A 57,164-nucleotide genomic window follows, 5' to 3' on the forward strand; every position below is an offset into this window, starting at 1 on the left:
AGAAACCACGGTCACGTCGTCGGTGACCCGTACCTCGGCTTGAGTCGTCATGAACAGAGCCTCGCGGTGAGCGGCGCCTAGGCCGCTTGTTCTCAGGGGGATACCGCCCTCGATCAGGGGCGGATCTTAGCACGAGGCAGGGGTTGCGAAGGAGCCGTTGGGGGGCGGCTGGAACAGCAGGGCGACCCCCACGCAGGGATGGGGGCCGCCCGTCGGTTCCTGGTCAGCGGACAAGTCCTGCGATCAGGGGGTCAGACGCAGATGATCTCGTCGCAGGGCTCGCCGTCCTCTTCCGGAGGCCCATTGTCTCCGCCCGGGTTGGGTGGCGGGCAGGAGTCCCAGGCCTCTTGCAGGATTTGACCGGTGTCGTAGCCGCAGGCGGAGGCGCTGGAGCCGTCGTCGCAGTTGACGTCGACGCAGTGCCAGCCACCGCCGCCGTTGCCGGGATCCGGCCCGTTTCCGGGATCGCCCGGATCGGGAGTGGGACCGTTGTTGCCGCTGCCGTTGCCACCGCCGCTGTTACCGCCTCCGTTGCCCGGATTGTCGCCCTCTTCGCAGCCGTTGCAGATCATCGGGATCTCCACCTCCTTGGTCCAGAAGGTCGAGCCGGTGATGCGAGCGTTGGCCCCCGAGTAGCTCACCGAGACGCCACCGCAGACGCCGTAGAAGCAGCGCTCCACGGCACAGGTCGCCTTGGCCCTGCAGCTCGATTGGTTGCCGCCCGACGAGATGCCCAGAATGTCTGCCGAGGCCGAGGCGGTCCGGTGGATGTAGGGTGCCGACGTGAACCCCGTATCACTGCAGGAGACCGTGCCGTTGGGCTCACAGCGTGACCTGCAGCTGCTGTCGCAACTGCAGGTGAAGGCGGCGTCGAGAAGCAGCCGGTGGCGTCCGGTGACATGTCCTTTGGCGTCCGTACGCACCTTGGACTCGTACTCCGTGTCGGAGGTCTCGGCGCAGCTTCCAGAGGCTCCGAACAGGGAGGTGACGACATCTTCCGGCGACCCCACGTCGAGGCTGCCGGCGAGCTTCGCGAGGTCGCGGTGGACGGTCGCTTCGGCCTTGACGAGGCGGGCCTCGGCGACCCGCGGAACGATGTTGTCGAGCACCGTCAATTCGAGGGCGCCGTCGACGTCCTGGCGCCAGAGCACGGCAGCTTGGTAAGTGCGCTGCTGGCCGAGAGCTCGCACCTGGGCGCGAAAGCGAGTGAGGGCGACGGCGCGACCGGCCCCCGGCTGATGGCTGACGAAACCGGCGATGGCGGTGCCGGCCGCGATCGCTGGCGGCGGCGCATCGGCCTCGAGCCACTGCCACGAGGGCTCGTAGCGGACGAAGGTGCGCTTTGCCGAAGGCACCTCGAGCTGCCGCGAGGCGATCTCGAGAACGCTGCCGGAGAGCGGCGTCACGACCTCGGAGATGGCTGGCAGGCGTCCGAAATCACGCCGGTAGGTGGTGATGAAGCGGTCGAGCTCGATCTCGAACTCGTAGCCGGAGCCGCGCACCCGCTCGCCGAGGCTGCGGTAGAGGTCGCGGACGACCGCCTCTTCGCTGCGTGTCTGATCGCCGTCGGCGACCTGCGGGCGAGTGATCAGGTCCGGTAGGAAGGCGTCCGTCGCGGTGGCGCCGTGGGCGCCGGCGGCGGGCATCATCAACAAGACGAGGGTCAGTAAGAGGGTGTTCCTAGGGCGAGGTCCGGCAAGCGAGCAGAGTGCAGGCATCGTTTCCCCTTTCTCGAGGAGACCGCGGGGCCGGAGAGACCCCGCGCGCGATGAGTTGATTGCCGAGCCGGCTCGATTTCTTCGGGCTTCACTGGTCTACGCGTGAGACCTCGGGCGATCCAGTCAGTCGCGCTGGAGATCGCGGCCGGCAGGCCGCATCGCCAGCCTTATCCCGTGCTAGCGTTGGCGCTCTTTTTCGAGTCGAGAACCTGCGGAGGCTTCCATGCTCATCATGCGCCCGTTGCTCCTGTCCCTCGCCGTGGTGCTCAGCGCCTCGAGCCTGTTGGCTCAGTCCGTCGACGAATCCCTTCTCGAGTCCCTCGAGTGGCGCGAGGTCGGCCCCTACCGCGGCGGCCGTTCGGCGGCGGTGGCCGGTATCCCCAGCCAGCGCGACACCTACTACTTCGGAGCCACCGGCGGTGGTGTCTGGAAAACCGAGGACGGTGGTCAGAGCTGGGACAACGTCTCCGACGGCTTCTTTGGTGGCTCGATCGGCGCCGTCGAGGTCTCCCCTTGGGATCCCAACGTGATCTATGTCGGCGGCGGTGAGAAGACGGTGCGGGGCAACGTCTCGCACGGCGACGGCCTGTGGAAGTCGGTCGATGCGGGCAAGACCTGGGAGCACATCGGTCTGGCCGACTCGCGCCACATTCCTCGTATCCGCAGCCATCCCAAGGACCCCGACCTGGTCTATGTCGCCGCCCTCGGCCACCTCTATGGCCCGAACGAGGAGCGTGGTGTCTTCCGCAGCCGCGATGGCGGTGAGAGTTGGGAAAAAATCCTCTATGTCTCGGACCAGGCCGGGGCCGTCGAGCTGGCGATGGATCCGACCAATCCGCGAATCCTGTATGCCAGTTTCTGGCGGGTCCTGAGGACTCCCTGGAGCTTGGAGAGCGGGGGCGAGGGCTCCGGTCTCTGGAAGAGCGTCGACGGCGGCGACAATTGGCAGGAGATCACCGGCAACGAGGGGCTTCCGGAGGGCACCTGGGGCATCTCCGGCATCACCGTCTCACCGACCGACCCGGAGAACCTCTACGCCATCATCGAGGCCGAAGACGGCGGCGTCTTCCGCAGCCAGGACGGTGGCGAGACCTGGACCAAGACCAACGAAGAGCGCGACCTGCGGCAGCGCGCCTGGTATTACACCCGCATCTATGCGGATCCCGCCGATCGCGAAAACGTCTACGTGGTCAACGTCCGCTTCCACCATTCGAAGGACGGCGGCAAGTCCTTCCGCCAGATTCCGACGCCGCACGGCGACAACCACGACCTGTGGATCGATCCCGGCGATCCGGCCCGGATGATCGAAGCCAACGACGGTGGGGCCAATGTCTCCTACGACGGCGGCGCCAACTGGTCGCGGCAGAGTAACCAGCCCACCGCCCAGATGTACCGGGTGTCGACGGACAACGCTTTCCCCTACCGTCTCCTCGGTGGCCAGCAGGACAACTCGGCGGTTCGAATTCGCTCTCGGTCGGCCTTCGGCAACGCCATCGGCGGCCGGGATTGGGAGCCCACCGCCGGCGGCGAGAGCGGCCACATCGTCGCCAAGCCGGACGATCCGGACATCGTCTACGGCGGCTCCTACGGCGGCTACTTGACGCGCCGCGACCACCGCAGCGCCGAGTTCCGGGCGGTCAACGTCTGGCCCGACAACCCGATGGGCTGGGGCGCCGCCGAGCTCAAGGAGCGCTTCCAGTGGAACTTCCCACTGTTCTTCTCGCCGCACGATCCGAATCGCCTCTACGCGGCGAGCCAACGGCTCTTCGTGAGCCAGGACGAAGGCCACTCGTGGACCGCCCTGAGCGGCGATCTGACCCGCAACGACAAGGACAAGATGGGACCGTCCGGCGGTCCGATCACCAAGGACAACACCAGTGTCGAGTACTACGGCACCATCTTCGCGGCCCTCGAATCGCCCCATCAGGCGGGGGTTTTCTGGGCCGGCTCCGATGATGGGCTGATCCATCTATCGCGGGATGGCGGGGCGAGTTGGCAGAACGTCACGCCGCCGCAGCTTCCGGAGTGGTCCCAGATCAACGGCATCGATCCCCATCCCACCAACCCCGGGGGCCTCTACGTCGCCGCCACCCGCTACAAGCTCGACGACTTCAAACCCTACCTCTACCGCACCCTCGACTACGGAGCGAGCTGGCAGGGGATCACCGACGGTATTGCCGAGGATCACTACACGCGCGCCATTCGCGCCGATGCCGAGACCCCGGGCTTGCTCTATGCCGGTACCGAGCGAGGCGTCTACGTTTCTTTCGATGACGGCCGTCGTTGGCAGTCCCTGCAGCTCAATCTGCCGCAGGCTCCGGTCACCGACCTGGCGGTGAAGGAAAACGACCTCATCGCCGCCACCCAGGGGCGGGGATACTGGATTCTGGACGACCTCTCCCTGCTGCCGCAGCTCGCCGCCGTCGAGGCCGAGGTGCCGGCTCGCCTCTATCGGCCGGCGCCGGCCTATCGCTTGCCCAATGGTCGCTCCGAGGACCCGGGCGACGCCGGAACCAATCCCGAAGAGGGCGTGGTGGTGCACTTCTGGCTGGGTGCTCTGGACGGCGAGGCCGAGGTCAAGGTGGAGATGCTCGACGGCGAGGGTTCGGTCTTGCGCACCTTCCTCGCCGAGCCGGACGACGAAGAAGAGGGCGAGGACACCGGTCAGGAGGATCCCGCCGTCAGTCGCTCCCTCGAGCTTTCGGAGGGTGCCAATCGATTGAGCTGGGACCTCCGCCATGCCGGCGCCGAGGGCTTCCCCGGGATGGTGACCTGGAACCGTCTGAGCAACGGCCCCAAGGTGGTGCCTGGGACCTATCGGGTGCGACTGTCGGTCGGCGAGTGGAGCGATGATGTGGAGTTCGAAGTGCTTCCGGATCCGCGCGCCACCACTCCCCTCGAGGATCTGTCGGCGCAGGTCGACTTCGTCCTCGCCGGGCGCGACAAGCTCTCCGAGACCCACCGCGAGATCGGCCGGCTGCGCCAGGTGCGGGAGCAGATCCAAGGGGCCGAGAAGCGACCCGGTGTCGGCGAAGAGCTGGCTGCCGAGGCCAAGGCCCTGGGAGAGAAGCTGACCGAGATCGAAAAGGCCCTCTACCAGACCCAGAACCGTAGCCGCCAGGATCCCCTCAACTTCCCGATTCGCCTCAACGACAAGCTCGCCGGGGTGCTCTTTCTGGCGACCTTCGGCAACGGCCGCCCGACGCAGTCGATGGTGGCGGTGCGGGACGAGCTGATCGCCGCCATCGACGAGCAGCTCGGGGCTCTGCGGGCGGTGTGGGACGAAGAGCTACCGAAGTTCAACCAGTCGCTGGAAGAGGCTGAGGCGGTCGGGGTCTACCTGCCCGAGCTCGACTGAGGGGTCTCGGGAGACGTCAGCGAGCCGAGGGGCCTCGCCTCGGACCTGATGCCCCTTCGCGGTAGGCTGCTGGCGCCTTGAACGAACCTCTGGAATTCGAGATCCCGGCCCGCGATGGTCGCTCCTTGGCGGCGAGCCTCTACGGCACGAGCGGCCCGCTGGTGGTGATCTGCCCGGCGACGGCGGTTCGGCGGCGCTTTTACCGGGCGTTTGCCGAGTACCTCGTCGGTCGCGGCTTTCGGGTCTTGACCTTCGACTACCGGGGCGTGGGCGGTTCGCTGCGCGGCAAGCTGAGGGCCGACGACGCCACCATGCGCCAGTGGGGCGAGCTCGACACCGCCGGCGTCCTCGACTGGATCGCGGCCGAGCTGTCGCCGCAGCGTCTGCTGGTGGTGGCTCACAGCGTTGGCGGCCAGCTCCTCGGTCTGCTGCCGAACCACGGCATGATCGACGCCGCCGTCACCATCTCCTGTCAGAGTGGCTTCTGGGGTCACTGGCCGTGGCCCGGGCGCGCCCGGGTCCTCTTGCTCTGGTATTTGTTGATTCCGGCGGCCAGTACCCTCTGCGGCTATTTTCCGAGCAAGCTCTTCGGGGTCGGCGAAAACTTGCCGGCCGGGGTGGCGCGCCAATGGGCTCGCTGGGGGCGTCGCCCCTCTTACCTAATCGATGGCCCAGACGATGAGGCGGCCTTTGCCGACTTCCGCCGGCCGATGCGGGCCTACAGCGTTGACGACGATGGCTACGCGCCGGTGGCCGCTGTCGACGCTCTGCATCGGCTCTACCGCGGGGCCGATGTCGAGCGGGTGCATCTCGAGACCCCGCTGGGCCACTTCGGGTTTTTCCGCCGGGGGGCTCCGGAAGAGCTGTGGCGAGGGGTGGCCGACTGGTTTGTCCAGGTGGGCGATTGAGGAGCGGAGCTGGGTCGAGAAGGATCCCATGCGAGTGTCCTTGGCCGGCAATGAAACCTTCGTCGAGTCCGATTCGTGGTTGCGAAGTCGGGTCGCTTCGGCTCCTTGGGGGCCGCGGTGGATGGTTCTTGAAGTTCCCATGGATGGCTTGTGACAACGAGGATCGATCCTCATGCGATCAAAGAATCGAGCGATGCTCTTGGCAGTTCTGGCGAGTGCCTGGGGTCTGTCCCTCCCAGTCGCTGGAAGTGGCGATATTGAAAAGGCCAGGCCTCGCCTCGAGGACCTGCTAGCGGATTGGAAGTCCACCACCGACCCAGGCTTTTCGGTGGCCGTCTCCCTGAACGGCGAGCTCGTCGATAGCGCCGGCTTCGGCCTCGCTCAGATCGAGCATGGGGTTCCGATCAAGGGCACCTCGGTATTCCACGCTGCCTCCGTCTCGAAACAGTTCACGGCCTACTCGGTCTTCCTGCTGGAAGCCGCCGGCAAGCTCTCGCTCGACCACGAGGTGGCCGATTACTTCCCCGAGCTTGAGAGCCTGGGAGCGATCACGGTGCGGCATCTGCTCACCCATACGAGCGGTCTGCGCGACCAGTGGACCTTGCTCGGAATGGCCGGCTGGCACGCGGACGACCTGAGGACGGATGACCAGATTCGCCGTCTCATCTTTCGCCAAAAGGGTCTGAACTTCCCGCCCGGGAGCCGATACGAGTACAACAACTCGAACTATTTCCTGCTGGCTCAGCTGGTCGAAGAAATTTCGGGCCAGACATTCCGGGAATTCACCAGGCAGCACGTCTTCGAGCCTTTGGGGATGTCGCGAACCCAGTTCTACGACGATCATTCGCGACCCGTCGCGAATCGGGCCTACTCCTACCTGCGGCTGGCAGACGGTTTTGCCAAGGGCAACCTGAACTTCGCGACGGTCGGGCCTACCGGCTTGATGACGACCGCCGAGGATCTCCTCCTGTGGGCCGAGAACCTGCGTTCCGGAGAGCAGGTGGCGAGCTCGGTGCGGGAGCGGCTGGCGGAGAGGGCCACCGCCGGCGACGGACGTGATGCGGTCTTTGCGATGGGCCAAGAAGAACGGGAGTCCCATGGCTTCGTCACCTGGTCCCATGGTGGCCGGGACGCCGGCTATCGGGCCTTTCTATTGCGCGTTCCGGCGGCGGGTTTCGCCGTGGCTCTGCTCGGCAATCGCTCCGATCTCGACACCGCCAAAATCGCCTTTCAGATTCTCGAGGCTTTTCTCGCCGATCACCCGTCCTACACCGCACCCGCGCCGCTTCGATGGTCGCCGGCGAGTCGGGCGGATCTGGCGGCCTTCAGCGGCACCTACGAGTTGATCCCAGGGCTCATCTTCTCGCTCTCAACGGATGGCGAGAAGCTCTTCTTCGCACCCCACGGGGTGGGTCAGGGAACGGCCCTGCCGCAGGTTGGAAAAGACGAGTTCGCCCTCAATCCCGAGGTTGATCTCACTCTGCGGTTCCCGGATCCGGGGGACGGTCCGGTGTCGCACTTCGAGTATCAGATCGGCCTTCATGGCAGTCTGTTGGCGCGGCGGGTCGAGCTGGTGCCCTTCGATGCCGCCAATCTCGACCTGGCGCAGTACGAGGGGCGCTATTTCAGCGACGAGTTGCAGACCGAGTATGAGCTGCGCGTCGCCGGAGGAGTCCTGATCGTCGATCACTTTCGTCTCGGGCCAGTGTCTCTGCGGCCTTATCAACAGGATCTGTTCAGCTCGTCCGATTCGGGGCTCAGGAAAATCGAGTTCGAGCGTGACAGTGAGGGTCGGATCGTGGGTTGGCGGGGATCCGGGATCCTTGCCGAGGGGGTCTGGTTCGTCAGACGGACTCCCTCGGCACGGGGCGCGATTGAGGTTGACCCCTGAGGCCGAGCCGTTTCGCGGCTGCCTCGGCGGTCGGTTGGAAAACCAGAGGTCAGAAAGACAGACGCGCCAGGGCTCGAAACTGCGCCTGGGCGAAGGCTCGAGGAGTGGCGGCGATGAGGGCGTCGCGCAGGGTCTGGGGTAGGCCGCCAGGGAGATGGGCGAAGCGCCCGATGATGCGCGATCGGCGGACGATGGAGACGGCCTTCGGGCGCCGCAGCCGGACGTAGCGCGCAAAGGCGCTGGCCGGATCGGTTCTCTGCTCGCCCAGGCAATGGGCGAGGGTGGCGGCATCCTCGAGGGCCTGGGCTCCGCCTTGGCCGAGGTTGGGGGTCGACGCATGGGCGGCATCCCCGAGCAGGATGATCCGGCCACGGTTCCAGCGCTTCAATGGCCGGAGATCGAACAGGTCGCTCTTCAGCATCTGGTCGCCTGGCGTGGCCGCCAGGATGCTCTGCTCGAGCTTTCCGAAGTCGCGGAAGCGGTGTCGCACGACCGCCGCGTCCTCGAGGGGAATGTCCGCCGCCGAGGTCACCGGAGCGAACCAGTAGGTGCGGTCGTCGGCGAGGGGGGAGAAGCCGAAGCGCCGGCGCCGGCCCCAGTTTTCTCTACCGATCGCATCGATGGCGAGGTTGGCGACACCGCGGTAGCAGGTCTGGCCGGCAAAGCGCAGGCGGGCCTGCGGGAAGAGCTCCTGACGCACCCGCGAGCGCAGCCCATCGGCGCCGACCACGGCACTGGCGAGGATGTGGTCGCCATCGGCGAACTCGAGCTCGAAGGCATCGCCTCGCAAGCGCAGGCCGGCAAAGCGCTTGCCGAGCTGCAGGATGCCCTCGGGGAGAGCCTCGGCGAGGATCGCCTGCAGGCGAAAACGATCGATCGAGACCGTCGACCAACCGAACTGGTGGCGGATGGCGTCGAAGTCGACTTGGATGAGCGGACGTCCGGCGGCCGTTTTCAGCTCTGCTCGGCGCAGCCGTACGCCGGCGCTCTCGACCGCTTCCGCCAAGCCCAGGCGGTCGAGGACCTGCATGGCGTTGGAGGGTAGCCAGATGCCGGCACCGACGGGATCGAGGCGCGGAGCCGATTCGAAGACGCGGCACGAGATGCCGCGCTGATGGAATGCCAGCGCCGTCGCCAGGCCACCAATGCCGCCGCCGACGATCGCCACCGGCAGCTTGTCGAGTAGATCGAGGGTCACTCGCCCCAGGGAACCCAGATGTTCTTGACCTGCAGCGCCTGGCGCAGGAACTCTTCGCCGGCGCCCTGCTCCGGGTCGTGCCAGTCGCGTCCCGGGTGTGCCATCCAGGTGCGCTTTAGGTTGCCGATCGAGGCCGCCTCGAGGGCGCCGTGGCCGCTCTGCGGACCGAAGTACCACAGGCCGTCGACGTCGTCGTGGTCGGCGAGGACGGCGGCGAGGCCGTCCCTCTCGCCGGTCACGATATTGATCACGCCGGCCGGGACGTCGGAGGTGTCGAAGACCTGGTAGAGGTCCGTTGCCGCCAGGGGGTGGGCTTCGGACGGCAGGGTGATCACCGTATTGCCCATCGCGATCGCCGGAGCGACGGCCGAGGTGAAGGCGAGCAGCGGGGCGTGATCCGGGCAGACGATGCCGATGGTGCCGAGGGGCTCGTGGACGGCGAAGGTGAAGTTGCGGATCGGCACCGCCTGCACCGTACCGGCGTACTTGTCGGCCCAGCCGGCCCACAAGAACCAGCGCTCGATGCTGCGGTCGACCTCGGCTTCGGCGGCGGCGCTCGCGGCACCGGTCATGGCGCTCAGGCGGCGGACCAGCTCGGCCTTGCGCGGCGCGAGGTTCTCGGCAATGTAGAACAGGATCTGGGCTCGCAGGTGGGCGCTGGCTTTGGCCCAGCCGGTACCGGCCTTGCGCGCCGCGGCGACCGCGTTGCGGAGATCCTTGCGGTTTCCTTCGCCGACCTCGCCGAGGCGCTCACCGCCGGGCCCTGCGACGACCCGGCTGTAGCCGCCATCGGGGCGCGCCTGCCGACCGCCGATATACATCTTGGCGGTGCGATCGATGGTGGGAACGCCGCTGGCGGAGGGCTCTGCCGGGTCGCTGCTCGGTATCGCCGAGGGGGCGGGGGCGGTTTTCGCCACCTCCCCGTGCCAGGCCGGCTGCACATACTCCCAAAGACCTTCGAAGCCTCCTTCGCGTCCGAAGCCGCTTTCTCGGTAGCCGCCGAAGCCGGCGGCGGCGTCGAACTGGTTGGTGCAGTTGACCCACAGGGTGCCGGCCTTGATCTTGGCGGCCACCTGCAGCGCCAGGTTGATGTTTTCGGTCCAGACGCTGCCGGCGAGTCCATAGCGGGTGTTGTTGGCCAGGGCGACGGCCTCTTCCGGCGTTCGGAAGGTCATCGCCACCAACACCGGCCCGAAGATCTCCTCCTGGGCGACGGTGGCCGCCGGCTCGACCCCGGTGAGCAGGGTCGGTGGATAGAAGTAGCCGTCGGCCGGGCAGCTCTCGGCAGGCTGCCAGAGCTCGGCTCCTTCCTCCACCCCGCGGGCCACCAGGGAACGGATGCGCTCGAGCTGCACCGGCGCGACCACCGCACCGACGTCGATCGCCTTGTCGAGGGGATCTCCCAGACGAAGAGTCTCCATCCGTCGGCGAAGCTTGTCGTAGAAACGCTCCGCAACGCCCTCGTGGACCAGCAGCCGTGAGCCGGCGCAGCACACCTCGCCCTGGTTGAACCAGATGGCGTCGACCACCCCTTCGACGGCGCCGTCGAGGTCGGCGTCGTCGAACACCACGAAGGGCGACTTGCCGCCGAGCTCTAGCGAGATCTTCTTGCCGCTGCCGGCGGTGGCCCGCCGAATCAGGCGACCCACCTCGGTGGAACCGGTGAAGGCGATCTTGTCGACGTCCGGATGCTGCACGATGAGCTCGCCGGTGGCACCATCGCCGGTCACCAGGTTGACCACCCCGGGGGGCAGGCCGACGGCCTGGCAGATCTCTCCAAAGGCGACCGCCGACAGGCTGGTGAGCTCGGCCGGCTTGAGCACGACCGTGTTGCCGGTGGCGAGGGCCGGCGCGATCTTCCAGGCCAGCATGAGGAGCGGAAAGTTCCACGGAATGATCTGCCCGGCGACTCCCAGGGGGCGCCACTGGGGTTGCTTCTGATCGAGGATCTGGGCCCAGCCGGCGTGGTGGTAGAAGTGGCGTGCCGCCAGCGGCACGTCGAGGTCGCGGCTCTCGCGAATCGGTTTGCCGTTGTCGAGGGTTTCGAGCACCGCCAGCAGGCGCGAAGTCTTCTGGATCTGGCGCGCGATGGCGTAGAGGTAGCGCGCCCGGCCGTGGCCGCCGAGGGCCCACCAAGCTGGCTGAGCGTCGCGCGCCGCTTTGACCGCCGCATCGACTTCCTGTTGACCGCAAAGCAGCACCTGGCCGAGCGACCGGCCGCTGCCCGGTGAGAAGGTTTCGAGCTCGCCGCCGCTGGTGTCGCGGTGGAACTCGCCGGCGATCATCGGGCCGAAGCGGCCCTCGCGCCGGGCGATCCATTGGTCGGCGCTGCCGGCCGACTCCGGTGCCGGACCGTAGTCCATGGATTCGAAGATCTCGGCGATGGTCATCGACCTCTCCCGTTTGGTGTCTTCAGGCGGCGATCAAGCGATCGGATGGCGGAATGCGGCGGAGTAGCGACCGGTGGCGAAGTGCTCGAGCTGGCGCTCGAGGTCGCCGAGCAGGCTGCTGGCGCCGAACCGAAAGCGGTCGTGGTGCAGCCAGTCATTGCCCAGCTCTTCCTTGATCAGGGCCAGCCAGTCGACCGCCTGGCGGGCTGTCGAGATGCCTCCTGCCGGCTTGAACCCGATGCGATGGCCGGTGCGTTCGAAGTACTCCCGCAGGGTGCGCACCATCACCAGGCTCACCGGCAAGGTGGCGTTGGACTTCTCTTTGCCGGTGGAGGTCTTGATGAAGTCGGCACCGGCCATCATCGCGACCAGACTGGCGCGGGCGACGTTGCGCAGGGTGGCGAGCTCGCCGGTGGCGAGAATCGCCTTCAGATGGGCTGCTCCACAGGCCTCGCGGAAGGACTTGACCTCGTCGTAGAGGGCCTGCCAGTCGCCGTTCAGGACGTGGGCACGGGTGATGACGATGTCGATTTCTTCGGCGCCCGCCTCGACCGAGGCGTGGATCTCCGCCAGGCGCTGGCGGTAGGGCGAGAGTCCCGCCGGAAACCCCGTGGAGACGGCGCAGACCGGGATTCCCGAGCCGGCGAGGGCGCGGACGGCAGTGGCGATCATCTCGTGGTAGACGCAGACCGCCGCCACCCGCAGGCCGAGATCGGCGGCGCCCAGGGCCTCGAGTAGGTCTTGCCTCACCGGCTGGCGGGCCTTGGCGCAAAGGCGGCGAACGCGGCCCGGCGTGTCGTCGCCGGCGAGGGTGGTGAGATCGATACAGGTGATCGCTCGCAGCTGCCAGGCGGCTTGCCAGTCTTTCTTCACGGAGCGGCGCTTCGGCATGGTCGCGGCGCGCCGCTCGACGGCACTGGTGTTGACCCGCAGGTCACCGACCCAGCCCAGGTCGAGGGGCATGCCGGGATTGCGCAGCTCCGCGTGATCGGAGGAGGAATGGTCTCGGATGTTTCGAACGGTCATGGCGCAGTCTTCGAGTGAGAGGGCAGCCTATCAGCGAGCCGAGGGTCGGTCCAGAAGCCCGCCGACCGTTGCCAATTCGCCGCCTGCCATGGACTCGATCGGAGAAAGCGGATATCATGGGCTCACTTGGGGCGGCTGACCTCGATCTCGAGGTCACCGCCCTTTTATCTTGTGGCCGATGACGGCCACGTTCTGCGCGAGGTGACTCGCGTGCAGACCAGCAGTCGGCAAGTGCGTTTCGATCGTAGCTCCGACTGGTTAGAAAAAGGAGCGCAGCGATGCGTACAAAAGGTATTGTGAAGTGGTTCAACGATCAGAAGGGCTTCGGCTTCATCACTCCGGAAGATGGCGGCAAGGACTGCTTCGTCCATCACAAGTCGATCGAGGGTGAAGGCTTCAAGACCCTGGCCGAAGGTGCCCGTGTCGAGTTCGACGTCGTCCAGGGCCAGAAGGGCCCGGCGGCCGAGAAGGTCGTCACCATCTAGCACTGTCGGCTCGCAAGATGTTGCCAGAAAGGCCGTCCCTGCGGGGGCGGCCTTTTTCGTGCCCGCGATCTGGTCCGCCCGGCTGTCGCACCGCTCCCGCCGAGGGCGGGCTTGTCCGGTTGGGCCTCGCCTTTGCGTTCTTTTCGACCGAGGAGGCCATTCCATGGTCGCGAAAGGAGAGTGTTGTGATGCGAGATGACCTGCCGAAGTCCGGCCTGCTGGCCACGCTTCTTGTTCTGCTACTCGCCATCGGCTGCCAGGAGGGCTCCCCTGCTGGCGGGGCCCGGGCCGGAGCCGGTGCCGAAGTGGTGGGTGCGATGACCGTCACCGGCGACATCGAACGGCGCCTGGAGCTGACCTCCAGCCGCCTCGACCCGGCCGGCTTCATGCCCGAGGGCACCGAGAGCCTGCAGCTCGTCTTCCGTGGCGACGACCCCGAGTGGCCCGGGGCTCGGCTCAATCTGATTGCGGTTCCAGTGGACCTCGAGGTCGCCGCCTACGCGCTGAAGAACAGTGACCTCGATGTCGATCTTCACTTCACCCCGCCGAGCATGGCCGACAATACGGACCGCTTCCGACCCGATGACGGGGCGCTGGCGATCGAGCGCTTTGTCGATGGCAAGTTCTCGGGCAGGCTCTACTTCGAGGCCGAGGAGTACTCCTTCAAGCCGCGTGACCAGCGTCGTCGGATCCAGGTCGAAGCGACCTTCGAGGGCATTCCGCTGATTCGCCCTTGATCACGGTCTGTCGAATGCGACGACCCGAGGCTGGTGGACACGATGGCCGTGGCTGGCTCGACAGGTTAGTCTTCGGCCATGACCAAAGAAGAGTTTCAGCACGAAGTGATCCTCGACCTGCGGGCTCGGGCCCTGGCTTTTCCTGGCGTCGAAGAGGGAGATTCCTGCGTCAAGCGTAGCTTCAAGGTGCGCAAGAAGGGCTTCCTCTACCTCGGCGAGAAGGCCAACGAGTACAACGTGATGGTCAAGCTGGGGCCGTCCCTCGAGGAAGCCCAGACGCTGGCCGAGACCCGACCCGATCGCTGGAGCGTCGGCAAGGGCGGCTGGGGAATCTTCAAGTTCGACCCGGCGGAGCGTCCTCCCGCAGGGGTGCTCGAGCGTTGGCTCGAAGAGAGCTATCGACTGCAGGCGCCAAAGACGCTGGTGGCTCAGCTCGAGTCCTGACCGGATCCGGCCGGCTCCAGGGCGAAGAGCTGGCGTAGGGCGGTCCAGGCGGCGGGATGGAAGATGGTGCCGTGGGTTTCGCCGGGGAAGGGCTCGAAGGTCCAGCTCGACGCCGAGACCGCGGCCAGAGCTGCGAGCAGGCGATCGAGTCCCTCTTGCATGGCTCCGCCTTCGTCGGCGATGGCCAGAAACAGGTGGCGGTCAGCCGGGCGCGGTCGGCGGAGGGCGCTCGCGGCTCCCTTGGCGAGTCTTTGGTCGTTCCACCACAGGGAAGGACTGACGGCGACATAGCCCTGGAACATTCGCGGCTGCTCGAGGTAGGTCTCGACCACGAAATGGCCTGCCAGGGACTCTCCGATCAGAACCGTCTCTCCGGTCACCCGGAACCGGGACTTCACCCAGGGAAGCAGCTCGCGGCCGAGGAAGGTGCGGAACTCGGCGGCGCCGCCGGCGGTGGGCAGGCGTTGCCTTTCAGCTTCGACGGCCGTCGGCGAGGTCAGATCGTGGTAGCGGTCGATGTTCTCGATGCCCACCACCAGAAACTCCCGCAGGTTGCGATAGTCGGCGGCGAGGGAGGCGAGACCGGTGATGTGGACGAAGTCCTCCCGCACCCCGCCATCGAGCAGGTAGAGCACCGGGTAATGGCGTTGCGGCGACTCGTCATAGCTTTTCGGCAGGTAGACGTTGATGCGACGGGTTTGCTCCAGCAGCTTCGATTCCAGCAGGTGGCTGCGGCCGATCTCGATCGCCTCGTCGGGCGCAGTTTCGGCGCTCGCGACGCCCGCCAGCGTCGCGGCCAGGAGGAGGAGCGCTACGAGGACGGTGGATTGCTGCAAAACGTCTCCTGATTCGCAACGCCGCGAGCGGAAGGCTCAGGAGGTGCGCGAGCGGGGGTAGAAGTAGCGGCGCAGGCCGTGGCGCTCGAAGGGGCGCCACCGGCCTTCCTCCTGGGCCAAGCGGTCGGCGATGGTGTAGAGCACGACGGGGTTGAAGCCGAGACCGAAGTGGCTGCCCACGACTTCGATGCTCTCGCTGTGCTCGCCGTGGCGCTCGACACAGCACTGCCAGGCCGTGATGCCGTCGCTGCGCGAGAAGATGGCGGTGCTCGGCACCGGCAGGGGCTCGCTGCGTTGAGCGATGTCCGTCGGGTCCATCTCGTCGAGCTTGAGGCCGCTGGTGACTTCGAACAGGCGCCACGCCCAGTTGGCCTTCGGGCTGCCGGTGAAGGGGCTGCCGAGGGTGATCACCTGGCGCACCGCATCGGGGTTCTCGCGGGCGAGCTCGCGGGCGAAGACACCCCCCAGGCTCCAGCCGATCAGGGTGACCGGCCGGCCGCTGCGTTTGCGAACCGACGCCAGCCGCGCCGCCATGCGGCGCTCGAGGCCGCGCCGGAGCCCGAGGTTGCGTCCCAGGCGCCAGCGGAAGGGGCGATAGCCGAGGTAATTGAGGTAACCGCGCAGCGGTTCCGTGGACAGGTCGCTGGCCATGAAGCCGGGCATCACCATCACGCCATGGCCGTCGCCGCGCGGTGCCTTGCGCAGCACCGGCAGAGCGAACACCGAGGCGGCGGCTTCGTAGACCGCTCGCGGCTCGAGCATCAGCCACAGCGGCGACGGCGGGCGAATCGGTTCGGTCATCGGGTCTCCTCGCTGGCGGACACCGCCGCTTCGAGCTCGTCGAGAGACTCGGAGAGGGCGTTGGTGAAGAACTCGACATCGGGCATCAGGCGGCGGCAGGCGGTGACGCCTATGCCGAGACCGCCGTCATAGCTGAAGATCGCCAGCAGGAGACCGATACCGTCGAACAGCGGCGCCGTGCCGAGGTGCGACAGCATGCGTGAGCCGCCCAGGTAGAGCGGTACCTGCGGCCCAGGAACGTTGGTGATGACGACATTGAAGGCCGGCCGATGGAGACGCGCGGCGCCCATGCCGGTGTAGAGCCGAGCGGCCAGGGCGGCGACCGAAAAGGGCACGAAATTGCTGTAGTCGGTGAGCGTGTCGGCACCGATGGCGCGATGGTAGCTCTTGCTGCCGACGGCATCGCGGTGAATCGCCTGCAGGCGCTCGAGGGGAGCCGGCAGGTGAGTCGCGAGGGGCACCAGCATGGCCGAGACGCGATTGCCGAGGGAGCTCTTCTCGTCGTCGCCGCGCACCGAGATTGGCGCCATCGCGACCAGGGGATCCTCCGGCAGAGCGTCGTGCTCGCCGAGGTAGCGGCGCAGGGCACCGGAGCAGATGGTGAGCACGACATCGTTGACGGTGGCCCCCTCGATGCGTCCCTTGAGTGCCTTGATGCGGTCGAGCGGCAGGGTGACGCCGTCCCAGGAACGCAGCTTGCCAACCGGCTGGTTGAGGGGCGTGCGGGGAGCGGAGAAGGGCACCGGCGGCGGTTTGATCCGGCGCAGGGCGAGCAGCGCTCCGGAGCCGGCCAAGCCCTTGACTGTGCGGCCGACGGCCTTGGCGAGGCCGAGGGGCTTGCCGATGGCGCGCTTGCCGGTGGCGAGCAGCAGCTCGAGGTCGGAGGGGGCGTTGGTGGGGCGCCAGGGCGGCCGCTCCGGCTCGGGACCGGGCTCGGGGCTGAGGTCGAAGAGAGCCCCGAGGATCTCGGCACCGGAAACACCGTCGACGGCGGCGTGGTGCATTTTGGAGATCAACGCCACGGCCCCCGGCGGCGTTTCCGGCAGGTCGCCGAGGCCGTCGATGAAGAGGATCTCCCACAGCGGCCGCGAGCGGTCGAGGGGCTGGGCGATCTCGTGCGCCATCAGGGAGCGCAATTGCGCCCAGCCGCCGGGTTCGGCGAGGCTCGTGTGATGGAGATGATGATCGAGGTCGAAGGCCTCGTCGTCGACCCAGGACGGGCTGCCCAGGCCGGTCGGATCCTGCACCAGCCGCTGTCGCAGAATGGGCACCCGCAAGACGCGCCGCTCCAGGCGTCGGCGAAAGGTGGCGAAGTCGAAGGGACCCTCGGCGGTGTGACCTTCCATCAGGATCAGGGAGCCGATGTGCATCGGCGAACGCTCGTTCTCGAGATAGAGAAACGCGGCGTCGAGGCCGAGCAGGGCGGGGCTCTTCGAGGTCACTCGCGCCAAGATAGCAGACTCCGAAGACTCTCCCGTCTTTCGATACCAGGCCGCTGACTCTGCTAGGCTTGGAGTTCACTTTCGACTTTTTGGAGAGCTGCGCGCGTGACCACCACCCTCGATGGAAGTCCTGTATTTCGCGATGTTGCGACGGCGCCGCCGGACCCGATTCTCAGCCTGACGGAGCACTACCGCGGCGATTCCCGAAGCGACAAGCTCAATCTCGGGGTGGGCGTTTATGTCGCCGCCGACGGCACCACGCCGGTGCTGGCGGCGGTCAAGGCGGCGGAGGAGCGGATCCTGCGAGAGGAGGTCAGCAAGTCGTATCTGCCGATCCCTGGAACGGCTGAGTACGCGTCGCGGGTGCGCGAGCTGGTGCTCGGTCCGGCCCATCCGGCGGTCGCCGCCGGTCGCAGCTTCACTTTGCACTCGCCGGGGGGGACCGGCGCGCTGCGGGTCTTCTTGGAGACGCTGCAGCGGGTGGCGCCGCAGACGCGGGTGTGGGTGTCGGATCCCACCTGGGTGAACCACGGCCCCCTGCTCGATGCGGTGGGGCTGGAGCAACGGGTGTATCCGTACTTCGACCCGAGCTCCCAAGGCTTGGCCTTCGACGCCATGGTGGCGGCCCTCGAAGGAGCCGTCGCCGGCGATGTCGTGGTGTTGCATAGCTGCTGTCACAACCCGAGCGGCGTCGATCTGAGCGCCGACCAGTGGTCGGTGGTCGCCGAGCTGGTGGCGCGGCGCCAGTTGTTGCCGCTGTTCGACTTCGCCTACCAGGGTTTTGGCGATGGCCTCGACGCCGACGCCGCCGGCATGCTGAAGGTGATCGCCGCCGTGCCCGAGGCCGCCGTCTGCAGCAGCTTCTCGAAGAATCTCGGGCTTTACCGCGAGCGCGTCGGGGCGCTCACCATGATCACCGCCGATGCTCGCGAGACGGAGCCCCTGTTCAGCCAGGCGAAGCGTGCCGTGCGCTCCCTCTACTCGAGCCCGCCGTCCCACGGCGGCACGGTGGCGGCCATGGTGCTTTCCGACGACCATCTGCGGCGACAGTGGCTCGCCGAGCTCGACGCCATGCGTCAGCGGGTGGTCGACATGCGTCAGCTACTCGCCGCTTGCCTGGACGATCGCGGGCTCCACCTGCACCCGCAGGGCAACGACTTCCTGCGTCGCAAGCGCGGCATGTTCTCCTTCACCGGCCTCGGGCCCGAGCAGGTGGACCGCATGCGCGATGAGCAGGCGGTCTACATGGTGCGTTCCGGCCGCATCAACGTCGCCGGCCTCAACGAGCGCACCGTGCCGCGCCTGGTCGACGCCCTCGCCGCCATTCTCTAGGCCGTCGTCGCGCCCTTGCGACAGCTGGCCTACTGTCCGCGATACCCGCTCGGTCGCTATATCGAGCTGCTCTGGTGGATGGAGGGGCCTCCGCCTGCCCACCGTCGGGAACGGCTGCTACCGATGGGCACCTGCGAGATCGTCCTGGTGCTGGGAAATCGCCTGACGGCGACCGCTCCGGACCTGGCCGGCGAGCCCAGCGAGCGCTGCCTGGTGGTCGGTGCCCACAGCGAAGCCTTCGTCATCGATCCCCGCGACACCTGCGTTCTGGGAGTGCACTTTCGCCCCGGCGGTGCCCACCCGTTCTTCGGCTTGCCGACGGACGAGGTGCGCAACCGGCGACTGCCCCTCGAAGCTCTGTGGGGGCGGGCGGAGGTGGCGGAGCTCGAGGAGGCGATCTTCGAGGATCCCACCCCTCGACGCTGCTTCCAGCTTCTCGAGGCGGCCCTCGAACGGCGTCTCGAGCCGGCCTCGGGGAAGTCTCAGGAGGCCCTGGTGGCGCAGTCCCTCGCTCTCTTCGAAGGCGATCCCCAGCGCTCGATCCGGCAGACGGCGGCCGACCTCGGTGTCGGCGAGCGGCGCTTTCTGTCGCTGTTTCGGCGGCAGGTCGGTCTGTCGCCGAAGGCCTTCCGGCGAGTGCGCCGCTTCCAGCAGGCGCTCCGCGGTCTCGCCGCCGGCCGTGGCGGCGCCGGCCTCGCCGACCTCGCTCTCGACTGCGGCTACTACGATCAGCCTCACCTCAATCACGACTTCCGCGCCTTCACCGGGGTCAGCCCGGGGCGGTACCTGCGTCTCAAGGCCGGCTTGCGGAATCTCAATCACCTGCCGCTCGAGGACTGAGGGCGAAGCGCCGCCAGGCCGACATGCCGATTTTTACAAGACCGCCGACAGCCCTGGCGGCGAAGATCGGCTCGCACCGGCCACTCCCTGAAGAGTGACCCGATCGAAGGAGAGAAAAGCATGACTGACCGACCGAGCCACTTTCGTCCCGGATTTCGTACCCTGACGCCCTATCTCACCGTCCACGATGCGGCGGGCCTGATCGCCTTCATGGGCGAGGTCTTCGAGGCTCGCGAGACCGGGCGCACCGAGGAGGACGGCGTGATTCGCAACGCCGCTCTCGAGATCGGTGATTCGATGGTCGAGGTCTCTGAGGCGCGTGGCGAGTGGCCGGCCCGGCCCGGCTCCCTCCACGTCTATCTGAAGGATGTCGACGAGGTCTATGGCCGCGCTCTGAACGCCGGAGCGACGTCCCTCCACGAGCCCGAAGACATGCCCTACGGCGAGCGCGGGGCCGCCCTTCTCGATGCCTTCGGCAACCACTGGTATCTCGCGACCTACACCGGCGAGTACGCCGCGGATTGACACCGCTCTGTGTCGGGGCGACGATAGAGCAACCTGGGATTTGCCAGCCCGGGAGAGCTCCGCTAGGGTGTCGGGCGATGGTCGGCCTCCTGTCGTTGCCCCTGCGGGCTGTCGAGATCTCGTTTCACGCTGCCCGCCACGGCCTGCGGTGGAGCGGCCGCTCCCTGAAGCGCCGCCTCACCGGTCGCGGTCCGTCCTCTCAGCGGCTCTTCGGTGAGCTGATCACCGACCTCGCCGAATCCCTCGGCGCCACCTTCGTCAAGATGGGACAGATCCTGTCGTCGCGACCGGATCTGCTGCCTCCAGAGGTCATTGCGCCGCTCTCGCGCCTGCAGGAGAATGTCCGACCGTTCGACGCCAGGCGGGTGCCGCGGCTTCTGGAGAGGGCCTTCGGGCGGCCCTTCGACCAGCTCTTCGAGGATTTCGACCTCGACCCCCTGTCGGCGGCCAGCATCGCCCAGGTGCACAGCGCCCTCCTGTCCGATGGCCGCAGGGTGGCGGTCAAGATCCGCCGGCCCGGCCTCGAGCGCAAGGTGCGCGACGACTTCCGACTCCTCGGCCTGTTCGCCGCGGCGGTGGACTGGCTGCCGGCGATGCGCACGGTGCCGCTGCGCATGCTGATCGACGAGATCGGCGGTCCGGTGCGCGAGCAGCTCGACCTCGCCCGCGAAGCCGAAAACAACCGCCGTTTCCGCAAGAACTTCGAGGGTGCCGATTACGTGCGCTTTCCGGTGCTGGTGGAAGAGCTGTGTTGCGAGTCGGTGCTCACCATGGAGCTGCTCGAGGACCTCAAGAAGGTCGACGACCAGACGGTTCCCCAGGAGGAGCGGGTGGTGGCCGCCACCGCCGGCCTACGCGGCCTCTACCGGATGATCTTCCACGACGGCTTCGTCCATGCGGACATGCATCCCGGCAACGTCTTTCTGCGTCAGTGGGGCGAGTTCATCATTCTCGACCTCGGCCTGGTGGCGGCCCTCGACGACGACGACCTGCAGCACTTCGTCGACTTCTTCTTCGGCATGGTCAACAACAAAGGGCGCGAATGCGCCCGGGTGGTGATCGACACCGCCATCCACCTGACCGCGGACTTCGACCGCGAGGCCTTCGACCAGGCGATGATCGAGATGATCGACAGTCGGGCGAAGATGAAGGCCAGCGACTTCGAGGTCAGCGGCTTCGCCTTCGACCTCTTCAACACCCAGCGCCGCCACGGCGTGCGCGGCTCCACCAAGTTCACCATGGTGCTGCTGTCGCTGATCGTCTTCGAGGGCATCGTCAAGCAGCTCGATCCCGAGCGCGACTTCCAGTCCGAAGCCCGCGGCTACCTGGTGGCGGCCAAGTTCCGCCGCCGGCTGGCGGCGGCGGGTTAGCGTCGCCGACCGACGGACGCCGTGGCGACGAGACCGCTGCGGAAGCCGATCGCGGACCTCGGGTTGTCGCCTCGGGTGTCTGCCATTGAGGCACTTTCTTGCCTCTTGCGATAAGGCCAGTTAGCATTCCAGCAGTCGCCCGAACACGAGACGAGCTTCGATAGCCGGGAATTGCGGATATCGCCAGCGCTCGGAACGCTAGAGCTCGGTTCGAGAGAAGTGAGGAAGAGATGCTCCTGCGAAAGACTGCTCCTAGAAAGATCCTCAACGTACTTGCCGTGGTGATCCTCTTCTGCTCGCCGACTGTGACGGCCACTGAGGCGGATATTCCCTGGGTCGATGTTCTCTACTATGGCGAGGAGAGCTCCAAGATCCTCTGGGTTTCTCACAGCCTCATCATGGGAAATCCCCGGCAGAACGACCATGGTCTTGCGAAGACTGAGATCGAGAACCTCGCCTACAGCCTGAAGAGCTGGAGTAAGGACTTCACCGATTGCAAGTACGCCATGTCGATCACTGACCTGCGCAGGATGAGGTCCTTCGACGTGGTCAGCGCTTTTGCGAACAATCAATTCTCGGGTCGAGGTGTGGTGAGAGCTCGGGAGCTCGGGTGGCACCCGTTTCTCGCGCGGGTCGAGACGCTCCTCTATATCCAACTGGAGGAGGTGTTCCGGGATGTCTCGGGTCGCTTGCAGCCCGGTGACTACGTCCTGTGGACGGAGCCGGTCGGACGAATCGAGCTCGATGACGGCTACCTTTGTACGATCAAACCCGGCAGTCTCGGTACGCCGTCCACTGGTGATGAAGTGGCCTTCGTCGGACGTCCGCGGGAACCCGAGGCAGAGTTCCCCGTGATCGATGGGTTTGTCTTTATGCCGTATCGAATCGAGAACGAGACCATCGAGGCCGTGCCGTACCCGCTGCCGGGTACTCCGGCGATGACTCTCCACGAGTTGCGAGCCGCCTTGGCGGATCGCTCGCATCCGTGAGCGGGGCTCGGCTTTGCAACCTAGCCATAACGATCTTCCTGCTCGGCTGGGCGCGGTTGGGGGCCTTCGAGAGTGAGCCGTGCCCGAATGGGCTTCCAGGCTTGGAGGTCAGTTTCCCAGGCGCTCCTGCCGTTTCGGTCGATTTGCGCCTGGCGGCCTTTCCTGCAGAACATCAGGGGGCCGTTCATCAGGCTGTCGAGGACGCCAAGTCCGCCTTGAACCTCGAAGGCGGTGACAAGGGGTGGCCCCGGTTCACGGCACCTTCGACGGGGCAGTCTCATCCTCGAGTTTGGATCGACTTCGAGCCGAGTGCTTCGAATCAGGTCGGGCCCGGCTGTCCTGGAAACGCCACGAACCATCCCGAGATGCTCGTCGGGATTGTGCAGTTCCCGAGCGGTGAGCGCGTGCCCTCGATCACCGTTTTTGGCCGCTCAGGGTGCAACGCGATCCGCGACACCCTCGGCGAGCTCGAGAATCCCGCCGTTGATCTCTTCAACCTGTTCACCCACGAGCTGGGCCACATTCTGGGCCTGGGCCACAGCTCCTGCCCGGACAGCTTGATGAACACCGAGCTGCTGCACTCGGGCCGACCCTTGAGCTTTTCTCCGGCGGAGTGCGATCTGGCATCGGATCTCAATGCGCCGTACTCCCTGGGTGGCACCGTCGAGGGCACGGTGCTCGGCGAGACCGTTCTCTTGCGAGCCATGGTCACCCTCGGGGAGCACGGAAAGACGGCCAACCTTCGGGTCCGGCGACCGGGTCCCTTCGCCTTTGAAAACCTGGCCCCCTCCGGCGCTCAGTACCGGGTTCAGCCGGTGTTCGTCGACAATCCTGCGAAAACTTGCGAGGCGAGCAACAACATCGGCCGCGTAGCGGGCGCCGACGTCACCGACATCGAGGTCGTCTGCTCTTGCGAAGACGCCCCCTTGAACGGGGATCAAGACTGCAGCGACCCGGGCGAGGGGCTCCCACTGCCTCGGGTGCTGATCCACGACATCGGCCACTTCTGCCAGCGTCTGCCGCAGCTCTGCGATCTGCCGCGCCTCGAGCCCTGGTGGATCGGCGGCGGCGGCCCACCGACGGGCAACGCTCCCTGCCAGCGGCAGACCGAGTGCCGCACCGTCGGCATGAATTACGAGGACCGCAATGGCGACGGCACCGACGAGTGCTACGAGGAGCTCGACTGTCGCGATCGCTGCATTGGCGGTTCATCGGTCCTTCTCACCGGGCCGGCGGTCCAGGCCGTGGCGACGGTGGAGCCCGGCGGCGTCACCGTCGACGGCTTCGCCCGGGATCGCGACGGCGTCGGCGACTTCGCCTTCTTCGTCGACTACGCCGGCGTCGATCCCGTCGCGTTCAGTCGCAACGCTCCGGCTTGTCCGCGCCCCGGGGATTCCGGCTGCGGGCCCTCGGTCACGACCTTCTCGGCCCGTCTCGACACCTCCGGCCTCGGTCCCGGTCTCCACACTCTGCAGGTGGTGGCGGCGGACGGCCATCCTACTTACCCGAGCCCCACCGCCTTCGAGCTGCCCTTCACCGTCGCCTGCGCCGACTCCCAACCACCCCAGGTGGGGATTTTCGCGCCCGCCAACGGCGACGTGGTGACCGGAGTCGTGCCGGCGGCCCTCACGGCCAGCGATGACACGACCATCGAAGAGGTCGAGCTGTGGGTGGACGGCGCCTTCGTCGGCAGCGACCGCAGCCACCCCTACGAAGTTCTCTGGAACACGGCAGGCCTGGCAGAGGGGAGCTTCGTCCTCGAAGCTCGCGCCTATGACGGCTGCGGCAATGGTGCGACATCGGGGACGATCGAGGTCTGGGTCGAGGGCGGCTCGGTTCCCGTCGTCGAGGCGATCGAGGTCGTGGGCGACGGCTCCACGGTGCGCCTCTTGCCGACCGTTACCGGTAACCCGGCGAGCTTCGAGTGGGAGGTCCTGGACGACACCTGGCAGCGCCTCGAGAGTGGCGATCGCGACGGGCGCCTGGCGATTCTGACCGACGGCAGCCTCGAGATTGCTCGCGCCTCTTGGATCGAGGACCTCGGCGAGTACCGCGTCCGCGTCGTCAACGGTGCCGGGGAAACCACCTCCACGCCCCTCGTGCTCCAGGCCTCGGAAGTGCGCTGCCGACCGAGCGATTCCACCCTTTGCCTTCACCAGGGGCGGTTCTGGGCTCGCCTCGCCGCGGGTGGTGCGCCGAGCCCCTACTCGTCCCTCGCGGGCGTCCTCGCCGATCCGGCGACGGGGCAGCCCCGCGCCGCCCTCAAGGTGCTCGACGGCCGCGCCGTCAACGATCACTTCTGGCTGTTCTGGGCTCCGCTCGATCCGGTGGCGAGGCTCGTCGTCGGCGACATGCTGTTCGGTGACGAGCATGTCGTGGGGCCGGGAAGCAACCTCTGTGGCGGCGGACATCTCACCGCCTTCGCCCCGCCGCCAACGCCCTGGCCGGCGGCCCTCGGCGAGCCGCCACGGCCCCAGCCGGCGAGCTTTCTCTGCATCCCGAGCCCCACGCGGCGCTGCCTTCTCGGTCGCTATGCCGTCGAGGTCGAGCTCGACGGCGTCCCGCAGGGCGGTTCGAACTTCGACGACGATTCCGCCGCCTTCTGGTTCTTCGAGGCTCAGAACCCGGAAGTGCTGGTCACGGCGCGCCCCATCGCGGAGGGCCTCGAGGTTACCGTCGGCTCACTCACCGGCGAGGTCTTTCAAGTGCGCGTCACCGACGTCGCCTCTGGCCAGGTCGGCGAGTGGGCGAGCGAAGGGCCCTTTTGTGGCTGGCGGGAGATCGCCTTCTAGTCCGACATTCTCACCGGATTTCTCGGCGAGAGGCCGTAGGTTGTTGAAGGTGCAAGGCATCCGGCGGTGCCGCGACGCAGCCGTACTCGACGTACGGTGAGGAGTGCAGGCGACGGATAACGCAGCAGATTCGGCAACATACGGCCTCGCAGCGGAAAGGCGGTGAGAAGGTCGGGCTAGCGTCTCTCCTCAGGCCGGCTCCGGCTGGGGCGCCAGCAGCCCACCGGAGTCAGCCTCTTTCTCCATCCCTTCCGCACGCTGGCGGAGCTCGTCGAGGCGTTGCCAGTGGTGCCCGATGGCGCCCCGGCCTTCGTCGGCTAGGCGCACCATGGTGTTGGGTTTCTTGCCGACGAAGCGCTTCTCGATCACTACCAGTTCGGCAGCCTCGAGCTTCGAGAGATGGGACGAAAGATTGCCCTTGGTCAGCCCGGTGAGCTGGCGGAGGGACTGGAAGTCGGCCGCGTCGCACACCGACAGGGCGGTCAGGATGGCGAGCCGCGCCGGATCATGGATCAAGCGGTCGAGGTGGGCGAGGTCCGAGATGGGATGGCTCATTTCGAGCGGCTCCAGCTCCACCGGCGGCCTGGTGGAGGTGTCGGGAAGTTGCCCAGGACCGTCTTGGGATTGAGTACATGTTTGAGGGCCAGATGGTCGCAGATACCAACCGCGAGAAGAGTCAATGCCGACAGAGGTCCCAAGGCCTCCTGGGGGATGAGACCGATCTCAGGAAGCGAAAGAAGCACGAAGGCTCCGAGGAGGCTTCCTAGTACGGGGTAGTAGACGAAGAGCGTCATGTAGCCAAACCAGCGCCACTCCCAAAAGAGGCAGAGGAAAGTCCCGGCAGATACCAAGAACCAGACGGGATTCTGAAGGCCGGCGAGACCTTCCCATGACGTGAATGCCGCGATGCCTTTGACTCCGGCTCCGACGAGGTAGAAGAAAAAGACAAAACTGATGGGCCTACCCTCGAGCTTGCGTTGCTGAGCCGAGACGTCCACCAGACCCAAGGACCGCTGGTAGAAGAGATGGGCGCCAACTCCCAGGGCGACCGGGAGGTAGACGACAGAAACCAACGAGGCAGGGAGCCACCATCCGGTGAGGACGCTCGTGGAGATGAGGGCTTTGGCGATGACCAAGAGCAGAAATGCGACGGCGAAGGGAACTAGCCGAAGGCCCTGAAGCCTGCGCAGATAGAGCGACGCGAAGCGCACCCGGTTGAGTGAGTTTGAGTCGTGAATCTTCATTTGCAAACAAGTTTGCAATACAAACCACAAATTGTCAAGAGCTCTTTGAATGCGGTTTTTCTTGAGTGAGGTTCTTCTCCTTGCCCGGCAAAGTCGAGCGCCAGGGTCGCGGGCAGAGCCCTACTCGCCGGTGGCGAAGCGGAGGCGTTGGATGCGTTCGTTGACCTCGCCGAGGGAGAGCTTCTCGAAGCGCGGTGGCAGGAAGCGGGTGTCGGTGCACTCCTTGACCGCCAGCAGGTCCATCAGCTGCAGGCGCTCGACATGGGCCGAGGGGCGGACGTCGGCGATGACCTCGGCGATGACCTCGGGCAAGGCCTTGTGCTGGTCGCCTTCCTGGGTCTCGAAAAGGCGCAGGGCGCGCACCAGGATGCCCTCCATCTCGTTGCCGCCGACCTGCTCGTTGTCCGGCGGGTCGGGGAGCTCGGCGAGGTCCATGTCGAGGCCGACCTTGCGCGTCATGGCGCGGAAGAGATCGCGGCGGCTCTCCGGGTCGCCGGGGGGGAAGAGCGGGATGTGGACGTCGAGGCGGCCCTGGCGTTTGAGGTCGACCTCGACCAGGTCGGGCCGGCTGGTGGCGAATACCCAGACGATTTTGCCGCGGTTCTCGGTCTTGCTCATCTCCGCCGCCAGCATGCCGTAAACGCGTCCTGAAAGACCGCCGTCGCCGTCGCCGCCGCCGCGCTTGCCGGTGGCCTGGTCGGCCTCGTCGACGAACACGATCACCTGGCCGAGGGCGCGCAGGATGCTGAAGACGCGTTCGAGATTGGCTTCGGTGGCGCCGACCCACTTCTCGCGGAAGTTCTTGATCTCGACCACCGGGATGCCAACCTCGCCGGCCCAGCAGTGCACCAGGAAGGTCTTGCCGGTGCCGATGCGACCGCAGAGTAAGTAGCCCATCGGAATGGCCCGGCGGCGGCCGCGCTTCAAGAGCTCGGCGTCCTGTCGCAGCCAGGCCTTGGCTTCGCCGTGGCCGGCGACGTCGTCGAGGGTGCGCTTGGACTCGACGAAGGCAATGCGGCCGAAGGCCTCCTTCTCGATCAGCTCCTTCTTGACGTCCGTCAGGTACTGCTGGGTGATGGTCTCGCCGCCGGCGAGGGCGCGGCGCAGCAGGCTGCGGACATTGACCCGGGACAGTCCCACCAGGCGCGACGCGAGGCTTTCGCGGTCGACCTCGCAGACGGCCTCGAAGTCGTCCTCGTCGGCGGTGGCGTGGAGCACGAAGGCGCGAATCTCCTCCGCCGTCGGTAGCTCGATAGAGAGCTTGGCGGCGTAGGGGTTCTCGGCCAGGCTGCGGTGAAGCTGGCTCAAGTTCTCGCAGATCAGGACGGTGGCGACCAGGGCTTCGGTGATCACCGGGTCGCTGGCCCAGTCGAGGAGGCGGATCAGAATCTGGCTGCGGTCGCCGGAGAGGTGCAGGGGATCGCCCTGGGGCGCGATGAACTGGGCATAGTCGACGACCAAGGCGACGCGCAGCGGCGCCGCCACCCGCTGACCGTCGTCGTTGAGGTCGGTGCGCTGCTGGCTGGCGCGCAGAAAGCGGTCGAGGATCTCGAGCGCCCGCTTGGCGTCTCGCGGTAGCTGGTTGGCGAGGTCGAGAGTCTCGACCTTGCCCTCGCCGCTATCCGGCAGGGCGGCCCAGGAGGTGCCACGGAAGGAGTCGAAGGCCTTGAGGAACTGGTGGAAGTGATCGCCGCCCTTGCGGACGCGAATGCCGCGGCCGCGGTCGTAGTGGATGACGACGTCGAAGGGCGCAAACATCACGTCCGTCAGGAAGCGGCGCAGAGAACCGTAGGTCGGGTGCTCGTCGCCGGGCAACGGCACCAGGTCGTGAACGTTGCCGTGGAGCAGGAACTGACTGGCCGAGCCGGAGCGGTAGAGATGCCGCATGCGATCGGCCCACGGGGGCAGGTGGCTCATCTCACGTCCTCCTGAGGGCGGGTCAGCCTTCGGTTTCGACTTCGCGGCCGAGATCCGGCAGGTCGAAGGCCTCTTCCTGGGAGGCCGGGCCGAGGATGTCGCGGTGTTCGTCCATCCAGCGGGCGGTTTCGGTCATGGTGCTGGTGACCGTGTCGAGACGGTCGGAGAGAGCTTCGGGGCCTCCCGAAACGGCCGACTCCTCGCGGATGAGCTGAACCTGCTGCTCGATGCGCAGCAGCTCGGCGTCGATCACCTCGAGATTGGCGCTGGCGCGCTCGAGGTTGTCGAGGCGTTTCTGCTGAATCTCGAGGGTGCCTTCGAGGGAGCGGCGCAGCGCCGGGTCGCCTTCCTCACCGGCGTCGGCGAGGCGCTTCTCGAGCTCGGCGATCTTCTTCTCGAGGCTGCTGCTGTCGACGTTGCGGAGGTTCTGGAGCAGGATCTCCCGCGACACCAACAGGCGCAGGAAGATGCCGAGGAGCTGGTTGAGATTGCGCGAGCGCAGATCGCGCAGATTGCCGCCGAGGTTGTCCGACCCCAGGCTCTCGGAGATGCCCAGAATCTGCCGGCATTGATCGAGCAGGGTGCGGTAGCGCTTGCGGCCCCGGGGCGACAGGCGATTCATCGACACCTGCACCTTGTGGTCGAACTGCTTCTTCTTCTGCATCAGCCGCTCGCCCTGCACCAGCTTCTGAAAGCGCTCGCTGGAGGCGGTGGCGGTGACGAAGGCGAGCTCGGCGGCGGCGCCGAGGAGCCAGAAACCCGGGTTGGCGAGGCCGAGGACGCCGATCACGCCGACCGCCATCAGGTTGACCGGCATCGGCCCCAGCAGGGGGACGTCGACGCGCCGCAGGAAGGCCGCTTTCAGGTAGTCGGCGAAGCCGAGCGGTTGCTGGCTCAATGGCGGGCTCCTGCTTCCATGCGGCTGAAGGTCGCGGCCACCTCGCGCACCGCTTCTTGGAACTGCGGCGTCTCCTGGGCGATGAGCGGGTCGGCGCCGCGGCGCGGCGGCAGGATGTCCTCGAACTGGGCGCCGAGGGTGCCGGGAGCCTTGGTCATGATCCACAGGCGGTCGCCCAGGTAGACCGCTTCCGAGAGCGAATGGGTGACCAGGAAGACGGTGGCCTCGACCTCGTGCCAGAGATCCGTGATCAGGCGCTGCATATCGAAGCGGGTGGGCTCGTCGAGGGCCGAGAAGGGCTCGTCCATCAGCAGGATGCGCGGCTTGAGGACCAGCGACCGGGCGATGGCGACGCGCTGCTGCTGGCCGCCCGAGAGCTGGTGGGGATACTTTTTCTCGTGGCCTTCGAGGCCGACCCGCTTGATCAGGTCCATCGCCAGGTCGTCCATGTCGGCGCGGTCGAGGGCGAGCTGATCGCGGTTGAGCTCGAGCCCGAAGGTGACGTTGCGCAGCACCGTGCGATGGGGGTACGAGCTGTACTTTTGGAAGATCATGCCGCGGTCCCGGCCGGGGCCGGTGACCGCCCGGCCGCGGATTCGCACGGTTCCGGCGGTGGGTGGGTAGACGTCCTGGAAACCCTGGATCAGGTTCAGGATGGTCGATTTGCCGCAGCCGGAGGGGCCGACGATGGAAATGAACTCGCCACGGCCCGGAATATCGTCGACCTGGAAGTCGACGTCCTTGATCGCCGTGAAGGCCTTGGGAGTTCCGGCCGAGAAGGTCTTCTCGACCTTTTCGAACTCGACGATGGCGGGGTTTTCCTCGGGTTCGGCAGCCGGCTCGGCACTCTCCGATTCGGCGACGGCGGCGGGCTCGGCGCTGCTCTCCGCCGCCGGCGGCGCCTCGTCGTCGTCCCTCTTCCACAGCTTCAGGTCGCTCCACCAGCTCATCGGTGTCCCTCGCGGTAGGGGAACAGCCAGCGGCCGATGGCGGCCCACAGGCGGTCGGTCAGAAATGCCACCACGACGATGATCAGCAGCACCAGGTAGATGTGCTCGCGCGGTCCGCGGCGCTGGGAAATGATGATGATGCCGCCCAGGCCCTTCCCGATGTCGACCATCTCGGCCAGGATGATGTAGCTCCATCCAATGCCGAAGCCCATGCGCAGGGACTGGTAGATGTCCTGCCAGGAGACCCCCAGCAGAACCTTGGTCACCACCTGGAGCTTGGAGGCGCCGAGGGTGTAGGCGGTCTTCAGGAAGACGTCGTCGACGCTGTCGACGGCCTGCACGATCAATGGCAGCAGGTAGATACCGAAGGCCAAGGCGAGAAAGACCACTTTCTGGTTCTCGCCGGTGCCGAACAGGCTGAGGGTGAGCGGCACCAGGGCCGGGATCGGCAGGTAGGCGCCGAAGATCGCCAGCGGATTGAACATCGCCTTGACCTTGGTGAAGGCGCCCATCGCAAGACCGAGGGGGAAGCAGATGGCGACGGCGAGGGCGAAGCCGGCGACGACACGGGTGAAGGAGATGGTCAGGTTGCGGGTCAGGGCGCGCTCGAACCACAGGGACGGAATCGAAGCCACCACCTCGGCGGGGCTGGGCAGGATGGTGGGGGAGATCCAGCGCGACTCCGGGGTGGCGCCGGCGGTCACCAGCCACCACAGGCCAAACAGGCCGAGGATCGGAATCGAGCCGAGGACCCACAGCAACCAGAGGGGAAGGCTCTCCCGGATCGCGAAGCCACGGCCGAGCCAGCCGGTTGGGGGAGGGGAGCTCACCGGGAAGGGAATCCGCTGGGGTGGCGAAGGCGGGATGTATTTGCTACCATAAAAATGCAGATTTATATCTAATATTTATGAATAAAATATAAATAGATTCAATTTCTGGCGGCTGGGGCCGTAGGGGCGACTTCATGGAACGGGTACGGATTGTCAACGATCGCGGTTACTACAAGCTCATCACCCTGGTTCCGGTGCTGCCGGGGGAGGTCATCTTCCGCTGCTCCGAGGACGAGGTGACGCCGGAGCGCACCTTGCGGACGATCCAGATCGGCTCCCGCACCCACCTGCAGAACGACTTCCTGGACTTCATCAACCACGCCTGCTTCCCGAGCTCCGTCTTCGAGCCGGAGCGCCTCGCCTTCGTGGCGCGGCAAGGTCTCGAGTCGGGGTCCGAGGTGACCTTCTTCTACCCGGGGACGGAAACCCGCCTGGCCCACGAGTTCGAGTGCAACTGCGCCCATCCGGACTGCCTCGGATACATCGTCGGCGGCCTCGAGCTGCGCTCTGATCAGATGCGGGCCGCCCTCGACCGTGGCTTGTGCACGCCCTTCGTCGCCGACCGACTGCGCCAGGTCCTGGCACAGTCGGTCGTAGCACGGTAGGGATCGTTCCTCGATCACTGCGCCTCGGGCGGGTAGACCGAGATCTCGACCCGCCGGTTGAGGGCGTGGTTGTTGGGATCCGCCGAGTCCGCCGGCTGGTTCCAGCCCTGACCCTCGACGACGAACTTGTCCGGGTCGAAGGAGAACTTGTCGACCAGCGCCGAGGTCACCGACTGGGCGCGCTCCTGGGAGAGCGACTGCACGTCCTCGAAGCGCACTCCCAAGCCCTTCATCGAAGCGTCCGTGTGGCCGACGATGGCGATAATGGCGCGCTCGTACTGGCCCGCCAAGCGCCCGACCTTTTCGAGGGTGGCCTCGACATTGGGGTCGTAGAGGGTGTTCGGGATCGGCTTGTCGAGCTCGTCGTGCTGCGGCTCGTAGATGTTCGCCGAGTTGGGATAGAAATTGATCCGGATGGTCTGCGTCAGGATCGGCGCCTCGGCTCGCACCTTGCTGTAGCTGGTGGGAGCGAAGCTGGTGCGGTACTCGTCCTTCTGGTGGGCGAACGTACCGGCTGCGTCGAGGGCCTTCAAGGCGGAGAAGTCCATCACCTCGTCGAAGCGCACCGGCGTGCCGATCAGTCCCAGCTCGCGGTACACGAAGGTGATGTTCTTCCAGGTGCGCTCGAAGTTGGCGGGCTCGTTCTGATTGAGGAAGAAGGACTTGTTCTCGGCGAAGTTGGTGCTGTGGGCGTCGGCCTCCATCGCCTGCACCTCGTCGATCGGAATGCCGTAGCCGTCGGACATCCACTCGAAGGCGCGCGCCTTGAAGGTGTCGTCCTTGAGGCGGTCCATGGCGGTGAAGATGCTCGACACCAGGCCCTGCACGATCTCCGGATGGTCCTTGGCGAAGTCGGCGCGCACCGCCCAGACGTCGGCGATCAGCTTGTTGGCTTCGACGGTGGTGGTCAGGATTTGGGTGCCCGGCACCTTTTCGGGGATGGTGTAGATGTCCGGCGCCCAGGAGACGCAGGCATCGATCGAGGGGTCCGAAACGAAGGCCGCGGCGGCCTCGAAGGCGGTGGCGGTGTACTTATGATTGACCTCGCCGGGCTGGATGCCGGCGTTGAGGAGCAGGTTGTTGAGGAAGTACTGGGAGGGGCTGTTCTGGGCGTAGACGATGGTCTTGCCCTTGAGGTCCCGGGCGCTCTTGATGGCGCTGCGCACCACGATGCCGTCGCCGCCGTTCGACCAGTCGACCTGCTGCACGATGCGCGGCGCGGTGCGCGAGTCGCGCATCAGCTCCGGCGCGAACAGGGCCATCATGTCGAGGGTGCCCCACAGCACGTGGCTCTCGCCGGAGGCATAGGCGTCGCGCGCCACCACCGGATCGTCGATCAGCTTGAGATTGACCTTGAAGCCGTGCTCTTTGAAGAAGATGCTGTCTTCGTTGGGAGCGAAGCCGCCGTTGGCGGCGACGATCGGTAGCCAGCCGACCCAGACGTTGATCGGGAACTGGACGATCTTCTCGTTTTCATCCCACTGGTAGTTACTGACGCCCTGCACCGGCGGCAGCTTCTCGGCCGGCACGTAGGCGTATTCGTTGACCGTGGTGATGCCGCTGGTGTCCGGTGCCTCGATCTTCTTGAAAGCGTCGAGGTCGACCTGACCACCTTGCTGGCCGGACGGCGCGATCAGATCGCGGAAGTAGTAGGCCGCTCCGGCCAACAGCGCCAGAACGAAGAGAAAGATCACCAGCTTGCCCAGCTTCGTGGGCCCGACGTTGTCTGCCATGGTCTCCTCCCGATTCCTTCAGTCTTAGCTTTCGGCCAGCTCGGGGCCCATTTCTTTGGTCGGCGGGGCGACCTCTTCGACCTCTCCGGCGGCGTCACTTTCGGCGATGCCTTCGGCGACCGGCATGTCGAGGCCGTAGGCGGCGGCGAACTCGCTCAACGCCTGGTCGGCGAGGGCGGCCTGCTCGGCCTCCATGAGGTCGACCTCGGCGGTGTCGATGCTCGACGAGGCGACTCGCGCCCGGCCGGCGGCCTGATCGCGGCGCTCCTCGAGATACTCCTCGACCCGGTTGAGGGTGTCGCCGGAACCACCGATCTCGGTGATCATGCCCTTGGCCATCTCCTGCAGCTCGGCCTGGGCCTCGAGCATCTCCGTCTCCGACAGCATGCGCTTGAGGCTCTCGATCTTGCCGCGCGCCTCGCGCACCGCGACGTCTCGCGACTTGACCAGCTTCTTGTAGGTGTCGTCGGCGGACTCGAGCTGATTGCGGTTCTCCTCGAGCTGGTCCTTGACGGTCTTGAGCTGGAGGGCGTACTGGCCGGCTGCCGCGCGATTGCCGACCTTGAGGTTGGCGGCCGCCTTGGCGGCGAGGTCGCGCTCCTGCTTCTCGAGGTTCTTGACCTGCCGCATCAGCCGCTCGACGAAGGCCGCGTGATTGGCCAGGCTTTCATTGAAGCGGGCGATCTGAGTCCGCAGATTCTCCTTCTCGGCCTCGATCAGGGCCCGTGGGTTCTGCTTCTCGATTCCGGAGATGAAGAGGCTGAAAAATCCCCGGATGAGGTTACCGATGCGCTTGAGCATGAAGGCTCCTTTCCTCGAGCGAGCGTGTCTGACCGGGCATTACGAGCGGGACGCTGGAGAATTCCTGGAGGCTGCAGAATAGCAACGCGCCGGAGGGCCGGTCAACGGCCCTCGCGGGCCCCTTCTCGCGCCTTTTCGAAGGCGCGAGAAGGCCTGCCGTGCGCCTCCCGAATCGATGGAGAGTCGGTGAAGAGAATGCGCGGCGGTGGCTCAGGAGGGCTCGTCCTCATCGTCCTCCGGCAGGTCGAGGGCGAGGTGGACATCGGCGAGCTGATCCGGGCGAATGGTCGCCGGCGCCCCCATCAGCAGATCCTGCGCCTGCTGGTTCATCGGGAAGGCGATCACCTCGCGGATATTGGGCTCGTCGGCGAGCAGCATGACGATGCGATCGACTCCCGGGGCGATGCCGCCGTGGGGCGGTGCCCCGAAGCGGAAGGCGTTGAACATGCCGCCGAAGCGCTCCCGGACCTCGTCTTCACCGTAGCCGGCGAGGGCGAAGGCCTCGAGCATGATGTCCGGACGGTGATTCCGGATCGCGCCGCTCGACAGCTCGACGCCGTTGCAAACGATGTCGTACTGGTAGGCCAGGATGGACAGCGGATCGTCGTTGCGCAGGGCGTCGAGACCGCCCTGGGGCATCGAGAAGGGATTGTGGCTGAAGATGATCTCGCCGCTCTCCTCGTCGCGCTCGTAGAGCGGGTAGTCGACGATCCAGCAGAAGCGGTAGGCGTTCTTCTCGAGCAGCTCGAGGTCCTCGCCCATGCGGGTGCGCAGGGCGCCGGCGTACTTGGCGGCCTCGGCCGCTCGGTCGCAGGCGAACAGCACGGCGTCGCCGACCTGGAGGCCACAGGCCTGGCGCAGCGCCTCGGCGAGCTCCGGCGGCACCGCCTTCGACAGGCTGCCCTTGAGACCGTCCTCGGTGAAGGAGAGGTAGGCGAGGCCCGGCATGCCGAGGCCCTTGGCCCACTTGGTGAGCTTGTCGAACCAGCTCCGCGAGCGGCTGCCGGCGCCGGGGGCGGGAACCGCCCGCACCACCGAGCCCTGCTCGATGGCGTTGGCGAACAGGCGGACGTCGGAGCCGCGGAAGAGGTCGCTGACGTCGCGGATCTCGAGCGGGTTGCGCAGGTCCGGCTTGTCGCTGCCGTAGCGCAGCATGGCTTCGGCATAGGGAATGCGGGGGAACGGCGTCGGCGTGATCTGCCAGTCCGAGAACTCGGCGAACAGGCCCGCCATCACCGGCTCGATGGCGGTGAAGACGTCTTCCTGCTCGACGAAGGACATCTCGATGTCGAGCTGGTAGAACTCACCCGGCGAGCGGTCGGCGCGGGCGTCTTCGTCGCGAAAGCAGGGGGCGATCTGGAAGTAGCGGTCGAAGCCCGCCACCATCAAGAGCTGCTTGAACTGCTGCGGCGCCTGGGGCAGGGCGTAGAAGTGGCCCGGATGGAGGCGGCTCGGCACCAGGTAATCGCGCGCCCCCTCCGGCGAGCTGGCGGTCAGGATGGGGGTCTGAATCTCCTGGAACCCGGCCTCCGTCATACGCCGGCGAATCGCCGACACCACCTCGGAGCGCAGCACGATGTTGCGGTGCAGGTGGTCGCGGCGCAGATCGAGGAAGCGATAGCGCAGGCGCATTTCCTCGGGCTCCGTGTGGGCACCGCTGACCTGCAGCGGCAGCACCTCGGCGGCGGACAGAACCTCCACCTCTTCGACCATCACCTCGACCCGGCCGGTGGGCAGGTCATCGTTGGCACTCTCCCGCTGCACGACCTTGCCGGCGATGGCGACCACCGACTCGTGGCGCAGCTCCGAGACGGCCTCGTAGTGCGGGTTCTCCGGGGTCAGCACGCACTGGGTCAGCCCATAGTGGTCGCGCAGGTCGAGAAAGAGGAGTTGGCCCAGGTTGCGGGCGCGATGGATCCAGCCGGACAGGCGGACCCTGTCGCCGGCGTTGGCGGAGCGCAGCTCTCCGCAGGTATGGGTGCGATATCGGTGCATGGTTTTGGCCCTTCGGGTTGGCGGTGATCGAGGCGCTGAGGATGGCGCGCCGGCGAGTTTATCCCGACCTTCCCTGGGAGAGAAAAGTCACCCATATAGACATTCCAGAAGTCTATATATGCCGTTGACATGAATATATTGCCATGGTATGTTGATTATATATTGAAGTTTATCTAGTAGTACTTCTGACTTTTCGGCACTCATCGAACTCGTTGCAGCTCTCGCTTGCGAGATCTGGACGGGGAACGAGTCTTCGCAAGGAGAGTCCGGCTTGGATCTAGCCCTTCGCCAAACCGTCGAAGAGATTCGTGACATTCTGATCGCCGCCAAGAGCCACTACGGCGGGGACGAAACCCGCCGCCTCGAAGAGGCTTTCGTGCGGACCGTGCGGCGCCAGCCGCTGCGCTCGCCCCACCGCCTGCAGCGCCCCGACCTGTTCATCCCCGAGCTGCGCACGATCCCCTGGATCGAGCCCGAAGAGCTCGCCGCCGCCGCCATCCTGGCGGATCACTTCGAAGAAATCCGCGCCGAGGTGATGGCGCTGGTCGATTCCGAGGGGGCATTCCACGTCTACGACGATGGCGTCGAGGATGGACAGACCGACTGGAACGCCCTCGGTCTGAAGGTCGGCGGCGGAGTGGTCGAACGCGGCCAACGACTCTGCCCGAAGACCCTCGAAGTCATCGAGCAGCTTCCCCGAGTGGGGGAGGTGGCGATGGTCTCGGCGCTCGCCGCCGGCGGCCATATCGAGCCCCATTGCGGTCCCACCAACCTGCGGGTCAATCTCCACTTCGGGGTCAATATCCCGCCGGGAGACTGTGGCCTGCGGGTCGGTGGCGAGGCGCGCAAATGGACCGAGGGAGAGTGTCTGGTCTTCGATGACAGCTTCGAGCACGAGGCCTGGAATTTCTCCGACCGTACCCGCCACGTGCTGCTGATCAACTTCTGGCATCCCGATCTCAGTGACGCCGAAGTCGAAGTGCTGAATCGCGTCAACCGCGTCGTCGCGCCGCGCTACTCGCGATTCTTCGAGCACAACTAGAGAGCGAGACGGCGATGCCTTATCCCGATCCCGCGGTGACGGCGAACGTGTATTGTGCCGGCTTCCTGGACGATGTCCTGGTCTCGGTGGTGGCGCCGGCCGTCGAAGCCGCCGGCGGCGGCTACGGCTGGGTGATGCGCTACGGCAAATGTGGCGAGCACCTCAAAGTGCGCTTCCACGGGGACGAGAGCACCGCCGATTCTTTCCGCAGCGCCCTCGAGACGGCGGCCCTCGAGCTCTTCGGGCGCCTCGAAGGGGAGCCCGCGCCGGAAACCTCTTGGCGCAATCTGCCGGCCATCGACCGCGAGGACGAGGCCGCCGAGGACTACCCCGACCGCACCCTCCTCTGGACCCGCTATCGCCGCAGCCACGTCTCCTTGGGCAGCGAGCCCTTTCTCGACGATGACGGTTATGTCGATCGATTTACTCGAGTTCTCGGTCTCGGCCTCGACCGGGCCCTGAGCACCTTCACGGAGCCGCTGCCGATCGCCCATCGGGTGCGGCAGTCGGGTTTGCTCAAGGTGGCTCTGGAGTGTGTCGGCGGCTTCGGCCTGGAGCTCGACGAGTGCGTCCTCTATCTGCGCTACCACCGGGATTGGCTGCTGCGCTCCCTGGTGCAGAGGGCGAAGGATCCGAGCGAGCGGACGGCGGCGATCATTTCGCGCTTCGACGCCAAGGCCGAGTCTCTCGGCAAGATTCTGGCTTCCCTCTCCGCTCTGGCGACCCAGCAGTGGCGCGGCGCCGTCCAGGAGCCGGAGGGCGAGCTCGGGATGGCATTCGCCAGGCTCGAGGAGTATCTCGCCGATCGCATCGACGAGCCGTCCTATGCGGTCGACCCGTTCGCTTCGAATCCGCGGTTCCCGGTGAGCTTCAAGGCCCTCCACGGCATCGCCAACCAGTTTGGCCTCGGCCCTGCCGACGAAGCCTTCACGTATCACCTGCTGTTGCGATCGGTGGCTCCGGCTCCTGCCCAAGAAGTCGTCGCGCTGACCCCATGAAGAGCTGCTGAGACCGGTCTATGGTGCTTGCCGTCGCCTCCACCGCCCAGCCACGCCTGCAAGAAGGTCCCTCGGGGGCGCCCTTTCTGCTGCGGGTCGCCGGCCTGCCGGCGGAGTGGCTGGAGTTTCCCGAGTCCTCTCTGCCGCGGGCTCACGAAGAGCTCGAGAGGCGTCTCGCCGAAGCCCGCGAGCAGTTGGTCGAGGCCCTTCACCAGGTCATCGGCACGGCACCCAAGGACGATCGTCGATTGCTCCTTGCGATCAGGCGCGATGCTTTCAACGGTCGCTCGCTGAGCCGCCCGCGGTTGGCGATCCTCGATCAGAGGCCGGCCCTCGCCGGGCTCGCGCTTCAGGTGGTGGCTCTCGAGGACGACCTGGCGGCGGCGATCGCCGAGAGCGACGCTTGGTGGGCTCGGCGCCGCGCCCTCGAGCGCGATCGCCTGCTCGCCGCTGCGTCCGATCCGGCGGTGATGCGCGGCTTGGGCTTGGCGAGTCCCGCGCTGGCTCGGGAGCTGAAGCGGCCGAAGCCCAGCCGGCGGCGCAGCCGGCGCCGACGCCTCGAGCAAAGCCTGCTGCGCTATGTCAGCCGCACGGTTTTCAAGCTTTCACCGTTCTCGACCTTGACTCGGCTCGCCCTCGGCAAGGTCGGCAACCAGGGTATCGACGCATTCGGCTTGACGGCGGAGACCTGGCGACCGCGCTCCTTGACCCGGCTCAACCGGTTCGTCCTCGAGCAACTGGTGGCGATGCTCGACCAGCGGCCGGAGTTCCGGCGTCACCGTCCTGTCGAGGTCAATCCGACATTGCAGCGGGTGGCCGAGGAGCGCTACCGCTGGCTGCTGCCTGGAGGTTGGGTTCGGACAGAGGCCGGTGATTTTCGCTTTCGCCAGGATGCCATGGTGACGGTCACCTTGGCTGGACCTCTGGTCGAGGGCATGTTGGACGTGCCGCCGTCCGCCGGGACTCGCTTCGGCGAGCTCGCGGCGCAGCAAGCGGATCGCCTCGGGCGGGACGTCACCGCGACCCTCGAGCGCCTCGTCGAGATCGGTTTTCTGCTGCTGCCGCCGCTGTGGGCGATCAACCAGTCCAGACCGGAGGCGACGTTGGCGCGTTTCGTCGCCGGCGTCGGAGGGGATTTCGGCACGCTGGCTGCGGAGCTCGCCGATCTGGATGGTGCCCTCCAAGGCTTCGCCACCGGCAGCGCCGGCCTCGAAGAGAGGCTGAAACAAGTGTGGGAAGGGGCCGTTCGCTTGGCGGCCGATGAGGGGTCCGTGGGGGCTTCGGCTCCTGGGGTACAGGCCTGCTTCGAGGATGTTTTCCTCGACGGTGACGGTGACGGCACGGTGGCGCAGGTCGACCCCGAGGCGGTCGCGACGGTGATCGCCGAAAGCTCGGCCATCTTCCGACTGTCGGCCTTCCTGAGACCGCAGCTCGATTTCCGACTCACTCTGCGGGAGGCCTTCGACCGACGTTGGCCGAAGCGGGAGCGGGTCCCTTTGCTCGATCTCTTCGCCGATGTTCAGGGGCTGTGGAAGGATTTCCGTCGCTTCGAGATCGCCAACCGCGATGCCGACGTCTGCCCGAGCGCCTTCAATCCCCTCGGTTTGGCCGACATCTCAGCGCTGCAGCGGCGTCGCGAGAACCTCTGGCGGCGCTTGGCGGCGGCGGTCCAGCCGAGCCCGCAAGGATCGAGTCTCGATCCCTCCGCGGTGGAGGCGCTGGCGACGGAGCTGCCGGCCTTCGCCGATCCGGGGGTCGGCCCCTGTGTGTTCTCACAGCCGATGGGCGGGGGGCGCTGGGTCGTCAACCGGATGTTCGAAGGCACCGGGCGCTACTCGAGTCGCTTCACGCCGGCGATGGCTCCCCGAGAGCGTCGCCAGTTCGTCAGCGCTTTCGAGGCGCGCTCCCGGCTCACCGATGAGCGCGAGATCCTCGACCTGCTGTGCACCCGTGGTGGTCTGCTCGGTGTCCACGAGCTGCAGACGCCGCGGGCCCTGTCTCTGCCGGGAGAGCGCGTCGCGGAAGGCGAGGGGCGCACCCTCGGGCTCGAGGATCTGTGGGTTCAGCGATGTCCGGATTCTGGGCTGCTGACTCTCATCGGTCCCGACGGCCAGTCCTTGGCGCCCGCGCACCTCGGTACCACCGACTACATCTTCCTTCCCCTCTCGATTCAATTTCTCAGTCTCTTCGGTCCGGGTCAGATCTCGCTGGTTCTGCCCAATGGACCGGTGGCGCAGGTGGCGGACGGCATTCGCCTCTACGATCGCCTCTCCCTAGGCCATTTGATCCTCAAGCGTCGGCGCTGGGTGGTCTCTCTCAGTGGCGAGCTTGCCGAGATCCTCGAGCGTGAGGGGGCAGAGGCCTACCGCGCTGTCGTCCGGTGGCGTCGGCGCCATCGGCTGCCGCGCCACGTCTTCGCCCTCGAGCGAATTCGCCATGCGGTCCTCGACGGGATTCACAAACCGCAGTACTTGGACCTCGAGTCGCCGTCTTTCGTCGAGCTCTTCCGCACCATTCTCGAGGCTGGCGGCAAGCGCGTGACCCTCGAAGAGATGCTGCCGGAGCCGAGTGATTTGCCGCGCGACGCAGGGGGGCGATCCTGGGCTGTGGAGGCCTGTTTCGATTCGCTGGTTCTTTCCCCAGGGCCAGCCTGTGATGCAACCGGAGCCACCGGCTCCGACCACCAACCGGGTCGCTGCGGCGATCCCAGACCTCATGGAGGTTAGTTATGAGCGACGAGAAGAACATGGACACCATCGACGAGCTCGACATCGAATCCCTCTCCGACGACGATCTCGACGACGTCTCCGGCGGCGGCAGCTTCACCTGTTCGATCTTCAAGTGCAAGATCGAAGCGGAAGCCGACGACGCCGACTCGGACAACTAGATCTCGCACGGACTGTTCAAATCCCGAGCTCTCCCCAGGGCTCGACGCAGTGAAAGGACTGATCATGAACGAAGATCCGACCACCCTGAAGGACGCTCTGGACACCATCAAGGAGCTCGACATCGAGTCCCTCACCGATGAGGATCTGGACGACGTGTCGGGCGGCGGCAGCTTCACCTGCTCGATCTTCAAGTGCACGATCGAGGCGGAGGAAGTCGCCACCGAGTAGAGCCTTCGCGCCCGGCACCGTCGTTGTTTGACCCTCCGCCAGGCGCGGAAGCTCTCAGACCGGGGATTCCCTCCCAGGAGTCCCCGGATCTCGATCCTCGGCCGGGGTCATTCCCGGGCCGAGGGTCTCGGCGCCGGCGGTGGCGCCGAATCGATCGGTCGAGTCGCTCGCCCGCGGCAGACCACGAGATTGGAGGTCCGAACTTTGAGCCCAGTGGCAGCGACTAGCCAGCAGGCATCAGCGGCCCAGATCCAAGATCTGGATTCGATCTTTCGCCTGGCGGCCCTTTCGGGACCCGAGGGAGCGGCCTGGGTGGGCGAGTTTCTCGCTCCCGAGGCCTGCCGCAGCCTGAGTCGATCGCGTCGCGCCATCGGGTTGTTGCGCCAGGGGAGGATCGAAGCCGGTCGTCGCCAGCTCGACCTCCTCGAGGCGGAGATGAGCGGTCTCCACCCGGACCTTCTGGAGGTGGTTCAGAGGGCCCTCTACAGCGCTCGCGCCTATCAGCTCTATCGCGAAGACGATCTGGAGCGAGCGGACGCCGCCCTCGGTCTCGCCGATGAGGCGGTGTCGCGGGCGATCGCCAAGCGCCCCTTCCTGATGGGCCTCGCCAACCATTCCTATGATTTCTGCCTGCAGCGGGCTCGGATTGCGCGCAAGAGCTGGCGCTGGGACGAGATGTCTCGCCACATCGAGCGCGGACGGGGAATCCTCGACAATCGAGTCCCCATCTGTCGGCTGGCCGACGGCAAAGAGATCTTCGTTTCTTCGGTGGATGAGTTCTTTCGCTCGATTTCCCTCGACGACACCGTCGCGCCACAGGAGGTGGCCGACCTGGTCGACGATGAGCGTCGGCGATTCCTATTCGAGTACGCGGTGCGCGAGAACTACGTCCTGCCAGGCTTCGTGGTTCCGTTGCCCTGAACCTTTTTGGGCTGTCGCGGCGTTCGACTCGTAGCGCGTCGATCCCCCCCTTGACATGACGCGACTTCGGACCTATTTTGAAAATGAGTGATTCTGCACTCCAAGATTCACCGCAGTGCGCGTTCAAGTAGGGTTCTAAGGAGAATTCCATGAGCCTAGAAGACCTCAATCGTCTGGCCCTCGCTCTATCCGAGGACCCGGCCCTGAATGACGAGTTCCAGAGTCTCGAAGAGGATCCCGCGGTGTGGGTCGCCTGGGCCCAGACCAAGGGGTTCACGCTGACTTTGGAAGAGGCGGAGCAGCTCGGCGGAGAGATCTCCGACGAAGATCTCGATCAGGTGGCCGGAGGTTGGGCCGGCAATAATCCGCCGCCCGATCCTCCCCCAGGGGGAGGCCCCTGACGGCCTGATCGATCCGCCTTCGAACCGATCACGGCTCGTACAGCGGTTTCCGTTGCGGCCGATGGCTGGGGAGCTGGCTCTTGGGTCGTCGGTCGCCATTCGCGATTCCCGGGCGACCCCCGTAGGAGTGTCCGGACATCCTGTCGGTTGAGCCCAACCCGGATCGTGGGCAGAACCTCGGTCAGTGGCTACCACTGATCCTGCAGCACCTTGCCCCGATCTCTGCGGAGAGCGCCGTGCTGGCAGATCGTGCCGGCAGAGTCGGCGACCATCTTCTCGCGGCGCTCGAGGTTCGCCTAGCCGATCAGCGAGCGCCCGTCGACTTGTCGGTCCGGCTGACTCGGTCCGGTGAGATCGACCCTCTGGCCGCGAACCTACCGGCCGGTCCGGCGAGATCTTTCCTGCGCTTCGTTTCGGGGCGCTGGGCATCCCGTCGGCCCAATCCCTGGCAAGACTTGCCGGCAGTCTGGGTGGAGTTCGACTGCGGACCGAAAGACGACCCTGCCCGCCCGGTTATCTGTATCGAGCTGGCGCCGACCTTCTCGGAGCGCTGGCTACGCCGTGAGTTGCTGCCGGCCCTCTTGCTCGAAACACCGTCGAAGGCCCTTTGGTCAGGCCTGGTGGAGGTCTTGCGTCGACTCCCGTCGGGGAGTCGCCCGCTCTACCTCTTCGCCCTCTGGGGACGTCCAGGGGCAGATCTGAGGGTGGAGATCGTCGGTCTTCCGGCGGACCGCTGGCCAAGGTTCTTTCGAGGCCTCGGGGAGCCTCTGCGGGCCCAGTCGAGTCAGCTACCTAGTCGAATCCTGAGCTCCGTCGAGCGACCTCATCTCTCCTTCGACCTGCAGCCCGAAGGCCTCGGAGAACGGCTCGGTTTCGAAGGTTCTTTCCGGCGACAGCCGGCGCGGGACGTTCGCTGGAGCAAGCTCTTCGACGACCTTGTACGTCGGGACTTGGCAACCAGGCCTCGAGCCGACGCGCTGCTTGCCTTTGCCGGAGTCGATAGCCTGCGCTCCCGCGCCAAAGGCTGGCCGGTGGGCCGGATCGGCCGGCTGGTGCGCTGCCTGAGCCACGTCAAGCTGGTCGCGCGGCCGGAGAATCTCGAGGCCAAGGGCTATCTCCTGGTACAGCATGTCGGAGACTCGGTCTCGCGACGAAACCTTCGCCGTCACGGCCGAGGGTGAAGCTCCAAAGGGAGCTCAGGCGGGGGTGCGGTCGGCGCTTCGGGTGATGGCGGCAGGGCGCGGAACCTTCACCCCAAGCTGCTCGAGGAGGCTGTGGGCGCGGCGGCGATGCTTGGCACCGGCATTGCGATCCCCGACCTGCTCGGCGAGCTGGGCGCGGTCGAGGAGAGTCTGCGCCTCTTCGAAGGTGACCCCGAGGGCGGCGAAGCGCTCGATCGACTGGTGCAGGTGATCATCCGCGGCGACCTCATGGCGGCTCATTTCGAGACGCCCGAGGGTGCGATGGGCAAGGGCGGTGCCGAACTGGAAGTGACAACGCTCGGTCCACTCGAGAGCCCGCTCGGCCGCTTGCCGGGCCGCCTCTCCGGAGCCGCGGGCGAAGAGGACTTCGGCACGGTAGGACTCGAACCATCCGGCGAGCTGCAACATGCCGGCTCCACCGAGCATCTCGACGGACTCGGTGAGCGCCGCGTCGGCCTTCTCGAGCTCGCCCTGAATCCAGTAGGCGTAGCCGAGGAACCCGAGGGCGGCGGCTCGATTGAGCGGATCCTTGGCCCGCTCGAGGCCGCTCTGACACTGCTCGACTCCGCCCTCGCTGTCGCCGAGGTTGGCCAGGAAGTAGCCGGTGCTCCACGACGGATCGAGGCGATAGTCCTCCAGGTCGCGAGAGATCTGCAGGGCCTCGTCCATGCACTCGAGGGCACGCCGGTGACGCCCCAACATGTGATGGTGGAAGCCGGCCACCCACAGGGCCTGACCCTTCCACCAACGCTCGCCAGCGCGTTCGAAGGCGGCCAGGGCGCGATCGCCTTGGGTGATGCCTTGCGCGAAGCGGCCGGTCCAGAAGCCTTCCCGCGACAGGACGTAGCAGGCTTTGCCGGCGGTCAGCTCGTCTTCGGCAGTGCCGGCTTCGGCGAGGGCGGTCTCGGCCCAGCGGCACGCCGCCTCCTGATCGCCGAGATAGCTCTGGGTGTGGGCCAGCCAGAAGAAATAGCGGCCGCGGAGGGCTGGATCCGCGATCTCCTCGATGAGCTGTCGATGGTCTTCGAGGAGGGCCAGGGTCTGTGGAAATTCGGCTAGCGGGAGGAGGGAATCGGCGAGCTGGAGGACCAGCGTGAGGGTGGTCTCAGCGCGGCTTTCGATGGCGAGATCGGAGGCCCTTTCGAGCGCTTCTCGCAGCGCACGGGCGGCTTCCTGATGGGCGTAGTCGGCAGCCGCCGCGGCGGCGAAGCGAGCCAGATAGTCCACCCCTCGAGCGGCATCGGGCGAGCGCGAGAAGTGGTACGACAGGCGGTCGAGCACGTCTTCCGGCTGCTCGCGATAGACGGCCTCGAAGGCCCGCCCAGAGCGTTCGTGCAGCTCACGGCGACGCGCCGTCAGCAAGCTGTCATAGATCACTTCCTGGGTCAGCGCATGCTTGAAGTAGTAGGTCTCTTCGCTGTTCGGAGAGGGGTAGAGGAACTCCCAGTGACTGAGCTCCGGGAGTAGTCGCCGGGCGCTCGAGTCGACCCCTTCGAGAACTCCCAAGGGGAACTCCCGGCCGAGCACCGAAGCCGACTGCAGAAGGCGCTTGTGGTCTTCCGGCAGGCGATCGATGCGGGCCATCAGCACACCCTGAACGGTGTCCGGCACGCCGCCGTCGTCGAGCTCGGCGAGGTTGCGCACGATCTCTTCGAGAAAGAATGGATTGCCTTCCGCTTTCGAGAGCAGCTCATCGGCCCGCTCGGCGGGTAGCCCGTGCTTTTCGAGCAGGGACTCGGCGAGGTCGCGACTGGCGTTCGCCGACAGGGACCGCATGGCGATCTGGGTAGCGAAAGACTTCTGCATCCACTCCGCTCCGAAGCCCGAGCGATAGGTCAGCAGCACCAGAACCGGGGCGCCGGCAATGGCTTCGATGAAGGAAGTCAGAAACTCGCCGGAGGTGGCGTCGACCCAGTGCAGGTCCTCGATTTCGAGAATCACCGGGCGCAGCCGGCTGGCGTTGAGAAAAACGCGCCGCAGAGTGGCGAAGGTGCGCTCCTGGACCGCCCGGCCGGTGAGCTCCGGGAGCTCGTCGCCGGCCCCGAGAAGGCGCATCAGGTAGGGCAGGTGCTCGGTCGGCTCACAGCCCAGCAGCTCGAGATTGCGCTCCAGCTTGTGGCGCACCGTCTCCGGCCCGTCGCTTTCCGAGATCCCTCCTGCCTGGCGCAGAAGGTGGGTCAAGGGCAGATAAGGGGAGCCGCTGCCGTAGGACAGACAGCGACCTCGCAGGAGAGTGGCGCGGGCGGGATCGAGGCGGCGGTGGAACTCGACGAGCAGACGGGACTTGCCGGTGCCGGCTTCTCCGGTGACGCCGATGACTTGGCCCTGGCCACCGAAAGCCTGCTCGCAGCGCTCCTCGAGCGCTCCGAGCTCGCGCTCTCGGCCCACGAAGGGCGTCAGGTCCTGAGCTTGGGAGGTCTCTTTGCGGCGCCGGCTGAGCACCTGGAAGGATTGAATCGGCTGCGACTTTCCCTTGACCCGCGTGGGCGGTAGGGGAGCGAGCACGAAGTCGCTTCGCACCTGTCGTTCGACGGCCTCGCTGACCAGGATCTGCCCGGGCTCGGCGAGGCCCTGGAGACGGGCGGCGAGATTGGTGGTATCGCCGACGGCGGTGTAGTCCATGCGCAGGTTGTCGCCGATGCCGCCGACCACCACCGGTCCCATGTTGAGGCCCATGCGGAAGAGCAGCTCGGTGCCGGCCGGTGCGCCGAGGCGATCCTGCTCGCGCTGCAGCCTTCGCTGCAGGGCGAGGGCCGAAAGGACCGCCCGGCGGGAGTGGTCCTCGTGGGCGATGGGGGCTCCGAACAAGGCCATGAAGCCATCGCCGAGGAACTGGTTGACGGTGCCTTCATAGCGGTGAATCTCTTCCAGCGAGATCTCGAAGAAGTGCTGGAAGATGTCGTGCATGGTCTCGGCACCGAGCTTCTCGGCCGTTGCCGTGGAGTTGGCGAGATCGCAGAAAAGCACCGTCACCGGCTTGTGCTCGCCTTCGAGAGCGCTGGCCGACGACAGCACCTTCTCGCGCAGGTGATCGGGGGTGTAGGTGCGAACCGGGGCCGCTGCCAGGGAGGGATTCTGGGGCGTCGCCGCCGGAGGCGGTGGCGTCGGTCCCGGGGTCGTCGCTCGTGGTGACGCCACTCCCATGGGCGTCGGTCCCGCCATCGCCGGTGGCGACGGCCCGGCGGCCGGGGCGGTCGCGAAGGCCGAGCTCAATGGGGTGCCGCAATGGCCGCAGAAGCGGAATCCGGCGGGAGCCGCAATGGCACAGCTCGGACAAGCGGCGGCGAGGCCGACGCCGCAATGGCCGCAGAATTTCATCTCCGGCGGGCTGTCGAACTGGCATTGCGGGCACTTCATCGAATCGTGTCTCAGTCTTCGGTCAGGGCCTTCATCATACGGTCGAACCGATCTCCTGCCAGGGCGACGGTGTCGAGAACGTTGGGATCGAGCTCGTCGACATCGTCTTCCTCGACCAGCTCTTCGAGATCTCCCTGGCTGCCGTAGCCAAGGGCGCGGTGGCGCTCGCGCACGGTGGTCGACAGGTAGATGGCGAGGGCCTTGTAGAAGCGTGCCGCGAATCCCATATCGCGGTCGAGCTTGGCGAGGAGGAGCGCGCGGTCGAGGGCGAAGACGAGGGCAGCCGTCGAGCTACGCACGGTGGCCGATGGCGGCCGGGCATCGACGAAGGACATCTCGCCGACGATCTCACCGACGTTGAGGCGGGCGATCTCGCGCTCGGCGGCCCCCAGATGAACGGAGAGCTTGCCGCGCAACAGAAAGAACAGAGCATCGACGGGAACCCCCTGGCGGATCAGCACCTGACCGGCGTCGAGGGCGCGTTTCTGGCCGTTTTCGGTGATCCACTCGACGTCTTCGTCGTTGAGCTGGCCAAAGAGATAGAGGACTTTTCGCATGCTAGACCACCTGTCGTTCGATGAGGCGAGCGAAGACTCCGCCGGCGGCGGCGAGCTCTTCGTAGGTACCGGTTTCGACCACCCGCCCCTTGTCGATCACCACGATGCGGTCGGCGTTGACGATGGTGCTCAGGCGGTGGGCAACCACAATGCGGGTCGCTTTGAGGTTTTCGAGGCTACGGCTGACGATCTCTTGGGTGCGATTGTCGAGGGCGCTGGTGGCCTCGTCGAAGAGCAGGATGCGGGGTCGGTGGACGACCGCTCGGGCGATCAAAAGGCGCTGCTTCTGGCCCCCGGAGAAGGTGCCGGCACCTTCGCTGATCACCGTGTGCATGCCCATCGGCATGGCCTGGATGTCTTCTGCCAGGCCGGCCATGGCGGCGGCCTCCCAGGCCGCCTGAATGCCGAGATCGGAGCTGCCGACGATGTTGGAGTAGATATCGCCGACCATCGGCTGGCCATGCTGCAGAACCACCCCGATCTGTCGCCGGACGGACTGCACGGCGAGGGTCGAGAGATCCTGGCCGTCGAAATAGATCGAGCCCGACTGGGGCGATTCGAAGGCCAGGATGAGGCGAATGCAGGTCGACTTGCCGGATCCGGAGGGGCCGACCAGGGCGACGAACTCGCCGGCGCCGGCGCGGAAGGAAACGTCATCGAGAATCAGCGGACCATCGTCTTCGTAACGGAACGAGACGTGGCCGAACTCGATATCGCCGGCGAGCTCGCCGGCGTCGGCCTTGTCGACGTCGACCTCCGGTGGCGTCTCCAGGATCGGCTGAACGCGCTCGTAGATCGGCACCATGGTGAGGATGCTCGAGAACACCCCGAGAATGGCGAAGGACGAGGCCAGGAACTGGCCGAAGGCGGCGTTGAAGGCCAGGAACTCGCCGATCGGCAGGTCGACCCGGGAAGAGAAGCCGACCATCGCGAAGATGGCGAGGGAGGCGATGACGCCGTAGAAGCTGTTAAGGGCGGCCTGCGCGTTGGTGATCCGACGCACCTCGAGGGTCTGCTCGCGCTGCTCGGCGAAACGCTCGGCCCAGCGCGAGTAGGCGCGCTGCTCGGCGCCGCTGATGCGCAGCTTCGGCAGGCCGTTGATGATGCCCAGGAGGAGGCTGGCGATCTTGCCCTGGAGCTCAAAGAGGGGGCGCTGGCGGCGCACCTGGATGTAGGTCAGGGCACCGGTGACGAGCAGCAGCACCGCCACCACCAGGGTGGCGATGAGGGCCAGCGGGCGGCTGAAGTAGAAGAGCAGCCCGAAGCTGAAGACCGAGAAGATGGCGGTCAACAGGGAAGTGGTGACGTTGCCCATGAAGAGCTCTCGGATCGAGTCGAGGCCCATCGACCGGTCGGCGAGATCGCCGACGCTGAAGCGCCGGAAGAAGGACACCGGCAAGGACAGCAGGCGGTCCCAGACGGCGGCCTGGACGGTGCCATCGACCTTGCCACCGAGGCGCAGGACGGCGATGCTGCGGGTGATCTGGAAGATGCCGGCGGCAAGGGCACTGATGATCAAGCCGAGGGTCATCTGGGCGAGCTGCGAACGGTCGGCGCTGGGGATGACGTGACCGAAGATGCGACCGGTCATCAGTGGCACGACCAGCCCGACCAAGCCGCCGGCCACACCCATGGCGAGAATGGTGGTGAGGTCGCGGCCACGGCCGCGGAGGGCGGCGCGCGCCAGATCGCGGACTTGAACGGCGCGCTCCGGCAGCGGCGGGTAGAGCATGAAGGCGCTACCGTCGAGGCGCTCGGCGAGGGCGCCGTCGACCTTGTGGCGCTCGCCGGTGGAGGGATCGACCAGGTGGTATCGGCGCGCCGAGATCGGTAGCAGGGCGACCGGGCGAGGTTCCGCCTCGTCGTCTTCGGCGAGGTAGGCGATCAGCGGGCCATTGTCCTGACGCCACCAATCGTCACGCAACAGCACGCGGCGCCAGCGCACTCGGGAAGCCGAGCAGATCTCCTCGAAGCGCAGACTGCGCCGTTTGCCCTCCGGCGACTCGGCCGGGGTCTGGATGGTGAGGCCGAGGGCCTGGCCGACCATTCGGCAGACGGCGAGGATCGGGTCTTCGGTGGCGGCGCTGGCGGCCGCCGCGGTCGCCCCGCCGTCGTCGCCGAGCACGCGGGTGAGGCGGCCGTGGGCGGCGGCGAGACCGGCGCGATCGCGATGGCTCTGCCGCGCCACCCGCTCGCGGTCGGCTTCCGCTTCGCCCGCGAGGTGCTCCTCGAGGTAGGCGATGTAAGTGCGGTGGAACTCCTCCAGGGCGTTTCCCAGCCGGCCATCGGCGACCAGGGTGGCGGTGCTCTGGGCGCTCAGGCGAGAGTCCGCCGCTCCCTTCACCCAGGTGCGGCGCCCGACCGGCAGGGTCTGGCCATCGAGTGGGAAGGAGGCGCGTCCCAGAAAGCGAGCCTCGCCCTCCAGGAGTCTCACCCACTGGACACCGCGGTCGCTGCGGGCGACGGTCTTCTTCTTTTCGAGAACCGTCTCCTCGCCGGCGGAAAGGGCGATGAAGCGCTTCGGCGGTGGCGGCGGGGAGACGCTGTCGAAGAGCAGCTCGAGCCAGCCGTCGATGCCGCGATGGAGGTCTGCCGGCGGCGTCCCGGCGGTGACCGGCGCGATTGTCGAGGGGACGGCGCTGACCGCGATCAGCTGCAGCTTTCCGCCTTCGACTCCACAGAGGGCGTCGCCGGTCTCGGCGGATCCGAGGTGCAGGCGCCGGCCCCAGCCACCGTCTTCGGTGGCGAGCCGGGCGAAGACCTCGAAACGACCGGAGGTCACCAACCGCGGCGGCGAGCCCGCCGGCAGGGGTAGCACCTCGTTGCCGGCGAGGGCCGGTGGACCGGTGGGGGGCTGGAGAGGATCGCTCATCGTTCCGTCAGTCCTCTCCGATCAGTTGGGCGTAAGGTCCATCGGGCGTCGCCATGAGCTGGTCGTGGGTGCCTCGCTGCACCACCTTGCCGTGGTCGAGGACGATGATCTCGTCGGCATCCCGAATGGTGCTCAGGCGATGGGCGACGATCAGGCAGGTGGCGCCGCGGCGGCGCAGGTTTTGGTCGATGCGCTGCTCGGTCGTCGAGTCGAGGGCGCTGGTGGCTTCGTCGAGCACCAGCAGGGTGGGGCTGCCGACCAGAGCGCGGGCGATCTCGAGGCGTTGGCGCTGACCACCGCTGAAGTTGGACCCGCCCTCCCGCACCGGGCTGTCGTAGCCTCCGGGGCGGGCGGCGATGTCGTCGTGGATGGAGGCGTCGCGGGCGGCGGCGACGATCTCCGGCAGGGCGGCCGTCGAATCCCACAGGGTGAGGTTTTCGCGCACCGAGCCTTCGAACAGGAAGATGCTCTGGTCGACGGAGCTCATGGAGTGGTTGAGGGTGCGGCGGTCGAGGTCGCGGCGCGCCTTGCCGTCGAACAGGATTTCCCCTTCCCAGGGTTCGTAGAGGCCGTTGACCAGCTTGGCGACGGTCGATTTGCCGCTGCCGGAGCCGCCCACCAGGGCGATGCGCTTGCCCGGCTCGAGCACCATGTCGAGGCCGCTGATGAGGGGCGGATCGAGACGGTTGTAGCCGAAGGAGACGTTGCGCAGCTCGAGGTGTCCGTGGAGCTTGAGGGGTGGGTCCGAGCTCTCCTCGGCGGCCTCGTAGGCCGGGTCCGTCGGGTAGCGCAGCACGTCGTCGAGGCGCGCCATGTCGCCCTCGACGGTCTGCAGCTTGCCGCCCAGGTTGACCAGACGGTTGATCGGCGCGATGAAGCTCGCCATCAGCACCTGGAAAGCCACCAGTCCACCGAGGGTGAGCTCACCATCCATCACCCGCAGTCCGCCGAGGCCGAGGATGAGGGCCGTGCTGAGGGCCGACAGCACCGGTGGAATGGTGTCGAGGATCTGGGTCTGGCGCTCGAGGTCCTGGCGAATGTTGACCACCTTCGATTGGTAGCCGGCCCAGCGCGCGTAAAGGTCCGTCTCTCCGCCCGAGGCTTTGTAGGTCTCGATCATCTGAAGACCGCCGATGGCGGTGCCGTCGAGCTTGCCGCGCTCCTGCAGCAGGCGGCGGTTGCCATCGACCCGTTTGCGCGACACGAAGCGCAGGGCCGCGACATTGAGGGAGGCGACGGCGATGCCGACCAGGGTCAGCACGACGTCGTAGCGGAAGAGCACGAAGGCGTAGAACAGCACCGCCAGAATGGCGAGGAAGTTGGTCGCCAGGTCGCGCGACAGGAGCTGCGCGACGCGGTCGTTGATCTGCACTCGAGAGCTGATGTCGCCGCTGAAGCGCTGGCTGAAGAACTCCGTCGGCAGGCGCAGGACGTGCCATAGGAAGCGGCTCGAGCCGGCGAGGGCGATCTTGGTTTCGAGACGCAGCAGAAAGTGTTGCTGGATCCAGGTCAGGGAGCCGAGGACGGCGGCCGTCAGGCCCATGGCGAGGAGCAGGGGCTTGAGCCAGTCGAGGCGGCCCTCGAGCAGCACGCGATCGACGAAGACCTTCGAGAACACCGGCACCACCAGCCCCGGCATCACCAGGGCGAGACCGGCGAGGAGCACGAAGGCGACGGCGGCGGCCGAGCCGATCAGGCGGCGGCGCAGCGCCGGCACCATGCTCGGGGGCTGGCCGCCGGGAGCGAAGTCCTGGCTCGGCGTGAAGGTCAGAACGACGCCGGTGAAGGACTGGTCGAGCTCCTCCTCGTCGACGACGCGCGGTCCCATCGCCGGATCGTTGAGGTAGACCTTGCCGCGGTCGATGCCTTCGAGCACCAGGAAGTGGTTGAAGTTCCAGTGCAGGATCATCGGCGCCGGCAGGCTGCGCAACGCCTCCGGCTGCTTCTTGAACCCCTTCGCCACCAGGCCGTATCGGCGCGCCGCTTTCACCACGTTGGAGGCCTTCGAGCCGTCTCGCGAGACGCCGCAGGCGATGCGCAGCTTCTCGAGCGGTTCCCACTTGCGATAGTGGGCCAGAACGATGGCGAGGCTGGCGGCGCCGCACTCGACGGCCTCCATTTGCAAGATTGTGGGGGTGCGGGCGCGGCGTCGCCGCGGCAGCCAGGAACGCAGGCGGGTGAGAACGCGGCGCAGCACCGTCAGAGCGCTCCGGCGAGGCGCAGGTCGAGGCTCATCACTGCGGCGCTGACCAATCGGACGAGGGGCGAGATCATCCTAGAGGCCGAGGTTCTGCCGCACCTTCGGCATGATCAGGTGGATGGGCCGATCCTCGCGCACCACCACCCGACCATCGGCGAGGGTGCCGCTGCTGATCTCGAGATCGGGGCCCCGGCTCGACGACCAGCGGTAGCCGGTGGGGGTGTTGGTGTCGCCTTCGAGGGTGACGTCGATCTGGATCAGGGGGCCCTCGGCGAGCAGCCGCGAAACCAGATCCTCGTTGGCCAGCAGGCGCAGCATGCCGCGGCGGGTCGAAGGGAACTCCGCCGCCCAATCGACGGTGCCGATCATGTAGCCGTACTCTTCCCGTTTGACCGTCGACGGCGAGACCCGGACGGTCATCCCCGGCGCCACTTGTTTACCCTCCGATGCCGGCACGAAAAGCACCGCCACCAGGTCTTCCTCCGGAACTTCGAGGGACAGGATCGGCGTGCTGCCGTCGACCACGTCGCCGGGATCGACCATCAGCTCGAGCACCCGGCCCTGCCGCGGCGCCACGATGTTGAGGTTCTCGCGCAGCCGGGCCTCGAGATCGGCGATCTCGTAGCCGAGGTTGCGAACTTCAGTGCGCTGAGCCTCGATCTCTTTGAGGATGCTCTGCTCGGTCTCCAGGCGACTGAGCTCGAGACCATCGAGGTCGAGACGGTTGTTGGCGATGCGGTCGCGGGTGGCGTTGAGCTCCTGCTTGGTGGTGACCAGCTTCTGCTGCGTGATCAGGCCATCGGCGAGCAGCCCTTCTTCGGCGGCGATGCGTTCTTCGAGCAGGCGGCGGTCGCTCTCCAGAGTGGCCAGGGCCTGCTCCAGCTGAGAGCGCTGCTGGCGACGATTCCGCGCTTGCAGTCGGCGCTGCTCATCGGAGAAGGAGAGCAGCTTGTCGAGCTCCTCCTGCTGGGTATCGCGCTTGGCCCGGGTCTCGGCGAGCTCCCGCTCGAGGGCCTCTTGTCGCACCGTCGCCACCACCTGGCCGCTGCGAATCGCGTCGCCCACCTGGACGCGGACATCGGCAATTTGGCCGCTGGCTCGCGCCACCAGGTCGGAGACGCCGCCGCGGCGCAGCAGGATGCCTTCGCCGCCGGCTTCCGTCGGCAACGATCCCAGGATTCCCCAAGCCAGGGTAGCGGCGAGCAGGCAACCGATAGCGCCGAGGGCGAGCCAGCCTACCGGCGTGGTCACCCGCATCAGCTGGTCGAGCTGCTCCGGGGAAGAAAGTCTTTCGAGGGCGACTTTGCGGAAGATCACGGCGCTCCTCCTCGTGGGTCGGGGACCGTCTCTAGGTCGCCGAGTCGGTAGGGGTCGGCGACGGCGGTGAGGGTGGCGGTCTGAAAGCGTAGGTCGATCAGCGCCTGGGCGTAGGCGAGGCGGGCGGTGATCATGCGCTGGCGGGCGGCCGTCAAGCGGTCCCGCTGGGTGATCACGTCGATCAGGGTGGAGGCCTCGGCGCGCAGCTTCTTTTCCTCGTTGGCGACGGCTTTCTCGAAGAGTCGAACCGAAGCCGCCGCCAAGCGCACCTGCTGACGGCTGCGCTCGACCGCGTCGACGGCCGTCGGGACGTCCGCCGCGAGGCCTTTGAGGAGCTCTTCGACGAGCAGCTCGGAGGTGCGATCGCGAGCCGTCGCCTGCAGCCATCGGCCCTCGGCGGCGCGGTTGCGCAGGGGCAGGCCGAGCTGCAGCCGTAGCTCGCTGCTCAGGCCGGGGCTGTTGCGCACCGTGGAGCTGAAGAAGTCGTCGACGGAGGATCCCTCGATGGCTCCGGAGTAGCTCGGGACGAAGGTCAGATCGAGGGCTGGAAGCAGGCCGCTGCGGGCTGCCGTGCGCAGCGCCGTGGTGGCCTCTCGACGCAAGCGCAGAGCAGCCAGGTCGTGGCGGCGCTCGGTGGCGAGATCGACGAAGCGCTGCGCTGCCGGCAGTGTCGGGAGGTCCGCCGAGGCGGTGATGGTGGGAAGCGCATCACTCGGCGGTGCCAAGGCCTGGAGGGCCTGGGCGTCGAGTCCCATCTCGCGCCCGAGATCCTGACGGGCGGCGAAGAGGGCGCTTTCGGCGGCGATGCGATCGATTTCCTTGGCGGTCAGGTCGGCCTCGATCAACACCAGGTCGGCGCGCGGCGTCTGGTCCGCGTCGACCAGCAGCCGGGTGGTCGCCAGCAGCTGCCGCGAGCTGTCTTCGGTGGCCTGCAGGATGGCCAACCGGTCCTGAGCGGCGACGGTGCGCCAGTACTGGCGGGCGACACTCCGCACCCGCCCCTCGATCAGCTGGTGGAGGTCGCGCTCGGCGGCTGCGACGTCGAGTCGCGAGGCTCGCTCGTCGGCCGCCGTGGCGGTTCGTCCCCGGCCGCGCAGCAGAGGTTGGGTGAGGGCGAGGCTCAGGGTGCCGACGTTGACGGTGGCGTCAGCGACGGTGCCCGGATCGCGCTCGATGTCGAAGCGCGGTTGGAGCAGGGTGCCGCCGCGCAACAACCGATCGAGGCCGAGGCCGAAGCCCAGGACCTCGCTTTCATCGGCGCTGTCGGGACCGGTGGCGAGGCGCGAGTCGATCCACGATCCGCTGGCCGAGAGCAGGGGCTCGAAGGCGGAGGCGGCGATTTCGAGACCACCGCGAGCGATCTCGAGCTGCTGTCGTGAGCGCTCGATCTGCGGGTCATTTTCGAAGGTAATATTTATCGCGGACGTTAAATCGACCTGTGAGTGCGATGTTTCCTGGGCTCGGGCCGACACGGGGTCGGACAGGCAGGCCACCATGGCGACCGCAGCCAATACCCGAAGTGCTGAAGAATGAAGCCTGTAGGATGAGCCGATCAGCATTCTTCGAGGATCGAATCCTTTTTTCTTCTTTGATAGAAATCTGATGGCAAAATTGTATTGCTATATGATCAATTTATCATGGAGAGCATGAAGGCTCAAGAGCAGATTCTGGCCTCCCTCGGGGCGCAGGGGGATGATCTGGCCGCCCTCGAGCGCTATAACGAGAACCACTTCGATCTCGCGGTGCTCGATGAGCAGCCTTTACCGCACGACGACGAACCTTGTGTCGAGCAGTGGGCGACGTGGTTGCGCCGAGCGGGGGGCGGAGCGGTGTGGCCGCTTCTGCGCGCCGACCTGCCTCAGCTCGCTTTTCCGGTGGCGGCGGGGATGAGCGCGACGGACGACTACCGAGCGGCGACTCTGGCTGGTCGTCCGGTGAATTCCTTGGAGAAGGCGACGGGGCTCGAGATCGAGCAGCCGGAGGGCATCGAGCTCATGCTCCACCGCACCGCCGCGGGGCGCATTCCGGTGTTGATCGTGCGTCAGCGCCAGGACTTCGTGGCTCTGGTCCAGGCCCTCGGGCGGCGCAACGAGGCGCGGCCCGTGCCGGCGGCGATGGGGGCGCTGATGGTCGCCGGCTTCAACAACTGGGCGCGCATCCGGGAACGCCAAGCGAAGTGGCGGGAGACCCCTCCGGAGGACCGCGAGACCGCCACCTGGAAGGAGGAGTTCAGCCGCCTCCGGGCTCACAAGGAGCTGTTTCAGGATCGCTTCATGATTCTCAGCAATGGTCCCTACAGCGCCGTGCCCGCCGGCGATCTCGGTCTGCAGGACGACGACTGGCGGGAGCGCTCGCTGGTGATTCGGCGCGAGCACGAGGCGACCCACTACTTCACCCGTCGCCTCTTCGGCTCGATGCGCAACAACCTGCTCGACGAGCTGATCGCCGACTACACCGGCATCGTGGCCGCCGAAGGGTACTTCCGGGCCGATTGGTTCCGGCGTTTCGTCGGCCTGCAGGCCGACGGCGCGATCCGTTCCAACGGGCGGATCAACATCTATCGCGGCGATCCACCGCTGTCGGACGCCGCTTTCGCGGTGCTCGGCAAGCTGGTGGTGCGCGCCGCCGAGCATCTCGAAGCCTTCGATCGCGTCGCCTTCAGCGGCCCTCCCTCGCTACGCCAGCAGGCGGTGATGATCGTGGCCCTCGCCACCCTTCGACTCGAGAACCTGGCCGCCTCCGATGGCGCCGACGCGATCGGTCGAGCCCGCGACGAAGCGGAAAGGCGCCTGCGCTGGCGCAAGCATGTTGCTGATTAACTCATCGGCAACTTGCTTCCGGGCCCGAGAGGGCCCTGCGGCGAAGCCGTGAGACGGGGTGAGCCCTGGACGGGGTGAGCCCCTACGCGGGCCGCCGAAAATCGCACTTTTTCGGGCCGGGCCGCGCAGGCGAGGGGGCGCTTAGCCCCCCCTCGCCGGGCGCCCCCGAAACAAACAGCTAGCAGCGTTGGAAAAGTCGCGAAGCGGACTTTTTCAGCAGCCTGCTAGCAGGTTGCTGAAAAACTCAGCGGCAACCTGCGACCGAGCCAAGACGGGCTCGGCGGCGGCTCAGCCGCCGCGACGGGAG

The 57,164-nt window shown here is 66.7% G+C and carries 44 protein-coding genes; 22 read left to right on the top strand and 22 right to left on the bottom strand.

Annotated features, from left to right (window positions below; all coding sequences use genetic code 11):
- Positions 1-251: 251 nt before the first annotated feature.
- Complete coding sequence (locus tag AAF604_16345; protein ID MEM7051241.1) at positions 252-1,718, bottom strand: hypothetical protein; 1,467 nt, start codon at positions 1,716-1,718, stop codon at positions 252-254.
- A gap of 223 nt (positions 1,719-1,941) precedes the next feature.
- Between AAF604_16345 and AAF604_16350 the strand changes: the two genes are divergently transcribed.
- From AAF604_16350 to AAF604_16360, 3 genes are all read left to right on the top strand, one after another.
- Positions 1,942-5,076, top strand: a complete 3,135-nt coding sequence (locus AAF604_16350; protein ID MEM7051242.1) for a glycosyl hydrolase — start codon at positions 1,942-1,944, stop codon at positions 5,074-5,076.
- A 77-nt stretch (positions 5,077-5,153) separates the two neighbouring features.
- Complete coding sequence (locus AAF604_16355) at positions 5,154-5,984, top strand: alpha/beta fold hydrolase (protein MEM7051243.1); 831 nt, start codon at positions 5,154-5,156, stop codon at positions 5,982-5,984.
- 328 nt (positions 5,985-6,312) lie between these two features.
- Positions 6,313-7,875, top strand: coding sequence for a serine hydrolase domain-containing protein (locus AAF604_16360; protein MEM7051244.1), 1,563 nt, complete (start codon positions 6,313-6,315; stop codon positions 7,873-7,875).
- A 49-nt stretch (positions 7,876-7,924) separates the two neighbouring features.
- On the opposite strand, the gene AAF604_16365 is transcribed toward AAF604_16360, so the two are convergent.
- The 3 genes from AAF604_16365 to deoC are packed head-to-tail and all read right to left on the bottom strand — an operon-like array spanning position 7,925 to position 12,489.
- On the bottom strand, positions 7,925-9,073 hold the full coding sequence (locus tag AAF604_16365) for an FAD-dependent monooxygenase (GenBank protein MEM7051245.1): 1,149 nt from the start codon (positions 9,071-9,073) through the stop codon (positions 7,925-7,927).
- Entirely contained in the window at positions 9,070-11,463 is a 2,394-nt protein-coding gene (locus tag AAF604_16370; GenBank protein MEM7051246.1) for an aldehyde dehydrogenase family protein, read from the bottom strand. The genes AAF604_16365 and AAF604_16370 overlap by 4 nt, the downstream gene beginning before the upstream one ends.
- Before the next feature lie 33 nt (positions 11,464-11,496).
- On the bottom strand, positions 11,497-12,489 hold the full coding sequence (gene deoC, locus AAF604_16375; protein MEM7051247.1) for a deoxyribose-phosphate aldolase: 993 nt from the start codon (positions 12,487-12,489) through the stop codon (positions 11,497-11,499).
- Between the two features lie 278 nt (positions 12,490-12,767).
- Here deoC and AAF604_16380 point away from each other — a divergent pair, with 278 nt between their 5' ends.
- From AAF604_16380 to AAF604_16390, 3 genes are all read left to right on the top strand, one after another.
- Positions 12,768-12,974: a cold-shock protein gene (locus AAF604_16380; GenBank protein MEM7051248.1), complete on the top strand. Its 207-nt coding sequence runs from the start codon at positions 12,768-12,770 to the stop codon at positions 12,972-12,974.
- A gap of 185 nt (positions 12,975-13,159) precedes the next feature.
- The gene (locus AAF604_16385; GenBank protein ID MEM7051249.1) at positions 13,160-13,711 is read left to right on the top strand and encodes a hypothetical protein; all 552 of its coding nucleotides are present in this window, start codon (positions 13,160-13,162) and stop codon (positions 13,709-13,711) included.
- A 78-nt stretch (positions 13,712-13,789) separates the two neighbouring features.
- On the top strand, positions 13,790-14,155 hold the full coding sequence (locus AAF604_16390) for an MmcQ/YjbR family DNA-binding protein (protein ID MEM7051250.1): 366 nt from the start codon (positions 13,790-13,792) through the stop codon (positions 14,153-14,155).
- Here the strand turns inward: AAF604_16390 and AAF604_16395 are convergent.
- The 3 genes from AAF604_16395 to AAF604_16405 are packed head-to-tail and all read right to left on the bottom strand — an operon-like array spanning position 14,140 to position 17,234.
- Positions 14,140-14,991: an alpha/beta hydrolase-fold protein gene (locus tag AAF604_16395; GenBank protein ID MEM7051251.1), complete on the bottom strand. Its 852-nt coding sequence runs from the start codon at positions 14,989-14,991 to the stop codon at positions 14,140-14,142. The genes AAF604_16390 and AAF604_16395 overlap by 16 nt on opposite strands.
- A 36-nt stretch (positions 14,992-15,027) precedes the next feature.
- On the bottom strand, positions 15,028-15,792 hold the full coding sequence (locus AAF604_16400) for an alpha/beta hydrolase (protein MEM7051252.1): 765 nt from the start codon (positions 15,790-15,792) through the stop codon (positions 15,028-15,030).
- Positions 15,789-17,234 carry a wax ester/triacylglycerol synthase family O-acyltransferase gene (locus tag AAF604_16405; protein ID MEM7051253.1) on the bottom strand — a complete coding sequence of 482 codons (1,446 nt, stop codon included), beginning with the start codon at positions 17,232-17,234 and terminating at the stop codon, positions 15,789-15,791. The genes AAF604_16400 and AAF604_16405 overlap by 4 nt, the downstream gene beginning before the upstream one ends.
- A 105-nt stretch (positions 17,235-17,339) precedes the next feature.
- On the opposite strand from AAF604_16405, the gene AAF604_16410 reads away from it, so the two are divergent.
- From AAF604_16410 to AAF604_16435, 6 genes are all read left to right on the top strand, one after another.
- Complete coding sequence (locus tag AAF604_16410) at positions 17,340-18,566, top strand: amino acid aminotransferase (protein ID MEM7051254.1); 1,227 nt, start codon at positions 17,340-17,342, stop codon at positions 18,564-18,566.
- Positions 18,567-18,581: 15 nt separating this feature from the next.
- Entirely contained in the window at positions 18,582-19,406 is an 825-nt protein-coding gene (locus tag AAF604_16415; protein ID MEM7051255.1) for a helix-turn-helix domain-containing protein, read from the top strand.
- 120 nt (positions 19,407-19,526) lie between these two features.
- Positions 19,527-19,931 (top strand): VOC family protein, encoded by a 405-nt coding sequence (locus AAF604_16420; GenBank protein MEM7051256.1) that lies wholly within the window; start codon positions 19,527-19,529, stop codon positions 19,929-19,931.
- A gap of 77 nt (positions 19,932-20,008) precedes the next feature.
- Positions 20,009-21,301 carry an AarF/UbiB family protein gene (locus tag AAF604_16425; GenBank protein MEM7051257.1) on the top strand — a complete coding sequence of 431 codons (1,293 nt, stop codon included), beginning with the start codon at positions 20,009-20,011 and terminating at the stop codon, positions 21,299-21,301.
- A 230-nt stretch (positions 21,302-21,531) separates the two neighbouring features.
- Positions 21,532-22,290: a hypothetical protein gene (locus AAF604_16430; protein MEM7051258.1), complete on the top strand. Its 759-nt coding sequence runs from the start codon at positions 21,532-21,534 to the stop codon at positions 22,288-22,290.
- A gap of 365 nt (positions 22,291-22,655) precedes the next feature.
- Entirely contained in the window at positions 22,656-25,082 is a 2,427-nt protein-coding gene (locus AAF604_16435) for an Ig-like domain-containing protein (protein ID MEM7051259.1), read from the top strand.
- A gap of 189 nt (positions 25,083-25,271) precedes the next feature.
- On the opposite strand, the gene AAF604_16440 is transcribed toward AAF604_16435, so the two are convergent.
- The 6 genes from AAF604_16440 to AAF604_16465 all read right to left on the bottom strand — a co-directional run bounded on the left by AAF604_16440 (position 25,272) and on the right by AAF604_16465 (position 30,921).
- Positions 25,272-25,637: a transcriptional regulator gene (locus AAF604_16440; GenBank protein ID MEM7051260.1), complete on the bottom strand. Its 366-nt coding sequence runs from the start codon at positions 25,635-25,637 to the stop codon at positions 25,272-25,274.
- On the bottom strand, positions 25,634-26,326 hold the full coding sequence (locus tag AAF604_16445) for a hypothetical protein (GenBank protein ID MEM7051261.1): 693 nt from the start codon (positions 26,324-26,326) through the stop codon (positions 25,634-25,636). Before AAF604_16445 ends, AAF604_16440 begins: the two co-directional genes overlap by 4 nt.
- A 120-nt stretch (positions 26,327-26,446) precedes the next feature.
- On the bottom strand, positions 26,447-28,243 hold the full coding sequence (locus AAF604_16450; protein MEM7051262.1) for an AAA family ATPase: 1,797 nt from the start codon (positions 28,241-28,243) through the stop codon (positions 26,447-26,449).
- 22 nt (positions 28,244-28,265) lie between these two features.
- Positions 28,266-29,141: a hypothetical protein gene (locus tag AAF604_16455; protein MEM7051263.1), complete on the bottom strand. Its 876-nt coding sequence runs from the start codon at positions 29,139-29,141 to the stop codon at positions 28,266-28,268.
- Complete coding sequence (locus AAF604_16460; GenBank protein ID MEM7051264.1) at positions 29,138-30,091, bottom strand: ABC transporter ATP-binding protein; 954 nt, start codon at positions 30,089-30,091, stop codon at positions 29,138-29,140. The genes AAF604_16455 and AAF604_16460 overlap by 4 nt, the downstream gene beginning before the upstream one ends.
- A complete protein-coding gene (locus AAF604_16465; protein ID MEM7051265.1) occupies positions 30,088-30,921 on the bottom strand; it encodes an ABC transporter permease subunit in 834 nt (277 codons plus the stop codon). Before AAF604_16465 ends, AAF604_16460 begins: the two co-directional genes overlap by 4 nt.
- Positions 30,922-31,055: 134 nt before the next feature.
- On the opposite strand from AAF604_16465, the gene AAF604_16470 reads away from it, so the two are divergent.
- Complete coding sequence (locus AAF604_16470) at positions 31,056-31,526, top strand: SET domain-containing protein-lysine N-methyltransferase (GenBank protein MEM7051266.1); 471 nt, start codon at positions 31,056-31,058, stop codon at positions 31,524-31,526.
- A 14-nt stretch (positions 31,527-31,540) separates the two neighbouring features.
- On the opposite strand, the gene AAF604_16475 is transcribed toward AAF604_16470, so the two are convergent.
- From AAF604_16475 to aspS, 3 genes are all read right to left on the bottom strand, one after another.
- Positions 31,541-33,259 carry a phosphate ABC transporter substrate-binding/OmpA family protein gene (locus tag AAF604_16475; GenBank protein ID MEM7051267.1) on the bottom strand — a complete coding sequence of 573 codons (1,719 nt, stop codon included), beginning with the start codon at positions 33,257-33,259 and terminating at the stop codon, positions 31,541-31,543.
- Between the two features lie 24 nt (positions 33,260-33,283).
- On the bottom strand, positions 33,284-34,060 hold the full coding sequence (locus AAF604_16480; GenBank protein MEM7051268.1) for a PspA/IM30 family protein: 777 nt from the start codon (positions 34,058-34,060) through the stop codon (positions 33,284-33,286).
- A 210-nt stretch (positions 34,061-34,270) separates the two neighbouring features.
- The gene (gene aspS, locus AAF604_16485; GenBank protein ID MEM7051269.1) at positions 34,271-36,055 is read right to left on the bottom strand and encodes an aspartate--tRNA ligase; all 1,785 of its coding nucleotides are present in this window, start codon (positions 36,053-36,055) and stop codon (positions 34,271-34,273) included.
- 271 nt (positions 36,056-36,326) lie between these two features.
- On the opposite strand from aspS, the gene AAF604_16490 reads away from it, so the two are divergent.
- From AAF604_16490 to AAF604_16525, 8 genes are all read left to right on the top strand, one after another.
- Complete coding sequence (locus AAF604_16490) at positions 36,327-37,097, top strand: aspartyl/asparaginyl beta-hydroxylase domain-containing protein (GenBank protein ID MEM7051270.1); 771 nt, start codon at positions 36,327-36,329, stop codon at positions 37,095-37,097.
- A gap of 14 nt (positions 37,098-37,111) precedes the next feature.
- Entirely contained in the window at positions 37,112-38,095 is a 984-nt protein-coding gene (locus tag AAF604_16495; protein MEM7051271.1) for a hypothetical protein, read from the top strand.
- A gap of 20 nt (positions 38,096-38,115) precedes the next feature.
- Positions 38,116-40,821, top strand: coding sequence for a lantibiotic dehydratase (locus AAF604_16500; protein ID MEM7051272.1), 2,706 nt, complete (start codon positions 38,116-38,118; stop codon positions 40,819-40,821).
- A 2-nt stretch (positions 40,822-40,823) separates the two neighbouring features.
- Entirely contained in the window at positions 40,824-40,982 is a 159-nt protein-coding gene (locus tag AAF604_16505; GenBank protein MEM7051273.1) for a hypothetical protein, read from the top strand.
- Positions 40,983-41,046: 64 nt separating this feature from the next.
- Positions 41,047-41,211 (top strand): hypothetical protein, encoded by a 165-nt coding sequence (locus AAF604_16510; protein ID MEM7051274.1) that lies wholly within the window; start codon positions 41,047-41,049, stop codon positions 41,209-41,211.
- A gap of 204 nt (positions 41,212-41,415) precedes the next feature.
- Positions 41,416-42,132, top strand: coding sequence for a hypothetical protein (locus AAF604_16515; GenBank protein ID MEM7051275.1), 717 nt, complete (start codon positions 41,416-41,418; stop codon positions 42,130-42,132).
- A 149-nt stretch (positions 42,133-42,281) separates the two neighbouring features.
- Positions 42,282-42,533: a Nif11-like leader peptide family RiPP precursor gene (locus AAF604_16520; GenBank protein MEM7051276.1), complete on the top strand. Its 252-nt coding sequence runs from the start codon at positions 42,282-42,284 to the stop codon at positions 42,531-42,533.
- A gap of 236 nt (positions 42,534-42,769) precedes the next feature.
- Complete coding sequence (locus tag AAF604_16525; GenBank protein MEM7051277.1) at positions 42,770-43,714, top strand: hypothetical protein; 945 nt, start codon at positions 42,770-42,772, stop codon at positions 43,712-43,714.
- A 15-nt stretch (positions 43,715-43,729) separates the two neighbouring features.
- On the opposite strand, the gene AAF604_16530 is transcribed toward AAF604_16525, so the two are convergent.
- From AAF604_16530 to AAF604_16555, 6 genes are all read right to left on the bottom strand, one after another.
- Positions 43,730-47,092, bottom strand: a complete 3,363-nt coding sequence (locus AAF604_16530) for an adenylate/guanylate cyclase domain-containing protein (protein MEM7051278.1) — start codon at positions 47,090-47,092, stop codon at positions 43,730-43,732.
- Positions 47,093-47,103: 11 nt separating this feature from the next.
- Entirely contained in the window at positions 47,104-47,649 is a 546-nt protein-coding gene (locus AAF604_16535; GenBank protein MEM7051279.1) for a cyclic nucleotide-binding domain-containing protein, read from the bottom strand.
- 1 nt (position 47,650) lies between these two features.
- The gene (locus AAF604_16540) at positions 47,651-50,521 is read right to left on the bottom strand and encodes an NHLP bacteriocin export ABC transporter permease/ATPase subunit (GenBank protein MEM7051280.1); all 2,871 of its coding nucleotides are present in this window, start codon (positions 50,519-50,521) and stop codon (positions 47,651-47,653) included.
- A 7-nt stretch (positions 50,522-50,528) separates the two neighbouring features.
- A complete protein-coding gene (locus tag AAF604_16545) occupies positions 50,529-52,682 on the bottom strand; it encodes an NHLP family bacteriocin export ABC transporter peptidase/permease/ATPase subunit (protein MEM7051281.1) in 2,154 nt (717 codons plus the stop codon).
- 114 nt (positions 52,683-52,796) lie between these two features.
- Positions 52,797-54,038, bottom strand: coding sequence for an NHLP bacteriocin system secretion protein (locus tag AAF604_16550; protein MEM7051282.1), 1,242 nt, complete (start codon positions 54,036-54,038; stop codon positions 52,797-52,799).
- Positions 54,035-55,534: a TolC family protein gene (locus AAF604_16555; protein ID MEM7051283.1), complete on the bottom strand. Its 1,500-nt coding sequence runs from the start codon at positions 55,532-55,534 to the stop codon at positions 54,035-54,037. Before AAF604_16555 ends, AAF604_16550 begins: the two co-directional genes overlap by 4 nt.
- A 150-nt stretch (positions 55,535-55,684) precedes the next feature.
- Between AAF604_16555 and AAF604_16560 the strand changes: the two genes are divergently transcribed.
- Positions 55,685-56,857 (top strand): hypothetical protein, encoded by a 1,173-nt coding sequence (locus tag AAF604_16560; protein MEM7051284.1) that lies wholly within the window; start codon positions 55,685-55,687, stop codon positions 56,855-56,857.
- Positions 56,858-57,164 lie beyond the last annotated feature (307 nt).

Source organism: Acidobacteriota bacterium, from assembly GCA_039028635.1.
In the GTDB taxonomy this organism is placed as follows: Bacteria; Acidobacteriota; Thermoanaerobaculia; order Multivoradales; family JBCCEF01; genus JBCCEF01.

What these genes read in the sequence shown, in the direction of transcription:
- AAF604_16450 (MEM7051262.1), bottom strand. Translation starts at nt 28,243, where the DNA reads ATGAGCCACCTGCCCCCGTGGGCCGATCGCATGCGGCATCTCTACCGC.
- AAF604_16540 (MEM7051280.1), bottom strand. Translation starts at nt 50,521, where the DNA reads ATGAGCGATCCTCTCCAGCCCCCCACCGGTCCACCGGCCCTCGCCGGC.
- deoC (MEM7051247.1), bottom strand. Translation starts at nt 12,489, where the DNA reads ATGACCGTTCGAAACATCCGAGACCATTCCTCCTCCGATCACGCGGAG.
- AAF604_16505 (MEM7051273.1), top strand. Translation starts at nt 40,824, where the DNA reads ATGAGCGACGAGAAGAACATGGACACCATCGACGAGCTCGACATCGAA.
- AAF604_16370 (MEM7051246.1), bottom strand. Translation starts at nt 11,463, where the DNA reads ATGACCATCGCCGAGATCTTCGAATCCATGGACTACGGTCCGGCACCG.
- AAF604_16460 (MEM7051264.1), bottom strand. Translation starts at nt 30,091, where the DNA reads ATGAGCTGGTGGAGCGACCTGAAGCTGTGGAAGAGGGACGACGACGAG.
- AAF604_16430 (MEM7051258.1), top strand. Translation starts at nt 21,532, where the DNA reads ATGCTCCTGCGAAAGACTGCTCCTAGAAAGATCCTCAACGTACTTGCC.
- AAF604_16500 (MEM7051272.1), top strand. Translation starts at nt 38,116, where the DNA reads ATGGTGCTTGCCGTCGCCTCCACCGCCCAGCCACGCCTGCAAGAAGGT.
- AAF604_16495 (MEM7051271.1), top strand. Translation starts at nt 37,112, where the DNA reads ATGCCTTATCCCGATCCCGCGGTGACGGCGAACGTGTATTGTGCCGGC.
- AAF604_16420 (MEM7051256.1), top strand. Translation starts at nt 19,527, where the DNA reads ATGACTGACCGACCGAGCCACTTTCGTCCCGGATTTCGTACCCTGACG.
- AAF604_16435 (MEM7051259.1), top strand. Translation starts at nt 22,656, where the DNA reads ATGCTCGTCGGGATTGTGCAGTTCCCGAGCGGTGAGCGCGTGCCCTCG.
- AAF604_16555 (MEM7051283.1), bottom strand. Translation starts at nt 55,534, where the DNA reads ATGGTGGCCTGCCTGTCCGACCCCGTGTCGGCCCGAGCCCAGGAAACA.
- AAF604_16400 (MEM7051252.1), bottom strand. Translation starts at nt 15,792, where the DNA reads ATGACCGAACCGATTCGCCCGCCGTCGCCGCTGTGGCTGATGCTCGAG.
- AAF604_16520 (MEM7051276.1), top strand. Translation starts at nt 42,282, where the DNA reads ATGAGCCTAGAAGACCTCAATCGTCTGGCCCTCGCTCTATCCGAGGAC.
- AAF604_16475 (MEM7051267.1), bottom strand. Translation starts at nt 33,259, where the DNA reads ATGGCAGACAACGTCGGGCCCACGAAGCTGGGCAAGCTGGTGATCTTT.
- AAF604_16470 (MEM7051266.1), top strand. Translation starts at nt 31,056, where the DNA reads ATGGAACGGGTACGGATTGTCAACGATCGCGGTTACTACAAGCTCATC.
- AAF604_16380 (MEM7051248.1), top strand. Translation starts at nt 12,768, where the DNA reads ATGCGTACAAAAGGTATTGTGAAGTGGTTCAACGATCAGAAGGGCTTC.
- AAF604_16390 (MEM7051250.1), top strand. Translation starts at nt 13,790, where the DNA reads ATGACCAAAGAAGAGTTTCAGCACGAAGTGATCCTCGACCTGCGGGCT.
- AAF604_16510 (MEM7051274.1), top strand. Translation starts at nt 41,047, where the DNA reads ATGAACGAAGATCCGACCACCCTGAAGGACGCTCTGGACACCATCAAG.
- AAF604_16345 (MEM7051241.1), bottom strand. Translation starts at nt 1,718, where the DNA reads ATGCCTGCACTCTGCTCGCTTGCCGGACCTCGCCCTAGGAACACCCTC.
- AAF604_16440 (MEM7051260.1), bottom strand. Translation starts at nt 25,637, where the DNA reads ATGAGCCATCCCATCTCGGACCTCGCCCACCTCGACCGCTTGATCCAT.
- AAF604_16535 (MEM7051279.1), bottom strand. Translation starts at nt 47,649, where the DNA reads ATGCGAAAAGTCCTCTATCTCTTTGGCCAGCTCAACGACGAAGACGTC.
- AAF604_16350 (MEM7051242.1), top strand. Translation starts at nt 1,942, where the DNA reads ATGCTCATCATGCGCCCGTTGCTCCTGTCCCTCGCCGTGGTGCTCAGC.
- AAF604_16480 (MEM7051268.1), bottom strand. Translation starts at nt 34,060, where the DNA reads ATGCTCAAGCGCATCGGTAACCTCATCCGGGGATTTTTCAGCCTCTTC.
- AAF604_16445 (MEM7051261.1), bottom strand. Translation starts at nt 26,326, where the DNA reads ATGAAGATTCACGACTCAAACTCACTCAACCGGGTGCGCTTCGCGTCG.
- aspS (MEM7051269.1), bottom strand. Translation starts at nt 36,055, where the DNA reads ATGCACCGATATCGCACCCATACCTGCGGAGAGCTGCGCTCCGCCAAC.
- AAF604_16530 (MEM7051278.1), bottom strand. Translation starts at nt 47,092, where the DNA reads ATGAAGTGCCCGCAATGCCAGTTCGACAGCCCGCCGGAGATGAAATTC.
- AAF604_16425 (MEM7051257.1), top strand. Translation starts at nt 20,009, where the DNA reads ATGGTCGGCCTCCTGTCGTTGCCCCTGCGGGCTGTCGAGATCTCGTTT.
- AAF604_16560 (MEM7051284.1), top strand. Translation starts at nt 55,685, where the DNA reads ATGAAGGCTCAAGAGCAGATTCTGGCCTCCCTCGGGGCGCAGGGGGAT.